At 60.4% G+C, this 56,847-nt stretch carries 50 protein-coding genes, 4 tRNA genes and 1 riboswitch (1 of these 55 only partly in view); of the genes, 39 read left to right on the forward strand and 15 right to left on the reverse strand.

What is annotated here, in order from left to right:
* Positions 1-687: 687 nt before the first annotated feature.
* The 12 genes from V7773_RS19725 to astE all read left to right on the forward strand — a co-directional run bounded on the left by V7773_RS19725 (position 688) and on the right by astE (position 13,130).
* Positions 688-1,461, forward strand: coding sequence for an ABC transporter substrate-binding protein (locus V7773_RS19725; protein ID WP_336074637.1), 774 nt, complete (start codon positions 688-690; stop codon positions 1,459-1,461).
* A gap of 90 nt (positions 1,462-1,551) precedes the next feature.
* On the forward strand, positions 1,552-2,241 hold the full coding sequence (locus tag V7773_RS19730) for an ABC transporter permease (protein WP_003204800.1): 690 nt from the start codon (positions 1,552-1,554) through the stop codon (positions 2,239-2,241).
* Positions 2,238-2,936: an ABC transporter permease gene (locus tag V7773_RS19735; RefSeq protein WP_063324707.1), complete on the forward strand. Its 699-nt coding sequence runs from the start codon at positions 2,238-2,240 to the stop codon at positions 2,934-2,936. The genes V7773_RS19730 and V7773_RS19735 overlap by 4 nt, the downstream gene beginning before the upstream one ends.
* Before the next feature lie 56 nt (positions 2,937-2,992).
* Complete coding sequence (locus tag V7773_RS19740; protein WP_063324708.1) at positions 2,993-3,757, forward strand: ABC transporter ATP-binding protein; 765 nt, start codon at positions 2,993-2,995, stop codon at positions 3,755-3,757.
* Between the two features lie 113 nt (positions 3,758-3,870).
* Positions 3,871-4,851 (forward strand): transcriptional regulator ArgR, encoded by a 981-nt coding sequence (gene argR / locus V7773_RS19745; RefSeq protein WP_092145232.1) that lies wholly within the window; start codon positions 3,871-3,873, stop codon positions 4,849-4,851.
* 407 nt (positions 4,852-5,258) lie between these two features.
* Entirely contained in the window at positions 5,259-6,479 is a 1,221-nt protein-coding gene (locus tag V7773_RS19750) for an aspartate aminotransferase family protein (protein ID WP_063324710.1), read from the forward strand.
* Positions 6,480-6,710: 231 nt separating this feature from the next.
* Positions 6,711-7,730 (forward strand): arginine/ornithine succinyltransferase subunit alpha, encoded by a 1,020-nt coding sequence (aruF, locus tag V7773_RS19755; protein ID WP_092145236.1) that lies wholly within the window; start codon positions 6,711-6,713, stop codon positions 7,728-7,730.
* Between the two features lie 54 nt (positions 7,731-7,784).
* The gene (gene astA, locus V7773_RS19760; protein ID WP_063324712.1) at positions 7,785-8,810 is read left to right on the forward strand and encodes an arginine N-succinyltransferase; all 1,026 of its coding nucleotides are present in this window, start codon (positions 7,785-7,787) and stop codon (positions 8,808-8,810) included.
* Positions 8,807-10,276, forward strand: coding sequence for a succinylglutamate-semialdehyde dehydrogenase (gene astD, locus V7773_RS19765; protein WP_336074713.1), 1,470 nt, complete (start codon positions 8,807-8,809; stop codon positions 10,274-10,276). The genes astA and astD overlap by 4 nt, the downstream gene beginning before the upstream one ends.
* 130 nt (positions 10,277-10,406) lie before the next feature.
* On the forward strand, positions 10,407-11,753 hold the full coding sequence (gene astB / locus V7773_RS19770) for an N-succinylarginine dihydrolase (protein ID WP_336074642.1): 1,347 nt from the start codon (positions 10,407-10,409) through the stop codon (positions 11,751-11,753).
* A 69-nt stretch (positions 11,754-11,822) separates the two neighbouring features.
* A complete protein-coding gene (locus V7773_RS19775) occupies positions 11,823-12,110 on the forward strand; it encodes a hypothetical protein (protein ID WP_003178862.1) in 288 nt (95 codons plus the stop codon).
* A gap of 12 nt (positions 12,111-12,122) precedes the next feature.
* A complete protein-coding gene (gene astE / locus V7773_RS19780; protein WP_003204782.1) occupies positions 12,123-13,130 on the forward strand; it encodes a succinylglutamate desuccinylase in 1,008 nt (335 codons plus the stop codon).
* Positions 13,131-13,253: 123 nt separating this feature from the next.
* Here astE and V7773_RS19785 read toward each other — a convergent pair whose 3' ends face one another.
* Positions 13,254-13,763, reverse strand: coding sequence for a 6,7-dimethyl-8-ribityllumazine synthase (locus tag V7773_RS19785; protein ID WP_092145243.1), 510 nt, complete (start codon positions 13,761-13,763; stop codon positions 13,254-13,256).
* Positions 13,764-13,863: 100 nt separating this feature from the next.
* A riboswitch (FMN riboswitch) is annotated at positions 13,864-14,032 on the reverse strand.
* Positions 14,033-14,301: 269 nt separating this feature from the next.
* Here V7773_RS19785 and ltaE point away from each other — a divergent pair.
* The 7 genes from ltaE (at position 14,302) to V7773_RS19820 (ending at position 20,268) form a co-directional block, all read left to right on the forward strand.
* Complete coding sequence (gene ltaE, locus V7773_RS19790) at positions 14,302-15,306, forward strand: low-specificity L-threonine aldolase (protein WP_336074643.1); 1,005 nt, start codon at positions 14,302-14,304, stop codon at positions 15,304-15,306.
* Positions 15,307-15,452: 146 nt separating this feature from the next.
* A complete protein-coding gene (gene alaS / locus V7773_RS19795) occupies positions 15,453-18,074 on the forward strand; it encodes an alanine--tRNA ligase (RefSeq protein ID WP_336074645.1) in 2,622 nt (873 codons plus the stop codon).
* A gap of 91 nt (positions 18,075-18,165) precedes the next feature.
* Positions 18,166-19,407 (forward strand): aspartate kinase, encoded by a 1,242-nt coding sequence (locus V7773_RS19800; protein ID WP_014339802.1) that lies wholly within the window; start codon positions 18,166-18,168, stop codon positions 19,405-19,407.
* A 186-nt stretch (positions 19,408-19,593) separates the two neighbouring features.
* The gene (csrA, locus tag V7773_RS19805) at positions 19,594-19,782 is read left to right on the forward strand and encodes a carbon storage regulator CsrA (protein WP_003178872.1); all 189 of its coding nucleotides are present in this window, start codon (positions 19,594-19,596) and stop codon (positions 19,780-19,782) included.
* Positions 19,783-19,844: 62 nt separating this feature from the next.
* A tRNA-Ser gene (locus tag V7773_RS19810) sits at positions 19,845-19,935 on the forward strand.
* A 107-nt stretch (positions 19,936-20,042) separates the two neighbouring features.
* Positions 20,043-20,119 (forward strand) — tRNA-Arg (locus tag V7773_RS19815).
* 72 nt (positions 20,120-20,191) lie between these two features.
* A tRNA-Arg gene (locus V7773_RS19820) sits at positions 20,192-20,268 on the forward strand.
* Between the two features lie 40 nt (positions 20,269-20,308).
* On the opposite strand, the gene V7773_RS19825 is transcribed toward V7773_RS19820, so the two are convergent.
* A complete protein-coding gene (locus tag V7773_RS19825) occupies positions 20,309-20,815 on the reverse strand; it encodes a cell envelope protein SmpA (RefSeq protein WP_336074714.1) in 507 nt (168 codons plus the stop codon).
* A gap of 322 nt (positions 20,816-21,137) precedes the next feature.
* Here V7773_RS19825 and mgtE point away from each other — a divergent pair, with 322 nt between their 5' ends.
* Entirely contained in the window at positions 21,138-22,580 is a 1,443-nt protein-coding gene (mgtE, locus tag V7773_RS19830) for a magnesium transporter (protein WP_072346428.1), read from the forward strand.
* A 250-nt stretch (positions 22,581-22,830) separates the two neighbouring features.
* On the opposite strand, the gene V7773_RS19835 is transcribed toward mgtE, so the two are convergent.
* The 3 genes from V7773_RS19835 to V7773_RS19845 form a co-directional block, all read right to left on the reverse strand.
* Positions 22,831-23,439: a LysE family translocator gene (locus V7773_RS19835; protein WP_336074649.1), complete on the reverse strand. Its 609-nt coding sequence runs from the start codon at positions 23,437-23,439 to the stop codon at positions 22,831-22,833.
* A gap of 79 nt (positions 23,440-23,518) precedes the next feature.
* Positions 23,519-24,343, reverse strand: coding sequence for an AraC family transcriptional regulator (locus V7773_RS19840; RefSeq protein WP_336074651.1), 825 nt, complete (start codon positions 24,341-24,343; stop codon positions 23,519-23,521).
* A 153-nt stretch (positions 24,344-24,496) separates the two neighbouring features.
* Positions 24,497-24,823: an Arc family DNA-binding protein gene (locus tag V7773_RS19845; protein ID WP_003204761.1), complete on the reverse strand. Its 327-nt coding sequence runs from the start codon at positions 24,821-24,823 to the stop codon at positions 24,497-24,499.
* A gap of 526 nt (positions 24,824-25,349) precedes the next feature.
* On the opposite strand from V7773_RS19845, the gene V7773_RS19850 reads away from it, so the two are divergent.
* The 5 genes from V7773_RS19850 (at position 25,350) to V7773_RS19870 (ending at position 31,085) form a co-directional block, all read left to right on the forward strand.
* Positions 25,350-25,426 (forward strand) — tRNA-Arg (locus V7773_RS19850).
* A gap of 425 nt (positions 25,427-25,851) precedes the next feature.
* On the forward strand, positions 25,852-27,459 hold the full coding sequence (locus tag V7773_RS19855) for a tetratricopeptide repeat-containing response regulator (protein WP_063324722.1): 1,608 nt from the start codon (positions 25,852-25,854) through the stop codon (positions 27,457-27,459).
* Positions 27,452-28,144, forward strand: coding sequence for a sensor histidine kinase (locus tag V7773_RS19860; RefSeq protein ID WP_063324723.1), 693 nt, complete (start codon positions 27,452-27,454; stop codon positions 28,142-28,144). The genes V7773_RS19855 and V7773_RS19860 overlap by 8 nt, the downstream gene beginning before the upstream one ends.
* 261 nt (positions 28,145-28,405) lie before the next feature.
* A complete protein-coding gene (locus V7773_RS19865) occupies positions 28,406-29,647 on the forward strand; it encodes a glutamine synthetase family protein (RefSeq protein ID WP_336074716.1) in 1,242 nt (413 codons plus the stop codon).
* A 70-nt stretch (positions 29,648-29,717) separates the two neighbouring features.
* Positions 29,718-31,085 (forward strand): MFS transporter, encoded by a 1,368-nt coding sequence (locus V7773_RS19870; RefSeq protein ID WP_063324725.1) that lies wholly within the window; start codon positions 29,718-29,720, stop codon positions 31,083-31,085.
* Between the two features lie 62 nt (positions 31,086-31,147).
* On the opposite strand, the gene V7773_RS19875 is transcribed toward V7773_RS19870, so the two are convergent.
* The 4 genes from V7773_RS19875 to flgA form a co-directional block, all read right to left on the reverse strand.
* Complete coding sequence (locus V7773_RS19875; protein WP_003204744.1) at positions 31,148-31,894, reverse strand: flagellar brake protein; 747 nt, start codon at positions 31,892-31,894, stop codon at positions 31,148-31,150.
* 92 nt (positions 31,895-31,986) lie between these two features.
* Positions 31,987-32,454, reverse strand: a complete 468-nt coding sequence (locus V7773_RS19880) for a flagella synthesis protein FlgN (RefSeq protein WP_336074659.1) — start codon at positions 32,452-32,454, stop codon at positions 31,987-31,989.
* 47 nt (positions 32,455-32,501) lie between these two features.
* Positions 32,502-32,819 (reverse strand): flagellar biosynthesis anti-sigma factor FlgM, encoded by a 318-nt coding sequence (gene flgM / locus V7773_RS19885; protein WP_063324728.1) that lies wholly within the window; start codon positions 32,817-32,819, stop codon positions 32,502-32,504.
* Between the two features lie 172 nt (positions 32,820-32,991).
* Positions 32,992-33,756 (reverse strand): flagellar basal body P-ring formation chaperone FlgA, encoded by a 765-nt coding sequence (gene flgA, locus V7773_RS19890; RefSeq protein ID WP_336074660.1) that lies wholly within the window; start codon positions 33,754-33,756, stop codon positions 32,992-32,994.
* Between the two features lie 78 nt (positions 33,757-33,834).
* Here flgA and V7773_RS19895 point away from each other — a divergent pair, with 78 nt between their 5' ends.
* The 6 genes from V7773_RS19895 (at position 33,835) to flgE (ending at position 38,943) form a co-directional block, all read left to right on the forward strand.
* A complete protein-coding gene (locus tag V7773_RS19895; protein WP_058544891.1) occupies positions 33,835-34,761 on the forward strand; it encodes a chemotaxis protein CheV in 927 nt (308 codons plus the stop codon).
* Between the two features lie 57 nt (positions 34,762-34,818).
* Entirely contained in the window at positions 34,819-35,646 is an 828-nt protein-coding gene (cheR, locus tag V7773_RS19900) for a protein-glutamate O-methyltransferase CheR (protein WP_063324730.1), read from the forward strand.
* 359 nt (positions 35,647-36,005) lie between these two features.
* Complete coding sequence (flgB, locus tag V7773_RS19905) at positions 36,006-36,413, forward strand: flagellar basal body rod protein FlgB (RefSeq protein WP_072346448.1); 408 nt, start codon at positions 36,006-36,008, stop codon at positions 36,411-36,413.
* Positions 36,414-36,416: 3 nt separating this feature from the next.
* Positions 36,417-36,860: a flagellar basal body rod protein FlgC gene (gene flgC / locus V7773_RS19910; protein ID WP_003204730.1), complete on the forward strand. Its 444-nt coding sequence runs from the start codon at positions 36,417-36,419 to the stop codon at positions 36,858-36,860.
* A gap of 15 nt (positions 36,861-36,875) precedes the next feature.
* On the forward strand, positions 36,876-37,598 hold the full coding sequence (flgD, locus tag V7773_RS19915) for a flagellar hook assembly protein FlgD (protein WP_336074664.1): 723 nt from the start codon (positions 36,876-36,878) through the stop codon (positions 37,596-37,598).
* Between the two features lie 28 nt (positions 37,599-37,626).
* Positions 37,627-38,943: a flagellar hook protein FlgE gene (gene flgE, locus V7773_RS19920; RefSeq protein ID WP_336074665.1), complete on the forward strand. Its 1,317-nt coding sequence runs from the start codon at positions 37,627-37,629 to the stop codon at positions 38,941-38,943.
* Positions 38,944-39,304: 361 nt separating this feature from the next.
* On the opposite strand, the gene V7773_RS19925 is transcribed toward flgE, so the two are convergent.
* Positions 39,305-42,196 carry a ribonucleoside-diphosphate reductase subunit alpha gene (locus V7773_RS19925; protein ID WP_063324733.1) on the reverse strand — a complete coding sequence of 964 codons (2,892 nt, stop codon included), beginning with the start codon at positions 42,194-42,196 and terminating at the stop codon, positions 39,305-39,307.
* 887 nt (positions 42,197-43,083) lie between these two features.
* Here V7773_RS19925 and V7773_RS19930 point away from each other — a divergent pair.
* The gene (locus tag V7773_RS19930) at positions 43,084-43,806 is read left to right on the forward strand and encodes a response regulator (protein WP_336074668.1); all 723 of its coding nucleotides are present in this window, start codon (positions 43,084-43,086) and stop codon (positions 43,804-43,806) included.
* The gene (locus V7773_RS19935) at positions 43,803-45,413 is read left to right on the forward strand and encodes an ATP-binding protein (protein WP_336074670.1); all 1,611 of its coding nucleotides are present in this window, start codon (positions 43,803-43,805) and stop codon (positions 45,411-45,413) included. The genes V7773_RS19930 and V7773_RS19935 overlap by 4 nt, the downstream gene beginning before the upstream one ends.
* A gap of 115 nt (positions 45,414-45,528) precedes the next feature.
* On the opposite strand, the gene V7773_RS19940 is transcribed toward V7773_RS19935, so the two are convergent.
* Together V7773_RS19940 and V7773_RS19945 are read right to left on the reverse strand one after the other, a co-directional pair.
* Positions 45,529-46,254, reverse strand: a complete 726-nt coding sequence (locus V7773_RS19940) for a 4'-phosphopantetheinyl transferase family protein (RefSeq protein ID WP_336074672.1) — start codon at positions 46,252-46,254, stop codon at positions 45,529-45,531.
* 120 nt (positions 46,255-46,374) lie between these two features.
* Positions 46,375-47,166: a dienelactone hydrolase family protein gene (locus tag V7773_RS19945; RefSeq protein ID WP_092145264.1), complete on the reverse strand. Its 792-nt coding sequence runs from the start codon at positions 47,164-47,166 to the stop codon at positions 46,375-46,377.
* A gap of 147 nt (positions 47,167-47,313) precedes the next feature.
* On the opposite strand from V7773_RS19945, the gene V7773_RS19950 reads away from it, so the two are divergent.
* From V7773_RS19950 to V7773_RS19960, 3 genes are all read left to right on the forward strand, one after another.
* Positions 47,314-47,913 (forward strand): hypothetical protein, encoded by a 600-nt coding sequence (locus V7773_RS19950; RefSeq protein WP_092145266.1) that lies wholly within the window; start codon positions 47,314-47,316, stop codon positions 47,911-47,913.
* A gap of 104 nt (positions 47,914-48,017) precedes the next feature.
* On the forward strand, positions 48,018-48,695 hold the full coding sequence (locus V7773_RS19955) for a response regulator (protein WP_014339772.1): 678 nt from the start codon (positions 48,018-48,020) through the stop codon (positions 48,693-48,695).
* Positions 48,692-50,038, forward strand: a complete 1,347-nt coding sequence (locus V7773_RS19960) for an ATP-binding protein (protein ID WP_063324739.1) — start codon at positions 48,692-48,694, stop codon at positions 50,036-50,038. The genes V7773_RS19955 and V7773_RS19960 overlap by 4 nt, the downstream gene beginning before the upstream one ends.
* A 162-nt stretch (positions 50,039-50,200) precedes the next feature.
* Here V7773_RS19960 and V7773_RS19965 read toward each other — a convergent pair whose 3' ends face one another.
* Positions 50,201-51,199, reverse strand: a complete 999-nt coding sequence (locus V7773_RS19965) for an AraC family transcriptional regulator (RefSeq protein ID WP_063324740.1) — start codon at positions 51,197-51,199, stop codon at positions 50,201-50,203.
* Positions 51,200-51,532: 333 nt separating this feature from the next.
* Here V7773_RS19965 and V7773_RS19970 point away from each other — a divergent pair, with 333 nt between their 5' ends.
* A complete protein-coding gene (locus tag V7773_RS19970) occupies positions 51,533-52,885 on the forward strand; it encodes a dicarboxylate/amino acid:cation symporter (RefSeq protein WP_336074676.1) in 1,353 nt (450 codons plus the stop codon).
* Between the two features lie 304 nt (positions 52,886-53,189).
* Positions 53,190-54,371 (forward strand): CaiB/BaiF CoA transferase family protein, encoded by a 1,182-nt coding sequence (locus V7773_RS19975; RefSeq protein ID WP_336074678.1) that lies wholly within the window; start codon positions 53,190-53,192, stop codon positions 54,369-54,371.
* Between the two features lie 49 nt (positions 54,372-54,420).
* On the opposite strand, the gene V7773_RS19980 is transcribed toward V7773_RS19975, so the two are convergent.
* Both V7773_RS19980 and V7773_RS19985 read right to left on the reverse strand, forming a co-directional pair.
* Complete coding sequence (locus V7773_RS19980) at positions 54,421-54,915, reverse strand: SprT family zinc-dependent metalloprotease (protein ID WP_003204703.1); 495 nt, start codon at positions 54,913-54,915, stop codon at positions 54,421-54,423.
* 172 nt (positions 54,916-55,087) lie between these two features.
* Positions 55,088-55,690 (reverse strand): Yip1 family protein, encoded by a 603-nt coding sequence (locus V7773_RS19985; RefSeq protein WP_058542562.1) that lies wholly within the window; start codon positions 55,688-55,690, stop codon positions 55,088-55,090.
* A gap of 416 nt (positions 55,691-56,106) precedes the next feature.
* Here V7773_RS19985 and ttcA point away from each other — a divergent pair, with 416 nt between their 5' ends.
* Positions 56,107-56,847: the 5' portion of a tRNA 2-thiocytidine(32) synthetase TtcA gene (ttcA, locus tag V7773_RS19990; protein ID WP_063324743.1), read on the forward strand. The gene runs 84 nt beyond the window's last position; 741 of the gene's 825 nt are visible here — the first part of the coding sequence; the start codon lies at positions 56,107-56,109; its stop codon lies off the right edge, out of view.

Raw genomic sequence — 56,847 nt, forward strand, 5'->3', positions numbered from 1 at the left:
GGGGCCTGTCTGGTCCTGAATAAGGTTTACACCTATTTCACGGCTGGGTGCTCTTGTGGCGAGGGAGCTTGCTCCCGCTCGGCTGCGCAGCAGTCGTAAACCGGCCCATGCGGTATGACCGAACGACTGCGGTGCCTGGCTTTGGGGCTGCTGCGCAGCCCAGCGGGAGCAAGCTCCCTCGCCACGGGGTTTTGTGTTTGGCCGGCATGGTCTGCGAATAAATATCGATCTTCGTCGTCAGACGCTTCCGAGCGTTACCGGTGTTTCGAAATGTGTAACCAAAGGCGCCACAACGGGGCGATGTGAAACGCCAAGCCCCGATACAGGGCGCTTCCGGGTGTCTGCAAAAATAAGCCGACACGCTGTGCTTGCCGGATTAGAAGGGTTTGCGAATAATGGGCCCGCTATTTGCAGCATAGATCGGTTTCCCTTCTTTTGCTCTTGCATGAATTTGCGAGGCTGTCAATGCGCTCGAACAGCTTTCTCGGTGCTTCTGTAATTTGTTGTCGCATTGAAGAAATATCGGCTTCGGGCCTGTCGTTAGAATGCCGATCACTCGCTCGTCGTGGCTCGTGTTGAATAAACCGTGAGCTTCCTAGGACGCAGCACCAAAGTTCGTTTCACCCATTCGCATATTGGGCTGTTGCTCACTCTGCCGTTTTTGCCCTTTACCGATGGAGTCCCAAGATGAAGAAACTTGTGCTGCTTGGCGCCCTGGCACTGTCCGTGCTGTCCCTGCCAACCTTCGCGGATGAGAAGCCCCTGAAGATTGGTATCGAAGCGGCTTACCCTCCGTTCGCCTCGAAAGCTCCGGATGGCAGCATCGTCGGTTTCGACTACGACATCGGCAATGCGCTGTGCGAAGAAATGAAGGTCAAGTGCGTGTGGGTCGAGCAAGAGTTCGACGGTCTGATCCCGGCGCTCAAGGTTCGCAAGATCGACGCGATCCTGTCGTCCATGTCGATCACCGAAGATCGCAAGAAGTCGGTTGATTTCACCAACAAGTACTACAACACCCCGGCTCGTCTGGTGATGAAGGCCGGTACCCAGGTCAGCGACGGTCTGACCGAGCTCAAGGGCAAGAATATCGGCGTGCAGCGTGGTTCGATCCACGAGCGTTTCGCCCGTGAAGTCCTGGCCCCGCTGGGTGCCGAGATCAACCCATACGGTTCGCAGAACGAGATCTACCTGGACGTGTCCGCTGGTCGTCTCGACGGCACCGTGGCAGACGCTACGCTGTTGGATGACGGCTTCCTCAAGACCGATGCCGGCAAGGGCTTCGCGTTCGTCGGCCCGGCCTTTACCGACGTCAAGTACTTCGGCGACGGCGTCGGCATCGCGGTGCGCAAGGGCGACGCGTTGAAGGACAAGATCAACGGCGCGATCGCGGCCATTCGCGAGAACGGCAAGTACAAGCAAATCCAGGACAAATACTTCGCTTTCGACATCTACGGCAAGTAACGACGTCCCGCCACTCGTGCGAAATGGCGCAAGCAACAGGATCTCTGCGGTTTGCGCCATTTTTTCATCCCACTCTCGAGGACCTGAATCATGTTGAAAGGCTACGGGGCTGTCATCCTCGATGGCGCATGGTTGACGCTTGAGCTCGCCTTGTCGTCCATGGCCCTGGCCATCGTCCTGGGGTTGATCGGCGTTGCGTTGCGCCTCTCTCCGGTGCGCTGGCTGGCGTGGCTGGGCGACCTGTATGCCACGGTCATTCGCGGTATTCCCGATCTGGTGCTGATCCTGCTGATTTTCTACGGCGGCCAGGACTTGCTCAACCGTGTGGCGCCGATGCTCGGCTACGACGATTACATCGACCTGAACCCGCTGGCGGCCGGTATCGGCACGCTGGGGTTCATCTTCGGTGCCTACCTGTCGGAAACCTTCCGCGGTGCCTTCATGGCGATCCCCAAGGGGCAGGCCGAGGCGGGCATGGCGTACGGCATGAACGGGTTCCAGGTGTTTTTCCGGGTGCTGGTGCCGCAGATGATTCGCCTGGCGATCCCGGGCTTCACCAACAACTGGCTGGTGCTGACCAAGGCCACCGCGCTGATTTCGGTGGTGGGCCTGCAAGACATGATGTTCAAGGCCAAGCAGGCGGCAGATGCCACGCGCGAGCCTTTCACCTTCTTCCTCGCAGTGGCGGCGATGTACCTGGTGATCACCAGTGTCTCGTTACTGGCATTGCGTCACCTTGAGAAGCGCTACTCGGTAGGCGTAAGGGCGGCTGATCTATGATCTTCGACTACAACGTCATCTATGAAGCCTTGCCGCTGTATTTCAGTGGCTTGTTGACCACTCTGAAGTTGCTGGCCCTGTCGCTGTTCTTCGGCCTGCTGGCGGCGTTGCCCCTGGGGCTGATGCGGGTGTCCAAGCAGCCGATCGTCAACATGACGGCCTGGCTCTACACCTACGTGATCCGCGGCACGCCGATGCTGGTGCAACTGTTCCTGATCTACTACGGGCTGGCGCAGTTCGCGATCGTTCGCGAAAGCTTCCTCTGGCCGTGGCTGTCCAGTGCGACCTTCTGTGCGTGCCTGGCGTTTGCCATCAACACCAGCGCCTACACCGCCGAAATCATCGCCGGCAGCCTGCGGGCCACGTCCAATGGTGAGATCGAAGCGGCCAAGGCCATGGGCATGTCGCGCTACAAGCTGTATCGCCGGATCCTGCTGCCATCGGCCTTGCGTCGGGCGCTGCCGCAATACAGCAACGAAGTGATCATGATGTTGCAGACCACCAGCCTGGCCTCCATCGTGACCCTGATCGACATCACCGGTGCCGCGCGCACAGTGAATGCGCAGTACTACTTGCCGTTCGAAGCCTACATCACGGCCGGCGTTTTCTACCTGTGCCTGACCTTCATCCTGGTGCGCCTGTTCAAGCTGGCCGAGCGCCGCTGGTTGGGTTACCTGGCCCCGCGCAAGCACTGATAACGCATCGATCCGATCGACTGCTCAACGACTGACGTTTTGTGAGAACCGACCGCATGTACAAGCTTGAAGTCCAAGACCTGCATAAACGCTATGGCAGTCACGAAGTGCTCAAGGGCGTGTCCCTGAAAGCCGCCGCCGGCGATGTGATCAGCATCATCGGCTCCAGTGGCTCGGGCAAAAGTACCTTCCTGCGTTGCATCAACCTGCTTGAGCAGCCCCATGCCGGCAAGATCCTGCTCAACAACGAAGAGCTGAAGCTGGTCGCCGGCAAGGACGGCGCGTTGAAGGCCGCAGACCCCAAGCAACTGCAGCGCATGCGTTCGCGGCTGTCGATGGTGTTCCAGCATTTCAACCTGTGGTCCCACATGACTGCGCTGGAAAATATCATGGAAGCGCCGGTGCATGTGCTGGGCGTGACCAAGGCTCAAGCGCGGGAGAAAGCCGAGCACTACCTGAACAAGGTCGGCGTGGCCCATCGCAAGGATGCCTACCCGGGCCACATGTCCGGCGGCGAGCAGCAGCGTGTGGCGATTGCCCGTGCGCTGGCGATGGAGCCGGAGGTGATGCTGTTCGACGAGCCGACCTCGGCCCTCGACCCGGAACTGGTAGGCGATGTGCTCAAGGTGATGCAGGGCCTGGCCCTGGAAGGCCGGACGATGGTGGTGGTGACCCACGAAATGGGCTTTGCCCGTGAAGTGTCGAACCAGCTGGTGTTCTTGCACAAGGGCATCGTCGAAGAAAGCGGCAACCCGCGCGAAGTGCTGGTCAATCCGCAATCCGAGCGCTTGCAACAATTTCTTTCGGGCAGCCTCAAGTAATCGCTCCCGTTACGCACCTGATTTGGGTCATGCTGCGCACCGCGCGCCAGATGGTCTAATTTGGTTGCAGCCGCTTTTGGCTTTAACACTGTTTTCGCTTCGGATCGCCCGCCATGACTGCCCATCGAATAGGTTTCCTGATTTGGCCCAGCACTAAAGCCTTGACGCTGGCGCTGGCCGAGGAGGCCTTGCGTGTTGCTCAGCGGGTGCATCCGGATGTGGTCTATGAACTGTCGTTCTTGCAGGCGGAACCACCGGTCGACGGCGCCTGGCAACTGCCGGGCGAGCCCTGGGCTGGCAGGCTCGAAGGCTTGCAGAAGCTTTTCCTGCTGGCCGATGAGCCGCCGGCTGCGCTGGCCTCATCCCTGAGCAGCGCCCTCAAGCAACTGGTGCGTGCCGGTTGTGTGATTGGTGGTTTGTCTGCCGGTGTCTATCCCCTGGCCCAACTGGGTTTGCTCGACGGTTACCGGGCCGCCGTGCATTGGCGCTGGCAGGACGATTTCTCCGAGCGCTTCCCCAAGGTCATCGCCACTAGCCATCTGTTTGACTGGGATCGCGATCGCCTGAGCGCTTGCGGCGGCATGTCGGTGCTCGACCTGTTGCTGGCGGTGCTGGCTCGCGATCACGGCGCGGAACTGGCCGGTGCGGTGTCGGAAGAGTTGGTGGTCGAGCGCATTCGCGAGGGCGGCGAGCGTCAGCGCATCCCGCTGCAGAATCGTCTTGGCTCCAGCCATCCAAAGCTCACCCAGGCGGTGCTGCTGATGGAAGCCAACATCGAAGAACCGCTGACCACCGACGAGATCGCCCAGCATGTCTGTGTATCCCGTCGACAGCTGGAGCGGATCTTCAAGCAATACCTCAATCGCGTGCCCAGCCAGTATTACCTGGAACTGCGCCTGAACAAGGCCCGGCAGATGCTGATGCAGACCAGCAAATCCATCATCCAGATCGGCCTGTCCTGCGGTTTTTCCTCGGGGCCGCACTTCTCCAGCGCCTACCGCAACTTCTTCGGCGCCACACCGCGGGAAGACCGCAACCAGCGGCGCAGCAGCAGCCCGTTCGAACTGTCGTCGGTGCCGTCCGAGCGGGGCTAGGGCATAAGGCTCCTGGGGTAAGACAACTTCCTGTGGCGAGGGAGCTTGCTCCCGCTGGGCCGCGAAGCGGACCCAAATGGTAACCCCGGTACCTCAGATTGATCGGGGGTTTTTCTGGGGGACGCTGCGCGCCCCAGCAGGAGCAAGCTCCCTCGCCACAGATAACGCCTCTCAAGCTCCAGTTGTGGCTGGCCAGGGAAATATGGATGCAGGTGCCTCAAATCCCTTGGCAACGTTTAAACTGCGCCTTTGCGACGCTATTTGTCGCATTGCCGTAAACCCGCGAAAAACGTGGGTTGGCGCTATAAGAAGTTGTCGCTTGGCGGCAAGGCCGGGCTGAAAACTGTCCTTACAATCCTTACCAAGCCCGCCAGTTCCAGGCGGGTGTTCCTCATCAGGAGACTCCGATGTCCGTTGAGCAAGCCGCGGTACAACGCGCCGATTTCGACCAGGTTATGGTTCCCAACTATGCACCTGCTGCCTTCATCCCTGTGCGTGGTGCCGGTTCCCGCGTATGGGACCAATCCGGTCGTGAGTTGATCGACTTTGCTGGCGGTATTGCAGTCAACGTACTGGGCCACGCCCACCCGGCGCTGGTCGGCGCACTGACCGAACAGGCCAACAAGTTGTGGCACGTGTCCAACGTATTCACCAACGAGCCGGCCCTGCGCCTGGCCCATAAGTTGGTCAACGCAACCTTTGCCGAGCGTGCTTTCTTCTGCAACTCTGGCGCTGAAGCCAACGAGGCCGCCTTCAAGCTGGCCCGTCGCGTCGCGTTCGATCGTTTCGGCAGCGAGAAGTACGAAATCATCGCCGCGCTCAATAGCTTCCACGGTCGTACCTTGTTCACCGTCAACGTCGGCGGGCAGTCGAAGTACTCCGACGGCTTCGGTCCTAAAATTACTGGCATTACCCACGTTCCTTACAACGACCTGGCCGCTTTGAAAGCCGCCATTTCGGATAAGACCTGCGCCGTGGTGCTGGAACCGATCCAGGGCGAGGGCGGGGTACTGCCGGCCGAGCAGGCCTATCTGCAAGGCGCCCGCGACCTGTGCGATGCCCACGACGCATTGCTGGTGTTCGATGAAGTGCAGACCGGCATGGGTCGCAGCGGCCACCTGTTCGCCTACATGCATTACGGCGTGGTCCCGGACATCCTCACCAGCGCCAAGAGCCTGGGTGGTGGTTTCCCGATCGCGGCGATGCTCACCACCGAAGCGCTGGCCAAGCACCTGGTCGTCGGTACCCACGGCACCACCTACGGCGGTAACCCGCTGGCCTGCGCGGTGGCCGAAGCGGTGATCGATGTGGTCAATACGCCTGAGGTACTCGGTGGTGTCAAAACCAAGCACGCCAAGTTCAAGGCGCGCCTGGAGCAGATCGGCGAGAAGTACGGCCTGTTCACCCAAGTACGCGGCCTGGGCCTGCTGATCGGCTGCGTGCTGAACGACGCCTGGAAAGGCAAGGCCAAGGACATCTTCAACGCCGCCGAACAGGAAGGCCTGATGATCCTGCAAGCCGGCCCGGACGTGATTCGCTTCGCCCCGAGCCTGGTGGTGGAAGACGCCGATATCGACGAAGGCCTGGATCGTTTCGAGCGGGCCGTGGCGAAGTTGACTCAGGCCTGATTGTTTACAGACTGTACCGGCTCCATTGTGGAGCCGGGCTTTTGTGGGAGCAAAGCTTGCTCGCGACGGATCGCCTCGGCCTTGCAGGTAGAACTCATTGCCTGCATCGCGAGCAAGCTTCGCTCCCACAAACCTGCTCCCACATTTGAGTCAATAGGGAGGCAGGTCCGGTATTTTTTCTTTGTGTCGACCTGAGGTCGAACCCTTTATTTCAAGTTAAGGAGTGACACCATGCTGGTGATGCGCCCCGCGCAAATGGCTGATCTGGGCGAGGTACAGCGTCTGGCTGCGGACAGTCCGATCGGTGTCACTTCCTTGCCGGATGACGTGGAACGCCTGAGCGACAAGATCGCCGCAAGCGAAGCCTCGTTTGCCGCCGAAGTCAGCTTCAACGGTGAAGAGAGCTATTTCTTCGTCCTTGAAGACACCACGACCGGCAAGCTGGTGGGCTGTTCGGCCATCGTCGCTTCGGCCGGTTATTCCGAACCGTTCTACAGCTTTCGCAACGAGACTTTCGTTCACGCCTCCCGTGAGCTGAAGATCCACAACAAGATCCACGTGCTCTCCCAGTGCCACGACCTGACTGGCAACAGCCTGCTGACCAGTTTCTACGTGGTGCCGGAGCTGGTGGGTTCGCCATGGTCGGAACTCAATTCCCGCGGGCGCCTGCTGTTCGTCGCCAGCCACCCGGAACGGTTTGCCGATTCGGTGGTGACCGAGATCGTCGGCTACAGCGATGAGAATGGCGACTCCCCGTTCTGGGACGCCATCGGTCGCAACTTCTTCGACCTCAATTACGCCGCCGCCGAGCGTCTGTGCGGGCTGAAAAGTCGCACCTTCCTCGCCGAATTGATGCCGCATTACCCGATCTACGTGCCGCTGTTGCCGGACGCCGCCCAGGAAGCCATGGGCCAGGTCCATCCGCGGGCGCAGATCACCTTCGACATCCTGATGCGCGAGGGTTTCGAGACCGATCACTACATCGACATCTTCGACGGTGGCCCGACCCTGCACGCTCGTGTCTCGGGCATCCGCTCGATTGCCCAGAGCCGCGTGGTGCCGGTCAAGATCGGTGAACCGGTCAAGGGTGCCGGCCGCCAGTACCTGGTGGCCAATGCCCAGTTGCAGGATTACCGCGCCGTGCTGCTCGAGCTCGATTACGCGCCGGGCAAACCTGTGACGCTGGACATGGAAGCGGCCGAAGCCTTGGGCGTCGGCGAAGGCGCCAGCGTGCGCCTGGTAGCCGTATAACGCTTTACAGCTGAGTTTCGCGGGTGGCGTGAGCGACCCGTTTGAGGAGATAGCATGATCGTTCGTCCCGTACGCAGCAGCGATTTACCCGCTCTGATCGCCCTGGCCCGCAGCACGGGTACCGGCCTGACCACCTTGCCGGCCAACGAAGAGCGCCTGGCCCATCGGGTCGGCTGGGCCGAGAAGACCTTTCGCGGCGAAGCCGGGCGCGGTGACGCGGACTACCTGTTCGTGCTCGAAGACGATGACGGTCGCGTGGTGGGCATTTCCGCCATCGCCGGTGCCGTGGGGTTGCGTGAGCCCTGGTACAACTTCCGGGTCGGCCTGACAGTCAGCGCCTCCCAGGAGCTGAACATCTACCGGGAAATCCCGACCCTGTTCCTGGCCAACGACCTGACCGGCAATTCCGAGCTGTGCTCGCTGTTCCTGCATGCCGATTTCCGCAGTGGTCTCAATGGCCGCATGCTGGCCAAGGCGCGGCTGTTGTTCATTGCCGAATTCCCGCAATTGTTCGGCAACAAGATCATCGCCGAGATGCGCGGCATGTCCGACGACAAGGGGCGTTCACCGTTCTGGGAAAGCCTGGGCCGGCACTTCTTCAAGATGGAATTCAGCCAGGCCGATTACCTCACCGGCGTGGGCAACAAGGCGTTCATCGCCGAGCTGATGCCCAAGTTCCCGTTGTACACCTGTTTCTTGTCCGAAGATGCCCGGGCCGTGATCGGCCAGGTTCATCCGGACACCGAACCGGCATTGTCGATGCTCAAGAGCGAAGGCTTCAGTTACCAGGGTTACGTCGACATCTTCGACGCCGGCCCGGCGGTGGAGTGCGAAACCGGCAAGATCCGCGCGATTCGTGACAGCCAGGCGCTGGTGCTGGCCATCGGTACGCCGGGTGATGACGCCACGCCGTTCATCATTCATAACCGTAAGCGCGAGGACTGCCGCATCACGGCGGCACCGGCGCGCCTGGCTGCGGGCACCCTGGTGGTCGATCCGCTGACTGCCAAACGTCTTCAACTCAATGCCGGCGATCAGGTGCGTGCCGTCGCGTTGTCTGCTGCTCGGGAGTCGAAATAATGAATTCGCTGTACATCGCAGGAAGTTGGCTGGAAGGCCAAGGTGACGTTTTTGAGTCGTTGAACCCGGTGACCCAGCAGGTGCTGTGGTCGGGCAAGGGCGCCACGGCTGCGCAGGTGGAGTCGGCGGTGCAGGCCGCGCGCCAGGCGTTTCCGGGCTGGGCTCGGCGCACGCTGGATGAGCGCATCCAGGTACTGGAAGCCTTTGCCGCGAGCCTGAAAAGCCATGCTGACGAACTGGCCCAGTGCATCGGTGAAGAAACCGGAAAACCGTTGTGGGAAGCGGCGACCGAAGTCACCACCATGGTCAATAAAATTGCCATTTCGGTGCAGAGCTACCGCGAGCGGACCGGTGAGAAGAGCGGCCCCCTGGGCGACGCCACCGCCGTGCTGCGCCACAAGCCCCATGGCGTGGTGGCGGTGTTCGGCCCCTACAACTTCCCCGGTCACTTGCCCAATGGCCACATCGTGCCAGCGCTGCTGGCCGGTAACAGCGTGCTGTTCAAGCCGAGCGAGCTGACGCCGAAAGTCGCCGAGCTGACGGTCAAGTGTTGGGTCGAGGCCGGCCTGCCAGCGGGCGTGCTGAACCTGCTGCAAGGCGCGCGGGAAACCGGTATCGCCCTGGCGGCCAACTCGGGCATCGACGGACTGTTCTTCACCGGCTCCAGCCGTACCGGCAATCTGTTGCACCAACAATTTTCCGGGCGTCCGGACAAGATCCTCGCGCTGGAAATGGGCGGCAACAACCCGCTGGTGGTGGATGAGGTGGCCGACGTCGATGCTGCGGTCTACACCATTATTCAGTCCGCTTTCATTTCCGCCGGGCAGCGCTGCACCTGTGCGCGCCGCCTGCTGGTGCCGGAAGGGGCCTGGGGCGATGCCTTGCTGGCGCGCCTGGTGGCCGTCAGCTCGACCCTTGAAGTCGGTGCTTTCGACCAGCAACCGGCACCCTTCATGGGGGCGGTGATTTCCCTGGGCGCGGCAAAGGCGCTGATGGACGCGCAGAACCATTTGCTGGGCAAAGGCGCGGTGCCGCTGTTGAGCATGACCCAGCCCCAGCCTCAGGCGGCATTGCTGACGCCGGGTATCCTGGACGTGACGACCGTGGCCGAGCGGCCTGATGAAGAACTGTTCGGGCCGTTGCTGCAAGTGATCCGCTACAAAGATTTCGCAGCGGCAATCACCGAGGCCAACAATACGCAATATGGCCTGGCCGCCGGGTTGCTGTCCGATTCCCAAGAGCGTTACCAGCAGTTCTGGCTGGAGAGCCGTGCCGGTATCGTCAACTGGAACAAGCAACTGACGGGGGCTGCCAGCAGCGCGCCGTTCGGCGGTGTCGGCGCTTCGGGCAACCATCGCGCCAGTGCTTATTACGCGGCTGATTATTGCGCGTACCCGGTGGCGTCCCTGGAGACTCCGAGCCTCGTCATGCCGGCTGCCCTGACCCCCGGCGTGAGAATGGTGTGAACCCCGATCGCGAGCAAGCTCGCTCCCACAGGGGGTTGTGCAGTCCTTTGTGGGAGCGAGCTTGCTCGCGATAGCCGCGACGCGGTTGTAATTGATGCCTATAAAAACAGATTCTCGTGGAGCCTCGCTGATGAAATCCTATGAAGTCAACTTTGACGGTCTAGTGGGGCCGACCCATAACTACGGCGGGCTCTCGTACGGCAACGTCGCCTCCCAGAGCAATAGCCAGCAGTCCTCCAACCCCAAGGAAGCGGCGTTGCAGGGCCTGGCGAAAATGAAAGCGCTGATGGACATGGGTTTCCAGCAAGGTGTGCTGGCGCCGCAGGAGCGCCCGGACGTGGCGGCCCTGCGTCGGTTGGGTTTTGCCGGCAGCGATGCCCAGGTCATCCAACAGGCCGCGAAAGAAGCGATGCCGCTGCTGGTCGCCAGTTGCTCGGCCTCCAGCATGTGGGTGGCTAACGCCGCCACCGTCAGCCCGAGTGCCGACACCGCTGATGGTCGCGTGCATTTCACCGCCGCCAACCTGAATTGCAAATACCACCGCAGCATCGAACATCCGACCACCAGTCGTGTGCTGGGGGCGATGTTCGCCAACCAGCAACACTTCGCCCACCACGCCGCGTTGCCAGCGGTGGCGCAGTTCGGCGATGAAGGCGCGGCCAACCACACCCGTTTCTGCCGCGCCTACGGTGAGGCCGGTGTCGAGTTCTTTGTGTTCGGTCGCAGCGCTTTTGACACCCGCTATCCCGCGCCGCAGAAATACCCGGCGCGCCAGACCCTGGAAGCTTCCCAGGCTGTTGCCCGCCTGCACGGGCTGAGGGAGGAGGGCGTGGTGTACGCTCAACAGAACCCATCGGTGATCGACCAGGGTGTGTTCCACAACGACGTGATCGCGGTGGGCAATGGCGAAGTGCTGTTCTATCACGAGGACGCGTTTCTCGAGACCGACAAGATGTTGGCCGAGCTGAGCGCCAAACTCGCCAAAGTCGGTGGCAAATTTCAGTCGGTGTGCGTGCCGCGTTCGGCGGTGACGGTGGATGATGCGGTGCGTTCCTACCTGTTCAATAGCCAGTTGCTGTCGCGTCCCGACGGCTCCATGCTGTTGATCGTGCCGGAAGAGTGCCGTGGCAACGAGCGCGTCTGGCAATACCTGCAGGGCCTGACGGGCACTGGCGGGGTGATTCGCGAAGTGAAGGTCTTCGACCTCAAGCAAAGCATGCAGAACGGTGGTGGCCCGGCTTGCCTGAGGTTGCGCGTGGCCCTTAATGAAACCGAGCTGGCGGCCGTCAACCCAGGGGTTATCATGACCGCGCCGCTGTACGATTCGCTGACCCAATGGGTCGAGCGGCACTACCGCGACCGCATGACCGAAAACGATCTGGCAGACCCCCAGTTGCTGCTCGAATGCCGTGGGGCACTGGATGAACTGACACAAATCCTTAAACTTGGCTCGGTTTATCCTTTCCAGATCAATTGAAAGCGCGCGCGACCTGACTACAGTCAAAGCAGGGCGCGTTGCCTTATTCCCAGACGAGAACGTAAAGACATGAGCGATACCTTGCAGCTGATCCTTGAAGACACCGACGGCACCCAACTGGAAACCTCCTGCACCCGCGTCGCGGTGATGTGGCAAGGCAAGGAGTTGTGGATCCAGCAGGATGGCCGTGGTCAGTTGCTGATCGGCGTCGATGTCGAGGAAGGGGACGAGGAATACGCCAACCTGTTGTTGCGTCCATTGGCGACCAACCTGGTCAGCCTGCAACTGGAAATGGAACCGGCGGACGTCGGCGACGATGACCATGTCCATGGCCCGGATTGCGGCCACGACCATTAAGGAAACCGCGCTATGCTCGCCCTCGGCAAACTGCTTGAACTGACCCTCGCCGGCCGTGAACCGGCGGAGAAGACTCAACTGACTGTCGAAGGCGTACGGATGCGCTGGTTGAGCGAGGGCGCGCTGGAGGTCAAGCCGCCCGAAGCCCGGGATAACGGTCTGGACCTGCTGCTGTCGGCCGGTATCCACGGCAACGAAACCGCGCCGATCGAGCTGCTCGACCGCTTGCTGCACGACATCGCCCGTGGCCATTTGAAGCCGCGGGCGCGCATTCTGTTCCTGTTCGGCAACCCCGAGGCCATACGGCGCGGTGAGCGTTTCGTCGAACAGGACGTCAACCGCCTGTTCAATGGCCGCCATGAGCTGAGCGGCGGTCCTGAGGCGCTACGGGCCTGCGAGCTGGAGCGCCTGGCCGCCAGTTTCTTCAGTCGGCCAGAACGCAGTCGCTTGCATTACGACCTGCACACCGCCATCCGCGGCTCGAAGATCGAGCAGTTCGCCCTCTACCCCTGGAAAGAAGGTCGCCAGCATTCACGCCGTGAACTGGCACGCCTGCGTGCCGGGGGCATGGAGGCGGTGTTGCTGCAGAACAAGCCGTCCATTGTGTTCAGCGCCTACACCTACGACCAGCTCGGTGCCGAGTCCTTCACCCTGGAACTGGGCAAGGCCCGGCCATTCGGACAGAACGACGGGGTCAACGTCAGCCTGCTGGAAACCCGCCTGCAACAGATCATCGAGGGTAACGAGCCGGAGCTGGATGAAGGGCTCGATGGCCTGCAGCTGTTCAGCGTGGCCCGGGAAATCATCAAGCACAGCGACAGTTTCCGCCTGAACCTGCCGGCGGACATCGAGAACTTCTCGGAATTGGGCAAAGGCTACGTGCTGGCCGAAGACATCGCCCAGACCCGCTGGGTGATCGAAGAAGAAGGCGCCCGGATCATCTTTCCGAACCCCAAGGTCAAGAATGGCTTGCGGGCTGGCATCCTGATTGTGCCGGCGACCGACGAAAACCTGATCTAAAACCCACACCGAACCATTGTGGGAGCGAGCTTGCTCGCGATAGCGGTGTTCCAGTCAATGTTGCAGGTGACTGGTACCCGGTCATCGCGAGCAAGCTCGCTCCCACAGGTTTTTCAGTGGTTTTTAGCTCGCTACCGCCCGCTGCTCACTACGGCGCAACGCCCGGGTCTTGTGCAACGTATCGGCGCAGGTCTTCGCCGCTTCCTGGCCCTTGTGCACGAAATGCTCGAAGAAGAACTTCTGATGTTCTTCCCCGGCATGGAAGTGATGCGGCGTGAGCACGACCGAGAACACCGGCACTTCGGTTTCCAGCTGGACCTGCATCAGGCCGCTGATCACCGATTGGGCGACGAATTCGTGACGGTAGATGCCACCGTCCACCACCAGGCCGGCGGCGACGATGCCGGCGTAGCGGCCTGACTTGGCCAGCAGCTTGGCGTGCAGCGGAATCTCGAAGGCGCCACCGACTTCGAAGAAGTCGATATCACTTTCCTGGTAACCCTGGATGATCATTTCGGCGACGAAGCCTTTACGGCTCTGGTCGACGATTTCCTTGTGCCAGCAGGCCTGGATGAACGCGACGCGCTCGCCCGGATGACTTTTGCTTTTGCTGTCGATTGCAGTGGGTTGCATGTTCTGGTTCCTGTTTGTGTGAAAAACAGGGCGTCATGAATCGAAGGGGATTCGAGGGTACGCCGCGCACGGACAGTCGCAGTCGGCCCTTGGGTATCAATCCCGTTCTCTCTTCATCCGGACTATGACCGTCGGCCCCGGAATCACACCGGGTCTGCTGACCTTGTCGCTACACCCCAAAAAGCGGTGTACCACCAAGCGCTCGCGGGCTATGCACGTTGCGTGCAATTACCGCCGGTGGGGAGTTACACCCCGCCCTGAGAACGTTTTTGCCACCATGTTTTTGGCGGCGGAGGATTTTTAACACATATTTCAGCGCGACGCATGACCTGGATGTCCCGAGAACACTGTGGCGAGGGCGCTTGCTCCCGCTGTGCTGCGAAGCGGCCCCTGGATTTTGCGGCTGCTTCGCACCCGAGCGGGAGCAAGCTCCCTCGCCACGGAATATTCCTCCAGTCGGTCTTGATTAATCGTCGCCATACCCGCAGTAATTGCCCTTCGAAAGGGAATTCCCCCACCAGAACCCGAGGCCAGATTCATGAGTGTTATCGATCTTCGCAGCGACACGGTCACCCAACCCAGCGCCGGCATGCTGGATGCCATGGCCAGCGCGCCTACTGGTGACGATGTGTACGGGGAAGACCCGACCGTCAATCGCCTTGAGGCCGAACTGGCCGCGCGCCTGGGGTTTGCCGCAGCGTTGTTCGTGCCCACGGGGACCATGAGTAACCTGTTGGGGTTGATGGCCCACTGCGAGCGCGGCGACGAATACATCGTCGGCCAGCAGGCCCACACCTACAAATACGAAGGTGGCGGGGCGGCGGTGCTGGGTTCTATCCAGCCTCAGCCTCTGGAGGTGCAGGCGGACGGTTCCCTGGACTTGGCGCAAGTGGCCGCGGCGATCAAGCCCGATGACTTCCACTTTGCCCGCACCCGCCTGCTGGCCCTGGAAAACACCATGCAGGGCAAGGTGCTGCCACTGGAATACCTGGCCCAGGCCCGGCGTTTCACCCAGGAACATGGCCTGGCCCTGCATTTGGACGGGGCGCGGCTGTACAACGCCGCGGTCAAGCTGAGTGTCGACGCCCGGCAGATCACGCAGCATTTCGATTCGGTGTCGGTGTGCTTGTCCAAGGGCCTCGGCGCGCCGGTGGGCTCGGTCCTGTGCGGCAGAGTCGAGCTGATCGGCAAGGCCCGTCGGCTGCGCAAGATGGTCGGCGGCGGCATGCGCCAGGCCGGGATTCTCGCGGCGGCGGGGCTGTACGCCCTGGAACATCAGGTCCAGCGCCTGGCCGATGACCACGCCAATGCCCAGCGGCTCGCCGAGGGCTTGCGAGCGGCGGGTTACGAGGTCGAGCCGGTGCAGACCAACATGGTCTACGTGCAAATGGGCGAGCGGGCCGAGGCGATCAAGGCATTTGCCGATGAACGGGGCGTCAAGCTCAGCGCTGCGCCACGCCTGCGAATGGTGACGCACATGGACGTGAGCGCGGCGCAAATCGACCAGGTGGTCGCCACTTTCGTCGAATTTTCCCGCCACTGACCCGTCAACCGGGCCAATTGACAGTTTCTATCGCATAAACACGCTGTACCCCACGCGCAGGGCCGATATAATGCGGCCCTTTGCCGTTGCTTCGTCTGTTGACGTTTTGCACAGGCCTTTGGCCGCAGCCTCCGTGGAAGAACCTAATGAAAAGCGCAGAAATCCGTGAAGCCTTCCTTCGCTTCTTCGAAGAGCAAGGCCACACCCGAGTAGCCTCCAGCTCTTTGATTCCGGGCAACGACCCGACCCTGCTGTTCACCAACGCGGGGATGAACCAGTTCAAGGACTGCTTCCTGGGCCAGGAAAAACGTGCCTACACCCGTGCGGTCAGCAGCCAGAAGTGCGTGCGCGCCGGTGGTAAGCACAACGACCTGGAAAATGTCGGTTATACCGCTCGTCACCACACTTTCTTCGAAATGCTGGGTAACTTCAGCTTCGGTGACTACTTCAAGCGCGACGCCATCACCTTCGCCTGGACCTTCCTGACGTCCGACAAGTGGTTGAACCTGCCCAAGGAGAAGCTCTGGGTCACGGTCTACGCCAGCGATGACGAAGCCTATGACATCTGGACCAAACAGGTCGGTGTCCCGGCCGAGCGCATGGTGCGTATCGGCGACAACAAAGGCGCGCCTTACGCCTCCGATAACTTCTGGACCATGGGCGACACCGGCCCGTGCGGCCCATGCACCGAGATCTTCTACGATCACGGCGCCGACATCTGGGGCGGCCCACCCGGCTCGCCGGAAGAAGACGGCGACCGTTACATCGAGATCTGGAACAACGTGTTCATGCAGTTCAACCGCACCGCCGATGGCGTGTTGCATCCCCTGCCAGCGCCGTCGGTCGACACCGGCATGGGCCTGGAGCGGATCAGTGCGGTGCTGCAGCACGTTCATTCCAACTACGAAATCGACTTGTTCCAGAGCCTGTTGAGCGCTTCGGCCAAGGCCATCGGTTGCACCAACGATAACCAGGCTTCGCTCAAAGTGGTGGCCGACCATATCCGTTCCTGCGGCTTCCTGATTGCCGACGGTGTGCTGCCCTCCAACGAAGGCCGTGGCTATGTGCTGCGCCGGATCATCCGCCGCGCCTGCCGTCACGGCAACAAGCTGGGCGCCAAGGGCAGCTTTTTCTATCAGATCGTTGCGGCATTGGCGGCGGAGATGGGCGACGCTTTCCCGGAACTCAAGTCCCAGCAAGCGCATATCGAGCGCGTGCTCAAGGCTGAAGAAGAGCAATTCGCCAAGACCCTGGAGCAAGGCCTGAAGATCCTCGAGCAGGACCTGGCCGAACTCAAGGGCAACGTGGTCCCGGGCGACGTGGTGTTCAAGCTGTACGACACCTACGGCTTCCCAATGGACCTGACCGGCGACATCGCCCGTGAACGCAACCTGACCCTCGACGAGGAAGGGTTCGAGCGCGAGATGGAAGCCCAGCGGGTGCGCGCGCGTTCCGCCAGCTCCTTTGGCATGGACTACAACAGCCTGGTCAAGGTGGACGTGGCCACCGAGTTCACCGGTTATGCGGGCACCACCGGCTCGGCCAAGATCGTCGCCATCTATAAGGATGGGCAATCGGTCGACATCCTGAGCGAAGGCCAGGAAGGCGTGATCGTGCTGGACAAGACTCCGTTCTACGCCGAATCCGGCGGCCAGATCGGCGACAGCGGTTACCTGCAGGCCGGCAGCTCGCGTTTCGACGTGCGTGACACCACCAAGACCGGCGGCGCCTTCCTGCACCACGGCGTGCTGGCGTCGGGCAGCCTGATGATCGCCGCCCCGGTGGCCGCCCATGTCGACGCCGACGTTCGGCATGCCACGTCGCTGAATCACTCCGCTACGCACTTGCTGCACGCGGCGTTGCGCCAGGTGCTGGGCGAGCATGTCCAGCAGAAGGGTTCGTTGGTGGACAGTCAGCGCCTGCGCTTTGACTTCAGCCATTTCGAGGCCATCAAGCCTGAGCAGCTCAAGGCGCTGGAAGAAATCGTCAACGCCGAGATTCGCAAGAACTCCCCGGTGGAAACCGAAGAAACCGACATCGAGACCGCCAAGCGCAAGGGCGCGATGGCGTTGTTCGGCGAGAAGTACGGCGACAGCGTGCGCGTACTGAGCATGGGCGATTTCTCCGTTGAACTGTGCGGCGGTATCCACGCCAACCGCACCGGCGACATCGGCCTGATGAAAATCATCAGCGAAGGTGGCGTGGCATCCGGTGTGCGCCGGATCGAAGCGGTCACCGGCGCCGCAGCCCTGGCGTACCTCAACGCGGCTGAAGAACAACTCAAGGAAGCGGCAACCCTGATCAAGGGCAGCCGCGACAACCTGATCGACAAGCTGTCGGCTGTGCTGGAGCGCAACCGCCTGCTGGAAAAGCAACTCGAGCAGTTGCAGGCCAAGGCCGCCAGCGCCGCGGGCGACGATCTGTCGGCCCAGGCCGTGGACGTCAAGGGCGTGAAGGTGCTGGCCGTGCGTCTGGACGGCCAGGATGGCAAGGCACTGCTGGCGCTGGTCGATCAACTGAAAAACAAACTCGGCCGCGCAGTGATCCTGCTCGGCAGTGTCCATGAGGAAAAGGTCGTTCTCGTCGCAGGCGTGACCAAAGACCTGACTGGCCAACTCAAAGCCGGTGATTTGATGAAGCAAGCCGCTGCGGCAGTGGGCGGCAAGGGCGGTGGTCGTCCGGACATGGCGCAAGGCGGTGGTACCGACGTCGGCGCCCTGGACGCGGCACTGGCCCAGACCGTTGCATTCGTAGAGCAGGGTATTTAAGGCAGCGTCGCGGGCTCGTGGTCTAGTGACGAGCCCGGCCGCTGTTTGAGTGATTTATTGGGCGCCCTTCATGGGCAGAGGCGGCTTTGAAATGGCTTTGATCGTACAGAAATTTGGAGGCACCTCGGTCGGCACTGTCGAGAGAATCGAACAAGTCGCCGACAAGGTTAAGAAATTCCGTGAAGCGGGCGATGACCTGGTGGTTGTGCTGTCGGCAATGAGCGGCGAGACCAACCGTCTGATCGATCTGGCCAAGCAAATCAGCGGCGACCAGCAACCGGTTCCCCGTGAGCTGGACGTGATCGTTTCCACTGGCGAGCAGGTGACCATCGCCTTGCTGGCCATGGCGCTGATCAAGCGTGGCGTGCCAGCGGTGTCCTACACCGGCAACCAGGTGCGTATCCTGACGGACAGCGCGCACAACAAAGCGCGTATCCTGCAGATCGACGACCAGAAGATTCGCGGCGACCTGAAGGCTGGCCGTGTCGTGGTCGTCGCTGGTTTCCAGGGCGTGGACGAGCAGGGCAATATCACCACCCTCGGCCGTGGCGGTTCCGACACCACCGGGGTTGCCCTGGCGGCGGCCCTCAAGGCTGACGAATGCCAGATCTACACCGATGTGGACGGTGTCTACACCACTGACCCACGGGTGGTGCCTGTGGCCCAGCGGCTGGACAAGATCACGTTCGAAGAAATGCTGGAAATGGCCAGTCTCGGTTCGAAGGTGTTGCAGATCCGGGCGGTCGAATTCGCCGGCAAGTACAACGTTCCGCTGCGCGTTCTGCACAGCTTCAAAGAGGGTCCGGGCACCCTCATTACTATTGATGAAGAGGAATCCATGGAACAGCCGATCATTTCCGGCATCGCTTTCAACCGCGATGAAGCCAAGCTGACCATCCGTGGCGTGCCAGACACCCCCGGCGTGGCGTTCAAGATTCTCGGCCCGATCAGTGCCGCGAACATCGAAGTCGACATGATCGTGCAGAACGTCTCGCACGATAACACCACTGACTTCACCTTCACCGTGCACCGCAACGACTACCAGTCTGCCGAAGCGATCCTGAAAAAGACCGCTGGCGAGATCGGTGCCCGGGAAGTGGTGGGTGATACCAAGATCGCCAAGGTCTCGATCGTCGGTGTCGGCATGCGTTCCCACGCAGGCGTGGCCAGCCGCATGTTCGAATCCCTGGCCAAGGAAAGCATCAACATCCAGATGATCTCTACCTCGGAAATCAAGGTTTCCGTGGTGATCGAAGAGAAGTACCTGGAACTGGCCGTGCGCGCCCTGCACACGGCTTTCGAACTCGACGCTGCTGCCCAGCCGGGCGAGTAAAAAGCGTTGTCTGGAGGGCGCGGCTGGACCGCGCCCTCTGTTTTTCTGAATGGCGCGTCCCAAAACTGTTCTTTTGCCCGCGCTGGTCAATACTAGGCTTGTAGGCTTCGACCGTTTCGGTTGTAGGTCCAATGCCTTTTTTTTGCAGACTGTTGTCCCTTAAGTGAATTGCGTGAGGAGAAAGGTATGCTGATTCTGACCCGTCGGTGTGCAGAAAGCCTGATTATTGGCGATGGCGAAATCACCGTGACCGTGCTCGGCGTCAAAGGAAACCAAGTGCGTATCGGCGTCAATGCCCCGAAAGAGGTTGCTGTACACCGCGAGGAAATTTACCTGCGTATCAAGAAAGAGAAGGACGACGAACCAAGCCATTAATTTTTATCGATTTTTATGTTTGCAAACGGGGATGAAGGTGGTTAATATACGCCCCGTGTTGCGGAGAGCTGGCCGAGTGGCCGAAGGCGCTCCCCTGCTAAGGGAGTACACCTCAAAAGGGTGTCGGGGGTTCGAATCCCCCGTTCTCCGCCATTATTCGTTTAGTGCGTCAAAACCTGGCTTGCTCAGTAAGTGATTGAAATTACTGAAAAAAGCGCTTTACAAAAGGAATTGACGACCTATAATGCGCGGCAACAAATGCACTCGTAGCTCAGCTGGATAGAGTACTCGGCTACGAACCGAGCGGTCACAGGTTCGAATCCTGTCGAGTGCACCATTTAAGAGTTGTTTGCAGCAATGCAAATAACTTGGCTTCAACCAGTTGTGATCTGGTATAAAACCACAACTTGCACTCGTAGCTCAGCTGGATAGAGTACTCGGCTACGAACCGAGCGGTCACAGGTTCGAATCCTGTCGAGTGCACCAAACACCAAAAAGCCCGCGTTAAACGCGGGCTTTTTGCTGTCTACGATTTGCCTTTCACGCATCCCCTCTCATCGAACACGACCTCTGCGCTGCGGCCTTTCTTCGCCTTGTAGGTATAGCGCGTGCTCGAATTCCGAACTTTGATCGAGTCTGGCTTGCCCAGGGCGCTCTCGACGTCCTGCTGGCTCATGCCGGCGATGATGCGTCGGCCCAGGATGGCGTCGCGGCGTCGCCTGGCGTCGATGAGGTTCCCGCAGCGGTCCTGGAACTGGCCAATCACGGTCGGTTCCTTGCGCGTGGTTTTGTTGCTGGATGTTTGTCCGCGCTCCGCTTCAGGCAGCATCGCCTCGGTCGTCGGTTTGATTGTCGGTTCGATCGAACCTGGGCGGTACGGATGGATCTGTTGTAGTGACAGAGCTTCTTCCGGGCCGCAGCTCAGGGTGGTGAATGTCACGTGCCCTGCGATGTTTTCGCAGCGATGCACGGTCTGCCCGGCAGCCCATAAAGGCAAGCAGGCGAGCAGGAACAGGCAGTGGTTGAGGTGCATCCGGTCGTCCTCCTTGACGGTGCAGAAGAGAAGAGTAGTCGCCGCATTTCTGCCGCGGCGTGTGTTTTCTTTTCCGGATAAGTCGTCGCAGAGGAACAGGTTCAGCCTGTGTTCAGGTTTGTCTCGCAAGCGCTTGTTCTTGCCATGATTTTTTAGCGTTTTAAAGCGTCAAGCGGTGTATGATTGCGCCCGTCAGCCCCGCCGGGGCTTTGGAATATATCCATGGACTTACCCAGTAGTTACTCAATATTAAGTTTTGCCAATCATGAATTAACTGATTGATGCTTCCGGCGTGCTCCACTGCTGGGAGTGGAGTTCGCCTATGACCCAAGTAGAAGTAAAAAAAACGCAGGAAAGCCTTCAGGATCGTCTCGCTCAAGTCGTTGAGCTGCTGCAGCGCCAGCGGGTCGTCGAAGACCTGACGCATCGCCAGGAAGGCCCGCATCATGACCGGGTCGAGAACTTGGTCCACCGGCAGAATCTCGTCGAGCTGCAACGCAAGCTCGATGACCTGCACTCCGCCGACGTTGCCTACATTCTTGAAGCCTTGCCACTGGAAGAGCGTCTGACGGTCTGGCAGTTGGTCAAGGCTGATCGCGACGGTGACATCCTGCTCGAAGTGTCGGACTCGGTTCGGGAAACCCTGATCGCCGACATGGATGATCATGAGTTGCTGGCGGCGGCCAAGGAAATGGACGCCGACGAACTCGCCGACCTTGCGCCCGAACTGCCGCGGGACGTTGTCCACGAACTGATGGAAGCCCTCGACGGCCAGCAGCGCGAGCGTGTGCGCTCGGCGTTGTCCTATGACGAGGAGCAGGTCGGTGCGCTGATGGACTTCGAGATGGTGACGATCCGCGAGGATGTCAGCCTTGAAGTGGTCTTGCGCTACCTGCGTCGTCTCAAGGAACTGCCGGGGCATACTGACAAACTGTTTGTGGTCGACTACGACGGCGTGCTCAAGGGCGTGCTGCCCATCAAGCGTTTGCTCGTCAATGACCCGGAAAAGCAGGTGGCCGAGGTCATGGCCAGCGATCCGGTGAGTTTCCACCCGGACGAAGACGCCTATGATGCGGCCCAGGCGTTCGAACGTTATGACTTGATTTCTGCACCGGTGGTCGACAAGAACGGCAAGCTGATCGGCCGTCTGACCATCGATGAAATGGTCGACTTGATTCGTGAGGAAAGCGAAAGCGAAGTCCTCAACATGGCCGGTCTGCGCGAAGAAGAAGACATCTTCGCCTCGGTCTGGAAGTCCCTGCGTAACCGCTGGGCCTGGCTGGCGATCAACCTGATCACGGCGTTTGTCGCTTCCCGGGTCATCGGCCTGTTCGAAGGCTCCATCGAGAAGCTGGTGGCGCTCGCGGCGCTGATGCCCATCGTCGCCGGTATCGGTGGCAACTCCGGTAACCAGACCATCACCATGATCGTCCGTGCCATGGCACTGGACCAGGTCAGCACCGGCAATACCTCGCGATTGATGCGCAAGGAACTCGCGGTTTCCTTGATCAACGGCGTGATTTGGGGGGGGGTGATTGGTGTGGTGGCTTACCTGCTTTATGGCAGTTGGTCGCTGGGGGTGGTCATGACGGCCGCAATGACGCTCAACCTGCTGCTGGCGGCATTGATGGGGGTCTTGATCCCCATGACCCTGGCTCGCATGGGGCGCGATCCTGCCATGGGTGCCAGTGTCATGATTACCGCGGTGACCGACAGCGGCGGGTTCTTCATTTTCCTGGGGTTGGCGACGATTTTCCTGCTCTGAGTCGCTCATCGAAAAACCCGCCTGTTTGGCGTAATACTGTCCACATAGAAAAAACGGCGCTTCCTTCAGAAATGGGAGGCGCCGTTTTTTTTGCGTTTCTTTTGGTTTGCGGGGCGTCAAGAACCAAAGACACGAGCAGCAGGCAGGTCCAGCCCCTATGCAACTGCAGCACCGCTATCGCGAGCACATTGACACATCGCCTTCGCGAGTCTGTTTGGCGGTTTTTTCATCACGCAAAATCCCCTGCGCATCACTGCATCAACGCCAGTCGTGCAGCCAGTAGCACAAAGGCTACCGAGAATAGCCGACGTATCCACTGCAACACGGATGGACGCTCCAGAACATGGCGGCGCATCGATGCGCAGAGCACGCCATAGATGACGAAGACGACAAAGGTGATCGCCATGAAGATGAAGCTCAGTTGCAACATGCGCCACATGGCATCCGTTTCTCCTGGCGCGAGAAATTGCGGTAGAAAGGCCAGGAAAAAAATCGACAGTTTTGGATTCAGCAGATTGACCAAGATGCCCGAAAAAATCACCGCGCCGTTCGAGCGTGGGGTCTTGTGCTGATCAATATGCAATGCCCCATGGCTCTGGAGCGTGCTCCATGCCATCCACAGCAGGTAAGCGACGCCAAGGTACTTGATGATCTCGAAGGCCAGTGGGCTTGTGTGCAGCAGTGCAGCAAGGCCCGTGATGGCTGCCAGCATGTGCGGCACGATCCCCAGGGTACAACTCAATGCCGCTACCACGCTTGCGTGCCAGCCCCGGGCCAGGCCGGCTGCCACTGTATAGACCACGCCAGTGCCAGGCGAGGCCGCCACGATCAGGGAAGTGATAAAAAATTCGAGGTTCATGCGACGCCGACCTTGGCAGTTGTGAAGTCTCCAGCCTGCCTGCTGTGAGGAGGGGCGTCTTGAACGAAATTGCAGGTTGCTACGGGTGTCCTTGCCGGGCGTACATGCCCGGTGAGAATCCAAAGCTGCGCACGAAGCATCGAGTCATATGGCTCTGATCGGCGAAACCGCTGGCCAGGGACGCATCGGCCAGCGGCATGCCTGCAGCGATCAGTTGTCGTGCTCGGTGGATGCGTCGTTGCAGCAGATAGGCGTGGGGTGTCAAACCGGTCAGGCGGGTGAAAGCGCGTACCAATTGAAAGCGGCTTAGATCGGCCTCCCTGGCGAGCAGGGCGAGCGACATGGACGACTGCGGATCGTCGTCGATCAAGGCTTTTGCACGGTTTGCCGCGACCTTCGGCAAACACGATATCGGCATGGAGCGATCCAGCAAATGTTCGAGCAAAAGCACGAGCGTTTCTTCGATCTTCAGGTGAGCGCCAAATTCCTCGGCTTGAGCGAGGGCTTGATACAAAGTGCGGAACAATTCTGCCGCACGGGGGCTTTGCAGCACCGGATAAGCGAATTCCTGGGCACAGATGCCTCCATCGTTCTCCATATCCTTGAATGCCTGCGCAATCAGCAGCGGGTCGAAATACAGCATCTGCCAACGACGCGTTCCGTTTCCGATGGGCGCGCCGTCATGCACTTCGGCGGGATTGACCGATATAAGGTCGCCAGCCGTCGCTTCTACCTGGCCTCGGCCGCTGGCTGAACGTTGCGCCCCGCGCACAAGCAAGCCAATGCCAAAATGTTCGTGCATGTGCCGGGCGAACGTTCGATCTGAATCGGCCTCGACGATTTCCACGCCCAGCCCTGGAATTCTTTGGATCTTGAATGTGTGACCTGTCATGCAGGCCTCCATGCCCGTACTTTTTAGAGGATCAATTTAGCATTACGGCCATGGATCAGCAGTGGTGTTGGTTCGATGGCTCTATGAGTGCTTGAAAAGCAGGCTGAGGCCAAACGCCAGGCAAAAAAAAGCCAGCACGAGGCTGGCTTGAGTATTTTTGGGCTATCAGGTCGCGTCTGCGGCCATTTCTGCGTCATGGGCAATCAGCGAAACGAGGGCGTTCTGCTGGCGATGGGAGAGTTGTCGGAAGCGTTGAAGCAGTTCGCGCTCATGCAATGACAGCTCTGGACTGTCCAGGCGCATGCTCAACTCTTCACCCAACGCGCCTTCCTGAATAAGGCTTTGCTCAAGACGAGCGATGATTTCAGAGTTCATGCTGCGGTGATGATTGCGAGCCACTTCGGCAATGCGTTCCCGCATTCCGTCTGGCAGACGTACGACGAACTTGTCAGCCGTACGGCTGGAATAAATTGCCTGTTTCAATGGGCGCATATATTTAACCGGTTAGTTCAGGGGAGCGGTTCTCGGGATTGGCCGCAGGATGTCGATAGGACAAGCTCCATTGCCAAATGTTCAACCTGAATTGTTAAGAGGCCCGCATCATGCCTCAAAATTGCCAGATCATTGGCGCCAATTCTGTGACAAATTCTGATCGGGGTAAAGGCGTTCTGCCAGTATCCTTCATCAAAAAATGCGGACTGGTTGGTAAAAAACAACAGGTTCGCATTTGTGACCGTCGAATTGTGTCTATGTGCCATACCGTCTGGCGGATAACGGAAATGGACAAAAACCTGTGCCATCCCTGTCTTGTACAGGATAGTGGCAAATGGCCGATTTACTAGGATGAGCGAGCCAGGACAGATGAATGGCGGCCCGCGCTCGGCGTCCAGAATCTGCCAGCCTTACAGGGGAGTACTATTTGCCTACACTTAAAAAGCCATGGGCGACATGACAAACGTAGGGCAGGTCGTTAACATGCACGCCGTCCTGCGCACCGCATCTCTTGTGGTCGACTCGTGTCTCAGTAGCTCAATTGGATAGAGCATCCCCCTCCTAAGGGGAAGGTTGGCAGTTCGAACCTGCCCTGGGACACCATATTAATCAAAGATTTAGCGATTTTTTTGCCCGGCTCTCGTTTTTTTTCCTGGTCCCCACTTCTTAATGCATTCTTTGTGGCGAGGGAGCTTGCTCCCGCTCGGTTGCGCAGCAGCCATCAAAAAACGGGTCCGCTGCGCGGCCCAGCGGGAGCAAGCTTTCTCGCCACGGTCTGATTTTCTGCACTCGGTTTTCCCTACAGCTTCCCCTTAACGGAACGCCATCTGCTGCCGATAACCCGATGAGCCCGGTTGTCTCCTGCGTTTTGGCTCGCAATGTGCGTCACGACACAGCCAGGCCAAGCGATTGCTGAAATCCCTTGAACGTTGCTGGCTGGTGGCTATCATCTGCGCGCCTCGGGCTTGTGACACGGCGTTTCGTTGTTATGCCATTGGGTTATTTTTTTACTTGCCTGGACATCCTCGATGCTGGCGTACCACCAAAAAAGTTTTCTGATCGTCGATGATTTCTCGGATTTCCGCAGTTCGATCCGGTCCATGCTGCGTGAGCTGGGCGTCAAGGACGTGGACACCGCCGACACCGGTGAAGTGGCGCTGCGCATGTGCTCGCAGAAACGCTATGACTTCATCTTGCAGGACTATCACCTGGGCGATGGGCGCAAGAATGGCCAGCAAGTGCTGGAAGACCTGATGGTCGAAAAGCTGATCAGCCATGAAAGTGTGTTTCTCATGGTGACCGCCGAGACCAGCCAGGCGATGGTGCTCAGTGCCCTGGAGCATGAGCCCGATGCGTACCTGACCAAACCGTTCAACCGCTCTGGCCTGGCCCAGCGGCTGGAGCGGCTCGAGCAGCGCAAGACCCTGCTCAAGCCGATCCTGCAAGCCCTCGATCGTGGCAAGCCGATGGACGTGCTCAATGCCTGCATCGCCTTGTGCAAGCAGGACCCGCGCTACGGGCCGTTGTGCCTGCGTTATCGGGCCGATGCGTTGCGCGACCTGAATCAGAACGAGGCCTTGGAGCGTCTGTACAACTCCATCCTCGCGGATCGCCCGTTGCCGTGGGCCTACGCGGGGCTGGGCAAGTTGATGTTCAAGCGCGGCCAGGTGGGGCAGGCCAAGGCCGTTTATGAAAAGGCCCTGAAAGTCTTTCCAATGATGCCGGCGTTGTACGATGGCATGGCCGAAGTGTTGATGGCCGAAGGTGACACCAAGCAGGCGCAGCATGTGCTGGAAGAGGCGGTGCGCCTGTCGCCGCTGGCGGTGCGCCGTCAGTCGTTGCTGGGCAAGTTGGCGATGACCAACGAAGACTATGACACGGCTTCCCGGGCTTATCGCCAGGCGGTCGGGCAGGGCGCGCAGTCACGTTTCAAGGATCCGGAAAGCAACCTCGGCCTGGCCCATGCGCTGATCAGCAAGGGCAGCGAAAAAGGCCTCGATACCCGCACCCGGCTGGAGATCAACACCACGCTCAGTGCCGTGGCGAAGGAGAACCTCAACGACCCGGGGTTGCAGGTCCGGGCGCGGCTGATGAAGGCCACCAGCCTGTTGCTCAACGATGCCGAAACCGCCGAGAAGCTCACCGAACAGGCTTTGCAGCGCCTCGATGGCATGGAGCAATTCATGAGCGCCGAGGCCGCGTTGCTGGTGGCCAAGCAGTTACAAATGCTTGGCCAGGCCAGCGCCGGCGAGTCGATGCTCAAGAACTGCGCGGAAATCTACGGTGATGACCCGACGGTGATGCAAGGCATCGCCAAGCTGACCGACGACCCGAACATCCTCAATCAAGGCAATGCCGCCGCCGAGCTGAACCGCGAAGGCGTGCGGGTCTACAAGACCGGCGCGTTGCCGGAGGCGCGGGAGCTGTTCCGCCGCGCCCTGAAGATGCAACCGAAGAACATCAGTATTGCCCTGAACATGGCGCAATCGCTGCTGCATGGCACCGACACCAGCGTGGAGTCGGAACTGCTGCAGGAGTGTCGCGCCTGCCTGAAACTGGTGGGCATGATGCCCGACACCGATGCGCGTTTTGCGCGTTATCAAAAACTGCGAAGCAAGGCATTTGGCGATGAATGACAGCGAACAGGTCCTCGATTTTTCCACGGTGATCGCATCGACCGTGCACGACATGAAGAACTCCCTGACCTTGCTCATGCAGACGCATACGCAATGGCTCGAGCGCTTGCCCGACGCCGAGCGCCAGACCTCGGAGCAAGGCGTCATCGAGTTCGAATTCGCCCATCTCAATGGTTTGCTGGTGCAACTGCTGGGGCTGTATAAGCTCGGTGTCAACCAGTTGCCGCTACACCCGGCCTACCATGAGCTGGACGACTTCATCGAGGCGCAACTGGCCGGCCATCAGGACGTGTTCCGCAGTCGCGGGATCATGGTCACCTATGAAGTCGATCCGCTCAGCCCCTTGGGTTTTTTCGACCGTGAACTGATTGCTTCGGTGCTCGACAATTGCATCAATAATGCCATTCGCCATGCGCGCCAGGCGCTGCTGATCAGTGTGAGCGACGAGGCCGGGCAGCTGGTGCTGACCCTCAATGACGACGGCGAAGGTTACCCGCCTGAGATGATCGAGCGTCAGGCCGAGTACGTGCAGGGCATCAACCACAGCAGCGGCAGCACCGGGCTGGGTCTGTACTTCGCCGCGCGGATCGCCCGGCTGCACCAGCGCGGCGGCGTGAGCGGGCGTACCGAGATTGCCAATGGCGGTGTGTTGGGTGGTGGGGTGTTCCGGCTTTACTTGCCTTGAGCGTGCGCTCATAAATACGCAGCCCCCACAAATCCCCACACGGAATCTCACATTCCCGCGCTCGGTGTTTATTGTCTGTGGGTGCTTGATATTCCGAACAGCCGAAGCCTATTTTGTACGGGTTGCCGTTCGCGGCTCGCACATAACAAGGATTGCGTCATGACGACCGATGGCCAGCGTTCACTCGCGCAGCGACTGACGGGCATTGATGAGATTGAATGTGTCACGCCGGATTTGAATGGCGTGCCGCGGGGCAAGGTAATGACCGCTGAGGGTTTCCTCGAAGGCCGGCGGTTGCAGTTGGCGCGGGGCGTGCTGCTGCAATGCATCATGGGCGGTTATCCGCCGTCGCGTTTCTACGGCAGCGACGACGGCGACCTGGCGCTGGTGGCCGATCCGAAACAGATTCATCGCCTGCCTTGGAGCCAGCAGCCCCGTGCCCTGGCGATCTGCGATGCCGACGAGTTGACCGGTGAAAGCTCCCGGCTCTCGACGCGGGGCCAGCTCAAGGCCGTTGTCGCGCGCTATGCCGCCCTTGGCCTGGCGCCGGTGGTGGCGACCGAACTGGAATTTTTCGTGTTCGCCCCCAATCCGGACCCGACCCAGCCGTTCCAGCCGCCGATGGGCCTGGATGGGCGTCGCGAAGACGGCCATTCGGCGTTCAGCGTCAGCTCCAACAATGGCCTGCGCCCGTTCTTCAGTGAAGTCTATGCCTGCATGGCGGCGCTGGGCCTGCCTCGCGACACCTTCATGCATGAAATGGGCGTGAGCCAGTTCGAGATCAATCTGCTGCACGGCGACCCGCTGCTGCTGGCCGACCAGACTTTCCTGTTCAAGCACTTGCTCAAGGAAGTGGCCCTCAAGCACGGCCTGACGGTGGTCTGCATGGCCAAGCCCCTGGCCCACACGCCGGGCAGTTCGATGCACATCCACCAGAGCGTCGTCGAGGAGGGCAGCGGTCGTAACGTTTTCAGCGACGAAGCGGGCGAACCGACGGCCGCGTTCCGGCATTTCATCGGTGGGCAACAGGCGTGCCTGGCGGACTTCACCGCGTTGTTCGCGCCGAACGTGAATTCCTACCAGCGGCTGTGCCATCCGTTCGCCTCACCGAACAATGCCTGTTGGTCCCATGACAACCGTTCGGCCGGGCTGCGGATTCCCGCCAGTTCGCCAGTGGCCCGACGGGTCGAGAACCGCTTGCCCGGGGCCGATGCCAACCCCTACCTGGCGATTGCCGCCAGCCTGGCCGCCGGGCTGTATGGGATTGAACATCGGCTGGAGCCGAGCGCGGCGATCCAGGGTGAATTCGAAGTGCCGGATAAACTGTCGTTGCCATGTACCTTGCATGCCGCCTTGGAGCGTCTGAAGCGTAGTCATCTGGCGAAGGAACTGTTTGGTACGGAGTTCATCGAAGGCTACATCGCCTCCAAGACCCTGGAGCTGACCAGCTTCTTCGATGAAATCACGCCTTGGGAGCGACGTGTCCTCGCGGCCCAGGCATAACGAACCGTCGCATTCGGGCTATCTTCAACAGGTAGCCCTTACTCACCTCAAGGAGCCGCTCGGAACGCCGATGCGCCAAATCTGGAAACCTTTTCGAGCGCTTTATTTCGCTTCGCTGATGATGTTGATCGGCTCGGGCCTCTTGAGTACTTACCTGGCCTTGCGCCTGGCCGCCGACCATGTGGACAGTCTCTGGGTCGGTGCGCTGATGGCCGCCAACTATTTCGGCCTGGTGCTGGGGGGCAAGATCGGTCATCGGCTGATCGCCCGCGTCGGGCACATCCGCGCCTATTCGGCCTGCGCCGGGATTGTCGGGGCGGCCGTGCTGGGCCATGGCTTGGTGGACTGGCTGCCGGCCTGGGTCGTGCTGCGGATGATTGTCGGCCTCGGGATGATGTGCCAGTACATGGTCATCGAGAGCTGGCTCAACGAGCAAGCCGATGCCAAGCAGCGTGGGGTGGTGTTCAGCGGCTATATGATCGCCTCGTACCTGGGGTTGGTGCTGGGGCAGTTGATCCTGGTCATGCACCCGGCCCTGGGGCCTGAGCTGTTGATGCTGGTGGCGTTGTGCTTCGCCTTGTGCCTGGTGCCGGTGACACTGACCCGGCGAATTCACCCGGCGGCGCTGCATCCGGCGCCCATGGAGCCGCGCTTCTTCATCAAGCGTGTGCCGCAGTCATTGAGTACGGTGCTGGGCTCCGGATTGATCGTCGGCTCGTTCTATGGTCTGGCGCCGCTGTATGCCTCTCAGCAGGGTCTGTCGACCGAGCAGGTCGGTCTGTTCATGGGTAGCTGCATCTTCGCCGGACTGCTGGTGCAGTGGCCCCTGGGCTGGCTGTCCGATCGATATGACCGGGCGCTGCTGATCCGCTGCTTTGCGCTGGTCCTGACGATCTGTGCGCTGCCATTGGCGATTCTTCCGACGGTGCCGCTGGAGGTGCTGTTCGTCGCGGGGTTCTTCTGTTCGCTGGTGCAGTTCTGCCTGTATCCGCTGGCGGTAGCGTTCTCCAACGACCACGTCGAAGCTGATCGAAGGGTGTCCCTGACCGCGATGCTGCTGGTGACCTATGGCGTGGGAGCCAGCATCGGGCCGCTGGTGGCCGGCGTGCTGATGAAAATGTTCGGTAGCCAGATGCTCTACGGCTTTTTCGCTTTCTTCGCCTTGGTACTGGTGTGGCGGATCCGACCGAAAGCGGTGACCAACCTGCATCAGGTCGATGACGCACCGTTGCATCACGTGGCGATGCCGGACAGCATGTCGAGTTCGCCTTTGGTGGCGTGTCTTGATCCGCGGGTGGATGAGCAGGTGGTGCAGGAGCAGATGCAGGCGCCGGCCAATCCGGACGTGGAGCCCGAGCCGGCCACTGAGGCTGCGGCCGAGGCTGAAACTGAAACCGAGGCGCCCGAGACGCCGAGTTTTACCCAGGCCAGGCCTTGAAGCAGGCATAAAAAAACGGGCAGTCGCCGCAAGGGACTGCCCGTTTTTCATGCCTCGAAAAATCAGAGGTCGTCTTTATCGAAGCGCCGGGCTTCTCGTTGGAGCTGGTAGACGAACCGCTCGACCTGCCGTTGCACCAGGCCACTGATGTTATGGAAGCGTACACCGGCGAACGTGGTGTTGATCCTTTCTTCGAAATGCAGGTAACGCAGCTCGACTGGCGCGGTCATGTTGCCAAAAGGCAGGGCCGCGATGAAACGCTCATACACCTGGCCCAATTGCAGGCGCTCCGTGATGTCGCCGTCAAAGCGCAATTTGCAACCGGTGGCGGAGATGTCCAGCAACTTGCCATCTACGGGGGACTTGAGCTTGTCGCCGCCCAGTTCAACGCTTACCAGTTGTGCCAGTTTCAGGGCGGCGCGGAAGGCGTTGCGACGTTGGTGGTAGACCACTTCGTCGGGTAGGGCGCCGCGATAGCAGCGACCGTCGCTGGATTCATCGATGGTCAGTGGGCCCTTGCCATCCCAGGCGATGCGTACGCCGTCATGGAAACCTTCGACGCGAAACGGCTCGCCGGCCAGCAGGAAACGCTCGCCGTCCCGGGGGATCATTTCATCCAGGGCGATGGAGTTGGTCTCGCGATCGACGTTGACCAGATAGCTCTGGAAGCGCTGGCTACGTTCGTGGAAGGTGATGATCAGTGGGTCGTGGCTCTCTTGCAGCATCCGCAGGTTGCCGGAGATTTCCAGGGGCGTGGTGAGGACCTTGGGGGGCTGCGGAGCATCATCCGCGTTTGATGCATTGAACACGGTGAGTCAATCTCCAGGCAAAATACGACTACGAATGGCCGGCATTTTGCCAGCATGTATCGCGCGTTGATAGAGCGAAGGCATTGTTCGTTTCATGCCTGGCTGAGCGGGCGGTGCTTGACCATTCTGGCCGTTGAACCGCTAGCGTCATACAGCGTCGGGATCTCGCCACCGTTGAGAATGCGCAACTGGTTGGCGGTGGCGGCCTGCTGCATCAGGATCGACTGGCCGTTGCGAGCATTGGTTGCCTGGCATTGGGCGAGCAGGTCGTTGAGTACTTTGCTCTGGGAGCGCAGCTGATCGCCGATCGTCGACTGGCTGGCCAGTTGCTCGAGGCCGTCATGGCTGGCGGGCAGGTTGAGGCTGGCGAGGATCTCGCTGCGTTTGCGGCCATGCTGGTCAAGCAAGATGATCAATGCCTGTTTCTGCGCCAGGATATTCTCCAGCAGAGGCATGTCACGACCGTGCAGTGCCACGGATTCGGCCTGCAACAATTCCAGTAGCTGTTGCGCTGGAACGAAGTCGTCGATGATCAATTGCAATAAATGAGTGTTGTGCATGGCTGGCCTTGGGTCTTAGCGTCCAAAAGCCTGGCGCAGGCGGCGGCCTAGCGCTGGGCTTCGAAGTTGAGCAGTTTGCTGGCTACGCGGTTGCTGTCGACTTTGTAGCTGCCATCGGCGATTGCTGCTTTCAACTCGGCCACGCGGGCGTTGTCGACGACAGGTTGATCGCGCAGCTTGTCAGTGACCTTCTGCAACTGCTGAGCCTCATTGCTGAGGTGTACCGACTCCCCATTGCTGACCTGGTCGGCTGGTGTAGACAGCGGCGCGGATTTGCCGGCTTCGGCGGTTTCCTTGGTAGCGCTGGTACGCGTAGTGCCTGTCAGCGGTGAAGAGCTGTTTAAACGATTGAAATCGATGACCATGGTAAAAAACCTCTGGGTATTTGGACGCTTGCCATGTTTTCGGCCATTCCCAAAAAAACTTTAGGCTCATTTATTCAATGAACGTGCGCACGTCTGCGCTTGCCTTTGCGTAAGGCACAGTCTAGGGAACACCGGGATCAAGCGCCAGCTTTCTACCTCCTCTACCGGGTCATTACATCGCCACTTCCACTTGGCCTGGAGCCATCACTTGCGCCTTGATGACGCGCTGGGAATTGAGGTTTTTTACCCGTATCTGTTCACGCATGCCGCCGTTGGACAGGGCTTCGCCGGGCATCCGCACGGCCAGGGAGCCGCTGCGGGCGGTGATGACCACCTGGTCGCCCTTGCGGACCACTTCGGCCTGCTCCAGGTGCACCAGCGTCACGACCTGATCGGCGACCATTGGTCGGACAAGTTTCTGCCCGATGGCCTGATCGACGGAGGTCAGGAAGCCCTGGGTGATCTGGCTGATGTCCCGTTCACGCAACATTACGTCCTGAGGCTCGACAATTCCGGCCCGCTTGAGCGGACGGGTGGTGGTGACAATCTCGCGGAACAGGCGCACTTGAGCGGGCACGAACACCGTCCAGGGCGCGGCGCTGTCGCAACGAACCTTCACCGTGACGCGGCCCAGAGGGCGAGCGGGACTCTCCAGCGAAGCAGTCAATTCCTTGTCGCACATTGGCATGCGCAGGCGCGGGTCGAGTTGGTTGACTTCGATTTCGTAGCGACCTTCGGTTTGACTGGTAGCCAGATAGTCTTCTACGGTGAATTCAAGAAAGCCCTGAGTGACGCCGATAAGGAGATCAGGCAAGGTAACCGGAACAGCAGCAAGGGCAGGACCGCCCGAAGTGAACAGGCAGACAGCCAGCAGTGCACCGAGCCAGTGGCGGCAGTGAGAGGTCAGGCGTCGAGAAAATGTCGTTTGTGCGTTCATGCCGGTTCAATAGCAAGCCCCGTGCCGTTTAGTGATGAATGCGCGTCGGACACATTAGCGTTAGGTAGGAGTCAGGGCATGGCGGGAGTAATGGATTCGGTGAACCAGCGCACTCAGCTGGTCGGTCAGAATCGCCTGGAGCTGTTGTTGTTCCGTCTCGACGGCCAACAAATGTATGGGATCAACGTATTCAAGGTCCGCGAGGTGCTGCAATGCCCCAAGCTGACCCTGATGCCCAAGTCCAGCCCCGTCGTGTGCGGTGTGGCCAATATTCGGGGAGCGACCATCCCGATTCTCGACCTGGCGATGGCGACCGGTTCCGGTCGGCTGCTGGACCAGAGCAATCCGTTTGTGATCATCACCGAGTACAACACCAAGACCCAGGGGTTCCTGGTCCGCTCGGTGGAGCGCATCGTCAACATGAACTGGGAAGAGATCCATCCACCGCCCAAGGGGACCGGCCGCGATCACTACCTCACGGCAGTGACCCGGGTCGATAACCAGTTGGTGGAAATCATCGACGTGGAAAAAATCCTCGCCGAAGTAGCGCCCACGCCGGAAGCGATCTCCGTGGGGGTGGTGGATGCCGAAACCCAGCACAAGGCGATTTCGCTGCGGGTGTTGACCGTCGATGACTCTTCGGTGGCCCGCAAGCAGGTGACCCGTTGTCTGCAAACGGTTGGCGTCGAGGTGGTGGCGTTGAACGACGGGCGACAGGCGCTGGATTACCTGCGCAAGCTGGTCGACGAGGGCAAGAAGCCTGAGGAAGAGTTCCTGATGATGATCTCCGACATTGAAATGCCGGAGATGGACGGGTACACCCTGACCTCGGAAATCCGCAGCGATCCGCGCATGCAAAAGCTGCACATCATCTTGCATACTTCGTTGTCCGGGGTTTTCAACCAGGCGATGGTCAAGAAGGTCGGCGCCGACGATTTCCTGGCGAAATTCCGTCCCGATGACCTGGCATCCCGGGTGGTCGATCGGATCAAGGCAGCAGAATAAGTAAAGGTCGGGCGCGTTGTGCGCCCGGCAAGTCAACACGATGAAAGAGGCGGTATCTTGTCTACGGGTAATTTGGATTTCGAACAGTTCCGGGTCTTCCTGGAAAAAGCCTGTGGCATCTTGCTTGGTGAAAACAAGCAATACCTGGTGTCGAGCCGTCTCAATAAATTGATGGAGCAACAGGGCCTCAAGTCATTGGGCGAGCTTGTGCAGCGTATCCAGACCCAACCGCGCAGCGGCTTGCGCGAGATGGTGGTGGACGCCATGACCACCAACGAAACCCTGTGGTTTCGCGACACCTATCCGTTCGAGGTGTTGAAGAACAAAGTACTGCCAGCCGCCATCAAGGCCAGCCCGGGCCAGCGCCTGCGGATCTGGTCGGCGGCCTGTTCGTCGGGGCAGGAACCCTATTCGCTGTCGATGTCCATCGATGAGTTCGAACGCTCCAACCTCGGCCAGTTGAAAGGCGGCGTGCAGATCGTCGCCACCGACCTGTCCGGGACCATGCTCAATAACTGCAAGACTGGCGAGTACGACAGCCTGGCCATCGGCCGTGGTTTGTCGCCGGACCGCCTGCAACGCTACTTCGACCCGAAAGGGCCGGGCAAGTGGGTGGTCAAGGCGCCGATCAAGAGCCGGGTGGAGTTCCGCTCGTTCAACCTGCTGGACAGCTATGCCAGCCTGGGCAAGTTCGACATCGTGTTCTGCCGCAACGTACTGATCTACTTCTCCGCCGAAGTGAAGAAAGACATCCTGCTGCGCATCCACGGCACGCTCAAGCCGGGCGGCTACCTGTTCCTCGGCGCCTCCGAGGCGTTGAACGGTTTGCCGGATCATTACCAGATGGTCCAGTGCAGCCCGGGGATCATTTATCAGGCGAAGTGATTGGCTTGGGTTGTCAAAAAACGGGAGTCCCCACGGGCTCCCGTTTTTTTATGACCGCTAATTCCTCCCTATCACCATTATCTCTATGGGAGCGAGCTTGCTCGCGATAGCGGTATGGCAGCGGCATCAATGTTGACTGACGCACCGCTATCGCGAGCAAGCTCGCTCCCACATTTTTAATCTCTGTTGCCTGGATGAAAGCGGCAGAAAAGCGGCAGCTTGCGGAAGCCAGTTGCCGCTTTTCTGGCATTGCCGCTTTGCCGGTGCCCGCAAAGCCCCGGTTTATGGGCTTTTCCAAAGTGGCACGCCGCTTGCTAAGTTCATCGCACGTACATTCTGGTCACCCAAAGGTTTCCGACATGAGCATCAGCTTCGATAAAGCGCTCGGTATCCACGAACAGGCCCTGAGCTTTCGCGCCCAGCGTGCCGAAGTCCTGGCCAACAACATCGCCAACGCCGATACCCCGAACTACAAGGCTCGGGACCTGGACTTTTCCAAAGTGCTCGCCGAGCAGAACGAGAAGGCCAAGAACGGCCACTTCGCCTTGAACATGACCAACAGCCGTCATATCGAAGCCGAAGGCCTGGGTAATGGCGACGAGTCGTTGATGTATCGCACGCCGATGCAGCCGTCGATCGACCAGAACACCGTGGACGCTCAACTGGAACAGTCCAACTACGCGGAAAACTCCGTGAACTTCCAGGCCAGCTTCACCCTGCTCAACAGCAAATTCAAAGGGCTGGTATCGGCCCTGCGTGGAGAGTAAGCCATGTCGATTGCTAGCGTATTCAACATTGCCGGCAGTGCCATGAGTGCCCAGACCACTCGCCTGAACACCGTCGCCAGTAACATCGCCAACGCCGAGACCGTTTCGTCGAGCATCGACCAGACCTACCGCGCCCGCCACCCGGTATTCGCCACCATGTTCCAGGGCGGCCAGTCCGGCGGCAGCGACTCGCTGTTCCAGGAGCAGGACGCGGCCGGGCAGGGCGTACAGGTGCTTGGCGTGGTCGAAGACCAGAGCAACCTCGAAGCCCGTTATGAGCCGAACCATCCGGCCGCTGATGCCAAGGGTTATGTCTACTACCCGAACGTCAACGTTGTCGAAGAAATGGCCGACATGATTTCCGCCAGTCGTTCGTTCCAGACCAACGCCGAAATGATGAACACCGCCAAAACCATGATGCAGAAGGTCCTGACCCTCGGTCAGTGATAAGGGGCGAGTCACATGAGCGTTACCAACACTACCAGCGGTTTGAGCCTGAACGAGATTCTGGCCAATTCCTCGGTCAAGACCAACAACACCTCCGATACCCTCGGGGCAATGACAGGTGCGGCGACCGGCAATAAGGAACTGGGCAAGGATGCGTTCCTGCAACTGCTCGTTACCCAGCTGAAGAACCAGAACCCGCTGGAGCCCCAGGACAACGGTGAGTTCGTGGCCCAATTGGCGCAGTTCAGCAGCCTGGAAGGCATCACCACCCTCAACGAGACCGTCAGCGGCATCGCCGGCAACTACAACTCGTCCCAGGCCTTGCAGGCTTCGTCGCTGGTGGGCCGCTCGGTCATTGCTCCAGGCGACAAGGCTGTGGTCGATACCTCCAAGAGCCTCAACGGCACGGTGGTGGTGCCAACCTCGGTGTCCTCCGTCGCGGTCAAGATCGTGGACAAGGACGGCAAGACCGTTCGCACCATCGACTTGGGCAGCCAGAACGCCGGCAATTCCGCGTTCATCTGGGACGGCAAGAACGATGCGGGCACGGTCGTTGAATCGGGCACTTACACCTTCGCGGCCTCGACCACCATCGACGGCAAGGCCACGTCGTTGATCACCAACCTGCCGGCTACGGTCAGCAGCGTGACGATCAGCCAGACGGGCGGTGAGCTGATGCTCAACCTGGCCGGGCTGGGCAGCATTGCCCTGTCCAAAGTACAAACTATTGGTATGTAGAGCCGACTAACCGGCAAAAGGAGTCAACATGTCTTTTAACATCGGCCTTAGCGGTCTCTATGCAGCCAACAAACAGCTGGACGTGACCGGCAACAACATCGCCAACGTGGCGACCACCGGTTTCAAATCGTCCCGCGCGGAATTCGAAGACGTCTACTCGGCCACCAAGCTGGGCTCGGGCAGCAAGACCGTCGGCAACGGCGTGCGCCTGGCCAACGTTTCCCAACAGTTCGGCCAGGGTGACGTGAACAATACCGGTAACGTGCTGGACATGGGTATCCAGGGCCAGGGCTTCTTTGTCCTGAGCAATGACGGTTCCCTGAGCTATACCCGTGCCGGTACGTTCAAGACCGACAAGGAAGGTTTCATCACCAACAGCGATGGTACTGCGCGCCTGCAGGGCTATGGCGTGGATGCCAACGGCAAGATCCAGAACGGTATCCTGACCGACCTGCGCATCGACACCTCGAACCTGCCGCCGACTGCCACCAGCCTGGTGTCCTCGACGATCAACTTGAACTCGACGGCCACGCCGATCACCGCTGCGTTCAATCCGGCCGACACGGCCACGTTCACCAAGCAATTCACCACCCCGGTCTACGACACCCAGGGCAACCAGCATTCAATGGACCAGTACATGGTCAAGACTTCCGGCAACACCTGGAATGTCTATACCTTGATCGATGGTCGTAACCTCAATGGCACCGCGCCGACCACGACAGGTGCGAACGCGCCCATTCCGTCGACCATGAGCTTTGATTCGAGCGGCAGGCTGACTCAGGTCAGCACGCCGCCCGTGCCACCTGCCACTACGCCAACCATCAACAACGATCTGGTACTGACTGGCTGGATTCCCGGTACGGTGACCAACGGTGTGTGGACCGCCAACGGTGCCGCCAGCGCGCCGACCATCACGATCTCCATGGGCAACACCACCCAGTTCAATGCCGACACCGCACGGTCGATCCCGACCCAGAACGGTTACGCCACGGGCCAGATCACCAACCTGACCATCGACGGCAGCGGTGTACTGTTGGCCAACTTCAGCAACAACCAGACCAAGCCGATCGGCCAGCTCGCGCTCGCCAGTTTCACCAACGAGCAAGGCCTGCAACCAGTAGGCGGCACCAGCTGGAAGGAAACCTTCGCCTCGGGCATCCCGGGCTACGACGCTCCACAAACCGGCACCCTGGGTTCGATCGTCTCCAACTCGCTGGAAGAGTCCAACGTCAACCTGACCAACGAACTGGTCGAGCTGATCAAGGCCCAGAGCAACTACCAGGCGAACGCCAAGACCATCTCCACCCAGAGCACCATCATGCAGACCATCATTCAGATGGCCTGATGTCGATGGTTGCTTGACGCGGTACAAAGAGCCCCTCGCAAGAGGGGCTTTTTCATGCGTGCTAGAGTCCGTCCTCATGCCAGGTTTCCCTTTGTGGCGAGGGGATTTATCCCCGCTGGGCTGCGCAGCAGCCCCTCCACAAGCAGTCAATACGACCTGCCTGATCCACCGGGTCGCTGGCATTCAGGGCCGCTCCGCGCCCCAGCGGGGATAAATCCCCTCGCCACAATGAATGTCACCCTGAATATGGATAAGGGCAGCCCAGGCGACGTCGTTTCCAAGGCAAAAGAAAACCCCCGATAAACCAGCGGTCTATCGGGGGCTTCTTCAGTCTGCGCCTTTACACGCCCACCCACTCAGCTTATTGGCAAGCTTCGCAATCCGGCTCGTCGATCGCGCAGGCCTTTGGCACTGGCGCAGGGCCTGCTGGAGCCGCCAGGACCGAATCGTCACCGTGGTTGCCGCCGCTGGAAACAGCGTTCAGCTTGCCGGTGTTGATGGTCGACTTCTCGGTGCTGGTCGCGGCCAGGGCACGGAGGTAGTAAGTGGTTTTCAGACCACGGTACCAAGCCATGCGGTAGGTCACGTCCAGCTTCTTGCCCGAAGCGCCGGCGATGTACAGGTTCAGCGATTGAGCCTGGTCGATCCACTTCTGGCGACGGCTGGCGGCGTCGACGATCCACTTGGTGTCCACTTCGAACGCCGTGGCGTAGAGCGCTTTGAGCTCTTGCGGGATGCGTTCGATCTGCTGCACCGAACCGTCGTAGTACTTCAGATCGTTGATCATGACCGAGTCCCAGAGGCCGCGGGCCTTGAGGTCGCGAACCAGGTACGGGTTGATCACGGTGAACTCGCCCGACAGGTTCGATTTCACATACAGGTTCTGGTAGGTCGGTTCGATCGACTGCGACACGCCGGTGATGTTGGCGATGGTGGCGGTCGGTGCGATGGCCATGATGTTGGAGTTACGGATGCCTTTCTGCACACGGGCGCGAACCGGTGCCCAGTCCAGGGATTCGTTCAGGTCAACGTCGATGTACTTCTGGCCGCGCTGGGCGATCAGGATCTGTTGCGAGTCCAGCGGCAGAATGCCCTGGGACCACAGCGAACCCTGGAACGTCTCGTAGGCGCCACGCTCGTCGGCCAGGTCGCAGGAAGCCTGGATCGCGTAGTAGCTGACCGCTTCCATGGACTTGTCGGCGAATTCGACCGCGGCATCGGAACCGTACGGGATGTGCTGCAGGTACAGCGCGTCCTGGAAGCCCATGATGCCCAGGCCGACCGGACGGTGCTTGAAGTTGGAGTTCTTCGCCTGTGGCACCGAGTAGTAGTTGATGTCGATCACGTTGTCGAGCATGCGCACGGCAGTGTTCACGGTGCGTTGCAGCTTGGCGGTGTCCAGCTTGCCGTCGACGATGTGGTTCGGCAGGTTGATCGAGCCCAGGTTGCAGACCGCGATCTCATCCTTGTTGGTGTTCAGGGTGATCTCGGTGCACAGGTTCGAGCTGTGGACCACGCCCACGTGCTGCTGCGGGCTGCGCAGGTTGCACGGGTCCTTGAAGGTCAGCCATGGGTGGCCGGTTTCGAACAGCATCGACAGCATCTTGCGCCACAGGTCTTTGGCCTGGACGACTTTGAACAGCTTGATCTTGTTGTACTCGGTCAGGGCTTCGTAGTACTCGTAGCGCTCTTCGAAAGCCTTGCCGGTCAGGTCGTGCAGGTCCGGTACTTCGGACGGCGAGAACAGGGTCCACTTGCCGTCATCGAAGACGCGCTTCATGAACAGGTCAGGGATCCAGTTGGCGGTGTTCATGTCGTGGGTACGACGACGGTCATCACCGGTGTTCTTGCGCAGCTCGATGAACTCTTCGATGTCCATGTGCCAGGTTTCCAGGTAGGCACAGACCGCGCCCTTGCGCTTGCCGCCCTGGTTGACCGCAACGGCGGTGTCGTTGACCACTTTGAGGAACGGCACGACGCCCTGGGATTTGCCGTTGGTGCCCTTGATGTACGAGCCCAATGCGCGAACTGGGGTCCAGTCGTTGCCCAGGCCACCGGCGAATTTCGACAGCATGGCGTTGTCGTGGATGGCACCGTAGATGCCCGACAGGTCGTCCGGAACGGTGGTCAGGTAGCAGCTCGACAGCTGTGGACGCAGGGTGCCGGCGTTGAACAGGGTCGGGGTCGACGCCATGTAGTCGAAGGACGACAGCAGGTTGTAGAACTCGATCGCACGGTCTTCGCGCTGCTTCTCTTCGATGGCCAGGCCCATGGCCACGCGCATGAAGAAGATCTGCGGCAGTTCGAAACGCACGCCATCCTTGTGGATGAAGTAACGGTCATACAGGGTTTGCAGGCCCAGGTAGGTGAACTGCTGGTCGCGCTCGTGGTTGATCGCCTTGCCGAGTTTTTCCAGATCGAATTCGGCCAGGACCGGGTTCAGCAATTCGAACTCGATACCCTTGGCAACATAGGCTGGCAGCGCCTTGGCGTACAGGTCGACCATTTCGTGGTGGGTCGCGCTCTCGGCGACTTCCAGGAAGCTCAGGCCTTCGGCACGCAGGGTGTCCATCAGCAGGCGGGCGGTCACGAAGGAGTAGTTCGGCTCGCGCTCCACCAGGGTCCGGGCGGTCATCACCAGGGCCGTGTTGACGTCCTTGAGTGCAACGCCGTCATAGAGGTTCTTCAGGGTTTCGCGCTGGATCAGGTCGCCATCGACTTCTTCCAGGCCTTCGCAGGCCTCGGTGACGATGGTGTTCAGGCGACCCATGTCCAGTGGCGCCAGGCTGCCGTCGGCGCGGGCGATGCGGATCGAAGGGTGGGCCTGGACCGGTGCGTCGGCTGGGGAGCGGGTGGCACGTTCCTTGGCGCGGGAGTCACGGTAGATCACGTAGTCGCGCGCCACTTTCTGCTCGCCGGCACGCATCAGGGCCAGTTCGACCTGGTCCTGGATTTCTTCGATGTGGATGGTGCCGCCTGAGGGCATGCGACGCTTGAAGGTCGCGGTGACCTGTTCGGTCAGGCGGGCCACAGTGTCGTGGATTCGCGACGAAGCGGCAGCGGTGCCACCTTCAACTGCGAGAAACGCTTTGGTGATGGCGACGGTGATCTTGTCATCGGTGTAAGGAACGACAGTGCCGTTACGCTTGATCACACGCAGTTGGCCCGGCGCGGTGGCGGACAGATCCGGGTTCGAATCGGCGGCCAGCGGCGCGGTGCCCTGCGGGTTCTCGCGAGTTGTGTCGGTGTGCATGGGTGTCTCCACGTTCTCTATGTTTGTTTGGGCACCATCACGGTGCCCACCGTTCCGTCCTGAAGCACTACAACCGACTGGCGCCGGGCATAACAACTTCGGGACAGTAGGAAGCAGGCGTTTAATGCCGCTTCCATCCGAAGTTCTCAGGTTGCGAGCGAGGCTCGAAACCGGGTTGCCGGGGTGGCAGCAATTGACTGCAACACCCGTACCGTTTCGGTCGTTTTCGACCTGGAAACAGTTGCCATCCGCAGGGGCGGTCTGGGCTTGGGGAAATACGGTGTTTCAGTTGGACAGAAGCAAGAAAAGCGCTTGAATTCTCTGCCCGACTTGTGTTTGGTTTTTGGCCTGAAACCCTACATGTAGGGTTTTTTGCGCGGCGGGCTACAAGATAATGCGTTTTTGGGGGGTATGCAACGTGCTACCTGTGGATAAGCCTGTGCGTAATTTGTGTGCGAAACGTGGAACTGCTCTGTAGGCCGCGACCTAGCTGGAGTGGACCTTTTTTCATCGGTTTCAACGGTCTGAAAACTGCCCGATGGTTTTTTGCGGGCGCGGACGTTACCACATAAAACCTGCTTCGACCGAACGCATTTGTCCGCTTGTTTTCTAGGGGGGCGACGTTTATACAATCGGTCGGTGTGCTGGCATGTTTATCCTCCTTTGATATGACAAAAAGAGGGGGGCTGCATTCGAATGCCCGGGGTGAGCGGCTACTTGTGGCGAGGGGATTTATCCCCGTTGGGTCGCGAAGCGGCCCCTGCATTCTGCCTGACTACAACAGTGAGCATTTTTTGGGGCTGCTACGCAGCCCAGCGGGGATAAATCCCCTCGCCACAGGATTGTGGCCATCCTTCCTTTTATATTCACAGCAAGACGAGGCCCCCGTGGAACAAGAAGCCTGGCAGGTATTGATCGTCGAGGATGACCAGCGTCTGGCCGAGCTGACCCGGGAGTACCTCGAAAGCAACGGGTTGCGTGTCGCCATCGAAGGCGACGGCGCGGTGGCGGCGGCGCGGATCATTGCCGAGCAGCCGGACCTGGTGGTCCTCGACCTGATGCTGCCCGGCGAAGACGGCCTGAGCATCTGTCGCAAGGTGCGCGGGCATTATGATGGGCCGATCCTGATGCTCACCGCCCGCACCGACGACACCGATCAGATCCAGGGCCTGGACCTGGGCGCCGATGATTATGTCTGCAAGCCGGTTCGCCCGCGTTTGCTCTTGGCGCGTATCCAGGCCCTGCTGCGGCGCAGCGAACCGGAGCCGAGCGTCGCGCAGAAGCAGCGACGCCTGCAATTCGGCCCGCTGGTGGTCGACGACGCCCTGCGCGAAGCCTGGTTGCAGGGCAACGGTATCGAGCTGACCAGCGCCGAATTCGACCTGCTGTGGCTGCTGGTGTCCAATGCCGGGCGCATCCTGTCCCGGGAAGAAATCTTCACCGCTTTGCGCGGCATCGGTTATGACGGCCAGGACCGTTCCATCGACGTGCGCATTTCGCGTATCCGCCCCAAGATCGGCGACGACCCGGACCATCCACGGCTGATCAAGACCATTCGCAGCAAAGGCTACCTGTTCGTTCCTGAAGCCTGCGTAGACCCGGCACCGTGAACTCGATTTTCCTGCGTATTTATGGCGGCATGTGTGCTGCACTGGTGCTGGTGGCGGTCCTCGGCGTACTGGCCCTGCACCTGCTCAACCAGACCCGCAGCGAGCAATACCGCGAGCGCCTGGCCCACGGTACGTTTTCGTTGATGGCCGACAACCTGCGGCCGATGGACGACACCGAGCGGCGGCGGGCGTTGCTGGTATGGGAGCGCCTGCTGGGCATTCCCCTGGCATTGCAGACCTTTGCCCAGACCGACCTCGACCTCGGCCAGCGCACCCGCGTACTGCGTGGCCAGGCCTTGGTGGAGCAGACCGGACCCCATGCGGCCAAAGTCTATCGGCTGGTCAGCGATGGCGAGCAACTGATGTTGGTGGGGGAAGTCCAGCAGATCAGCGAACAACTGGCCCGCGCGACCATCTATCTGTTGGCCGACGAGCTGGTGCGTTCCCCGGTGGCCGAACAACCCAAGCGGCTGGCGCAACTGGCGCAGGAAAAAGGTTTTGGTTTCGATCTGCGACTCATGACCGCCGAGCAGGCGGACATGGATGAAGACCAGCGCCGTCGTGTGTCCGAGGGCGATACGGTGATGGCGTTGGGCAAGGGCGGCGACTCCATCCGGGTCTTCGCCGGCATGGTCGGCACGCCGTGGGTGCTGGAGATTGGTCCGCTGTACCAGATGAACCCTTATCCGCCGCAATGGCTGGTGCTGATCGCGGCGCTGGGCTTGAGCCTGATCGGCTTGATCGTCTACCTGTTGGTGCGCCAGTTGGAGCGGCGCTTGCGCGGCCTGGAGTCGGCCGCCACCCAGATCGCCCAGGGCAGCCTGGAAACCCGGGTACCGGCCCGAGGTGCCGACTCGGTGGGGCGGTTGGCCGCTGCGTTCAACGGCATGGCCGAGCACTTGCAGCAATTGTTGGCCATCCAGCGCGAGCTGGTGCGGGCGGTGTCCCACGAATTGCGTACCCCGGTGGCGCGCCTGCGCTTCGGCCTGGAAATGCTCGGCAGCGCCACCACGCCCCAGGCCCGGGACAAATACCTGGCGGGTATGGACCACGACATCGAAGACCTGGATCGGCTGGTGGACGAAATGCTCACCTATGCGCGACTGGAACAGGGTTCACCGGCCCTTAACTTCCAGCGGGTGGACCTGGATGCGCTGGTCAATCAAGTGATCGATGAATTGGGGCCGTTGCGGGCCGGGATTACGGTCGAGCGCGGTCTATGCCTGTCGGCCGTCGATTGCGACGGCGCCTGGGTCGAGGCCGAGCCACGCTTTCTGCATCGGGCCCTGCAGAACCTGGTGGGCAACGCCATGCGTCACGCCAGTTCCCGGGTCACCGTCAGCTATCAGGTGGGCCAGTTGCGCTGTCGGGTGGATGTGGAGGACGACGGGCCTGGTGTGCCGGAGGCGGCATGGGAGCGGATCTTCAAGCCCTTCCTGCGCCTGGATGACAGCCGCGCCCGGGCGTCGGGCGGCCATGGGCTGGGGCTGTCGATCGTGCGGCGGATCATCCACTGGCATGACGGTCGGGCGTTGATCGGCAAGAGCAAGAGCCTGGGCGGGGCGTGCTTCAGTTTGAGTTGGCCGAGGCATCAGGACAGGTCTTGATAGAAGGGCTGCCTGTACTGGCCTCATCGCGAGCAAGCTCGCTCCCACAGGTTGAACGCATGCCCATGTGAGAGCGAGCTTGCTCGCGATGAGGTCCGCCCAGACACCAAAAACCTCAGGCGCTGATCCCCACCAGGCTCAACAACTGCCCATCCTTCACCCCGAACTGCGCCTGCAGTTGGCTGCCATGACGCCACTCGGCCGACAGGTCCGTCAGCAAGCGCAGCCGCACCTGCCCGTCGTGTGTCCAGTCCAACACTTCGGCATGCTCGAAATAAAAGCGCTGCCTGACGATGGGATACAGCGCCTTGAACAAGCTTTCCTTCACTGAAAAGGTCAGGGTGACCAGCAAGGCCCGCTCGTCATGCGCAAGCGTTGCCATGCGCAGCAGCTCCGGCGGGGTGAGGATTTCACCGGCCAGGCGCTCGGCGCGTTCGGGGTCGAGCAGGTTTTCCACGTCCATGCCCAAGCCTTGCCATTGGTCTTTTTTCGCGACGATGGCCGCGGCCCGACCCGTGCTGTGGGTGATCGAGCCGCTGACATGGGCCGGCCACACGGGGGCGCGGTCTTCGCCGATGGCCGGCACGCAGGCCAGGCCGTCGAGTCGCTGCAATGCCGCCCGGGCGCAGATCCGCCCGGCCAGGAATTCAGCCTGACGCTTGGCCACCGATCGCTGGATGCTCGCCGGTGGTTCGATGGCGCTGTCGGGGAAGTCGGTGCCTACCAGCAGCAACGGGTCGAAGCGGGTGCTCAGCAGCACCGTATCGGGCAGCGCATCGGGCAAAAGCCAGTGTTCATCCAGAGGCGAGCAACAGGCGGGCAGGGTGGGGAGTGTCTTCATGCCCGGCATTTTGCCGGGTTGACGGGAGGCTGGGTAGTGGGGCAAGCCTGAGTGGCGCAAGTGAGTGGAAAAGAAGCTTCTGTGGCGAGGGAGCAAGCTCCCTCGCCACAGGGTTATGCGTCAGTCAAAAACTTTCTTGAAGAACTTCTGCATATCCGCCCACGACTTCTCATCGGCTTCCTTGTTGTAGCCAATGTCCGGCCCGCCATGTTCGCCGTGGCTCAAACGGTCGGCATCGGGGTTGCTGAAGCCGTGTTTGGCGCCTTCGAGGCTGACGAATTTATAGTCGGCGCCGGCCTTGTCCATCTCGCTCTTGAACGCGGTGACGTTGTCCTGGGTGACCATGCTGTCCAGGGCGCCATGCTCGACCAGCACCTTGGCCTTGACGCTGCCAGGTGTTGCCGGGGTGTTGGTCACCAGCGCACCGTGGAAGCTCACCACGCCGGCCAGCGGCACACCCTGGCGCGCCGCATCGAGTACCACCTTGCCGCCGAAGCAGTAGCCGATGGCAGCGAGTTTGTCCGGATCAGTCTGGGGTTGTTTCTTCAGCAGGTCCAACCCCGCCTGGAAGCGTGCGCTGGCGGCCTTGCCGTCCTTGAGCGCCGCCTGCATGAAGGCCATGGCGTCCTTGGGGTGCTCGGTGTTCTTGCCGTCGCCGTACATGTCGATGGCCAGGGCGCTATAGCCCAGGCCGGCGAGGTCACGGGCACGGCGCTTGGCGTAGTCGTTCAACCCCCACCATTCATGCACCACCACCACGCCCGGGCGCGGGCCCTTGACGGTGTCGTCATACGCGTAATAGCCGATCAGCTTGGTGCCGTCGGCACTGGTGTAGGGGAGCTCCTGAGTCTGGATGGCGGCTTGGCTCACGCCGCTAATGGCCAGAAGTACAACAGCAAGCAGCCTGCGCATGATGGATCTCCTTAAAAAGTGCTGAGACAGGACACTCTAGCCGATTCATTCAGCGAAGGTTCAGAGAACGTTCAAGGGGGGTTCAGGTATCGCTGGTTAAGGTGACGGCGACTTCACAGTTCACCCACGTTGCAAAGGAACTTGATCATGACTGCTATGAAAAAACTGCTGTTGGCTTTCACCGTGCTGGGCGCCAGCGCCCTGGCCCACGCCGATGACAACTTCGCCAGCCTGACCCTCGGCCAGACCAGCGACAAGGTGAAGAAATCCAGCGCCTTGGACAGCGCCCTGAACAACCCGAACGCCGACGGCGTCATCGGCAAGGACACCACGTATGGCCTGCGACTGGGCAAGCAAAACGACCAGGGCCGCTACTACGCCACCTACGACAACGTCTCGGGCACCCACAACGGCATCAAGCTGCGCCAGGAAAACCTGCTGGGCAGCTACGATGTGTTCTATCCGGTCACTAGCAGCACCAAGCTGTTCGGTGGCGGCACGGCGGGCCTGACCAAGCTGACCCAGGATTCTCCCGGCTTCAGCCGCGACAGCGACATTGGCTACGCAGTGGGCTTGCAAGGAGGCGTGCTGCAACAAATTTCGCAAAACACCTCGGTTGAACTGGGTTACCGTTACCTGCGCAGCAACGCCAGCACCGAGATGAGCCCGCACGGTGGCGATAAGGTTGGCTCGTTGGACCTGACCAGCAGCGCCCAGACCTACCTGTCCGCCAACTACACGTTCTAAGCGGTTGATGGTGAGCGTATCCAGCCGGATCGGTCGAAGACGATCCGGCGCCTTTCGTTGAAGTGCGCCGCACTGGATTGTTTGATTTGCCTGGGAGAGGCTCCATGAAATTACTGGTCGTCGAAGACGAAGCGCTGTTGCGTCACCACCTGCAAACCCGTCTCACCGACAGCGGCCATGTGGTGCAGGCCGTGGCCAATGCCGAAGAGGCCTTGTACCAGGTCCGGGAATTCAACCATGACCTGGCGGTGATCGACCTGGGCTTGCCGGGCATCAGCGGGCTGGAGCTGATCCGCCGGCTGCGCTCGCAGGACAAGACGTTTCCAATCCTGATCCTGACCGCCCGCGGCAACTGGCAGGACAAGGTCGAAGGCCTGGCCGCCGGCGCCGACGACTACGTGGTCAAGCCGTTTCAGTTCGAAGAGCTGGAGGCCCGGCTGAACGCCCTGTTGCGCCGCTCCAGTGGTTTTACCCAATCGACCATCGTCGCCGGTCCGTTGCTGCTCGACCTCAACCGCAAGCAGGCGTCCCTCGATGAGGAGCCGCTGGCGTTGACTGCCTATGAGTACCGCATCCTCGAATACCTCATGCGCCATCACCAGCAGGTGGTGGCCAAGGACCGCTTGATGGAGCAGCTTTACCCCGATGACGATGAGCGTGATCCCAATGTCATCGAAGTATTGGTCGGGCGCCTGCGCCGTAAGCTGGAAGCGCCGGCTGGCTTCAAACCGATCGACACGGTGCGGGGCCTGGGCTACCTGTTCAACGAGCGCTGCCAGTGATTCGTTCGCTTCGCCTGCGGTTGATGCTGGCCGCCATGACCCTGGCGGTGCTGTTCATGCTGGCCTTGTTGCCGGCCATGCAAGGTGCGTTCAGCCTGGCGCTGCAGGAATCCATCGAGCAACGCCTGGCTTCGGACGTGACCACGCTGATTTCCGCCGCCCGAGTGGAAAACAACCGCTTGAGGATGCCGGCGCAGTTACCCGATGAGCGCTTCAACCTCGCCGATGCCCGCCTGCTGGGCTACATCTACGACCGCGAGGGGCGGTTGGTCTGGCGATCCAAGGCGACCCAGGAAGAAAACATCAATTACACGCCACGCTATGACGGCCAGGGCAACCAGTTCGCGCGCATTCGCGAGAACGACGGCCAGGAGTTTTTTGTCTATGACGTCGAGATCAAGCTGCTCGGCGGCCAGAGCGCGGCGTTCAGCATCGTTACCTTGCAACCGGTGCGCGACTACGAAGTGACCTTGCAGGGCCTGCGGGACAATCTGTATCTGGGCTTTGGCGCGGCCCTGTTGGTGTTGCTGGCGCTGTTGTGGATCGGCCTGACCTGGGGCCTTCGGGCGCTGCGGCGCCTGAGCCAGGAACTGGACGAAATCGAAAGCGGGGCCCGGGAAAGCCTCAGTACTGAACATCCCCGGGAACTGTTGCGCCTGACCGGCTCCCTCAACCGCCTGCTGTACAGCGAGCGGGAGCAACGCAGCCGTTATCGCGATTCCCTCGATGACCTGGCCCACAGCTTGAAGACCCCGTTGGCGGTGTTGCAGGGCGTCAGCGAGGACATGGCCCGACGCCCGGAGGACCGTGGACAGGCTTGGGTGCTGCAAACCCAGATCGAGCGCATGAGCCAGCAGATCGGCTACCAGTTGCAGCGCGCCAGCCTGCGCAAAAGCGGGCTGGTGCGCCATCAGGTGCGCTTGCGCCCGGTGTTGCAAAGCCTGTGTGACACCCTGGACAAGGTCTATCGCGACAAACGAGTTAATGTCAGTTTCGATCTGCCGGAGCACTGCCAGGTGCCGATCGAACAGGGCGCCTTGCTGGAGATGCTCGGCAACCTGCTGGAAAACGCCTATCGGCTGTGCCTGGGCGAGGTGCGCGTCAGCGTGCACCAGACCCTTGGCGGTACGGAGTTGAGTGTCGAGGACGACGGGCCGGGCGTGCCACCGGATCAACGTGCGCGGATTCTCCAGCGGGGCGAGCGACTGGATCGCCAGCATCCGGGGCAGGGGATCGGACTGGCGGTGGTGGAAGACATCATCGAGAGCTACGGCGCCAAGTTGACCCTGGGGGATTCAGAGCTGGGCGGGGCGGCGTTCCGGATTCATTTTCCGGTGGTTTGACTGGAATACTTCGGTGGGGTTGCCGGCCTTTGTGGCGAGGGAGCTTGCTCCCGCTCGAGTGCGCAGCGCTCGCAAGTTCTTGGGGCCGCTTCGCAGCCCAGCGGGAGCAAGCTCCCTCGCCACAGGGGGGGCGGGCTCTCCACAGAAGTTGGATGTCACCACTCAATTCTCCTGCTCCCGATAAGCCCCCGGCGTCAGCCCCGTCCACTTCTTGAACGCCCGGTGAAACGCCGATGGTTCGGAGAACCCCAACTGCTCGGCAATTTGCTGCAACGACAGGTCCGCCCGCCCCAAGTGGTAGATGGCGATATCCCGCCGCAGCTGATCCTTGAGTTCCTGGAAGCTGGTGCCTTCTTCACGCAAATGCCGGCGCAAGGTCTGCGGGCTGATGTGCAGATGGCCGGCGACGGTGTCCAGGTCGGGCCAGCGGGCGGTGTCGCGGCTGAGCAGGCGGCGCAGTTGGCTGCTCAGGCTATGGCCATCGTCCGGGCGCGACAGCAGGTCGGCGGGGGAGCGTTCGAGGAAGTGCTTGAGGGTGCGTTCGTCCTGCAGCAGTGGCATGCCCAGGTAACGGCTGTGGAACAACAGGCTGCTGCTGCGCGCTTCGAACACCAGCGGACAGGAAAAAAGTAAGTCGTATTCGGCACCGTGGGCGGGTTTGGTGTAGCCGAAAGTCGCCTGTTCCAGGCCGATACGCTGGCCGATCAGCCAACTGGCCAGGCGATGCCAGACTACCAGCAAGCTTTCAGTCAGAAAATGATCCGGGTCCCACAGCGTCGAATCGTCCAGCACCAGCCGCACTCGCTCGCCTTCGGCTTCCAGGGTCAGGCTCGGCGCGTCGGGGAACAGACTGTAGAACAGCAAGCCGCGTTGAAGGGCCTTGCCCAGGGTCCGACAGTGGATCAACGCGTGACACATCATGGCAAACGTCCCGGGTTTACTCGCAGCCCTACCGAATCCCAGGTATTCGTCCCCCAATGCCAGCCACAGCGCCTGCAACAGGCGCGCGAACTGCTCGGGCGCAATCCGCGCGCGCGGCTCGTCCAACAGCTCTGGGCTGATGCCCAGCTGTTGCAGCACAGGAACATAGTCGAAGCCTTGCCGGCGCGCGCCGCCCAAGGCTGCGCGGGCGAAGTGGCTGGCGATCGTGCGTTGGCGCATGGCTGGAATCCGTCCGTTAAGCGGGCGATGGTAGCAGGGCACTGCGGCCCGACAAGGCGGATATCCGCCAAATCCCGGAGTGATAAACACCCCGTGGGCGGAAATCCGCCACATTCCACGCCCGTGTTTAACTCGTGAATAATTCCAGAACCCTTCTGCGACAGCGCTTGTAGGGGTTTTCTGAAAAATGGCACGAGCCTTGCGATACAGCACACAGGTCTGCCGCGTGCAGCCGACAAAAAACAAATCCCTCCAGTGCAGGAGGGTTCGCAATTGAGGTGCCGTGGACGACAGGTGGAAGTCGTCAAACGGGACTCTTGAGGAAGGTTTGCCATGACGACTCGTCAGCCACTGTACAAATCCTTGTATTTCCAAGTGATCGTAGCCATTGCCATCGGCATTTTGCTCGGCCACTTCTACCCGCAGACTGGTGTTGCCCTCAAGCCGTTCGGTGACGGGTTCATCAAACTGATCAAAATGGTCATCGCCCCCATCATTTTCTGTACCGTCGTCAGCGGCATCGGCGGTATGCAGAACATGAAATCGGTCGGCAAGACCGGCGGCTATGCGCTGCTGTACTTTGAAATTGTCTCCACCATCGCCCTGCTGATCGGCCTGGTCGTGGTTAACATCGTGCAACCGGGTGTAGGCATGCACATCGATGTATCGACCCTGGACACCAGCAAGATCGCCGGTTTCATCAATGCCAGTAAAGACCAGAGCATCATCGCCTTTATCCTCAACGTGATCCCGAACACCATCGTCGGCGCGTTCGCCAACGGTGACATCCTGCAAGTACTGATGTTCTCGGTGCTCTTCGGTTTCGCTTTGCATCGCCTGGGTGCCTACGGCAAGCCCGTGCTGGATTTCATCGATCGCTTCGCCCATGTGATGTTCATCATCATCAACATGATCATGAAGCTGGCGCCGATCGGTGCGTTCGGTGCCATGGCCTTCACCATCGGCGCCTACGGTGTCGGTTCGCTGGTGCAACTGGGCCAGCTGATGATCTGCTTCTATATCACCTGCGTGGTGTTCGTGCTGGTAGTACTGGGCGCCATCTGCCGCGCCCACGGCTTCAGCGTCGTCAAGCTGATTCGCTACATCCGTGAAGAACTGCTGATCGTGCTGGGCACTTCCTCGTCGGAATCGGCCCTGCCACGCATGCTGATCAAGATGGAGCGCCTGGGTGCCAAGAAGTCGGTCGTAGGCCTGGTCATCCCGACTGGCTACTCGTTCAACCTCGACGGTACGTCGATCTACCTGACCATGGCCGCGGTGTTCATCGCCCAGGCCACCGATACCCCGATGGACCTGACTCACCAGATCACCCTGCTGTTGGTGCTGCTGCTGTCGTCCAAAGGTGCGGCTGGCGTAACCGGTAGTGGCTTCATCGTGCTGGCGGCCACCCTGTCGGCCGTGGGCACCTTGCCGGTGGCCGGTCTGGCACTGATTCTGGGTATCGACCGCTTCATGTCCGAAGCTCGCGCCCTGACCAACCTGGTAGGCAACGCCGTTGCCACGATCGTGGTTGCCAAGTGGGTCAAGGAACTGGACGAAGATCAGTTGCAGACCGAGCTGGCTTCCGGTGGTCGCGGTATCGACGATGTTCGTGAAGATGACGAGCAGATCGCGGCGGCGCAGATTGCAGCGGCTGAGTCCTCTGCTCCAGGCACTGTGAAGTAATCTTCAGGCTGTAATGAAAAACCCGCTTCGGCGGGTTTTTTATTGGAAGAACTCTTCCGTCGAGGAGGCTTCTGTGGCGAGGGAGCTTGCTCCCGCTGGGTTGCGAAGCGACCCTAAGATGTATCTGCCACCGCTGTGCTTCAGACAAATGGCGGGGGGGCTGCTGCGCAGCCCAGCGGGAGCAAGCTCCCTCGCCACAAGAGCTCTCACGCTGAGCGCAATGGTCATCCAGACTGGCACCTGCGGTGATTGCCCTACCACCAACCCCTGCCTAGTCTTTAGCCATCACCCACCGGAGATCGCTATGCAAGGCCCACTGGCATCGCTCAAGGTTCTGGATTTCTCGACCCTGCTGCCCGGCCCGTTTGCCTCGCTGTTGCTGGCAGACATGGGGGCCGAGGTGTTGCGCATCGAGTCGCCGACCCGCCAGGACCTGCTGCGGGTGCTGCCGCCCCATGATCAGGGCTCCTCGGCCAGCCACGCCTACCTCAACCGTAACAAACGCAGCCTGGCCCTGGACCTCAAGCAACCGGAAGCGTTGGCGGTGGTCACGCAATTGCTGAAGGACTACGACATCCTGCTGGAACAGTTCCGCCCCGGCGTGATGGAGCGGTTGGGCCTGGGATACGAAGCCTTGAAAGCCATCAATCCGCGGCTGATCTACGTGTCGATCACCGGCTACGGCCAGACCGGGCCCTACAAGGACCGCGCCGGTCACGACATCAATTACCTGGCCCTGGCGGGGCTGGCCAGCCACACCGGCCGCGCCGACAGCGGTCCGTTGCCGCTGGGGATCCAGGCGGCGGACATCGCCGGAGGTTCGTTGCATGGGGTGATCGGGCTGTTGGCGGCGGTCATCGCCCGCCAGCAAACCGGTCAGGGGCAGCATCTTGACGTGAGCATGACTGACTGTGTGTTCAGCCTCAACGCCATGGCCGGTGCCGGTTACCTGGCCTGCGGTGTCGAGCCGGAGCGGGAAAAACAGATGCTCAACGGCGGCAGCTTCTATGACTATTACCGTACCCGCGATGGTCGCTGGATGTCGGTGGGTAGCCTGGAACCGGTGTTCATGCAGGCGTTGTGCGAGGCCTTGGGACGGCCGGAACTGGCGGCTCAGGGGTTGTCGCCCAAGCCTGAACAACAGCACGCTCTTAAGCAGGCGCTGCAAGCCGAGTTTGAAAAACGCGATTTTGCCGAGCTGTGCAGCCTGTTTGCCGGGATCGATGCCTGCGTCGAGCCGGTCCTGAGCCTGGAGGAAGCTGTTCGGCATCCGCAGTTACAGGCTCGGGAGCTGGTGACACAGGTGCCCCGGGGTGATGGTTCAAGCCAGGCGCAGATGGCTTGTCCGTTGAGATTTTCCGGAGGGTTGCCTGATCCTCGGCATATTGGCGCGGGATTGGGGGCGCATACGGATCAGGTGTTGGGGGAGTTGGGGTTCAGTGCGCAGCGGATCGCTCAATTGCGGGATGCCAAGGTGATTTTGTAGTGCCCTTTAGGGCCTCTTCGCGGGCAAGCCCAGACACTACAAAAGCCTGCTATTCCACCCGGGTTTCTCCACTGAACACCAAGGTATTGCGACAGCTACGGCACAAATACCGCCGCCCCTGGCGCACCAGGCTGTGGCGCTGGGCCGAGAACGGGAAGTCGCTGCCGTCGCAGGGGCATTTGTAGATGTAGCGGGTCACGCTGCGGCGTTTGATTTCGTAGGTGTGGCAGCGGTTGGGCGGTAGTTCGTACACCCCGCGCATGATCAGTTGCCATTCTTCGCCATGGGGCTGGATGCGTTCGCCAAACAGTTGATGGGCGATCAGGTGCGCGACTTCATGGGCGACGGTCTGCTTGAGGAAGTCTTCAGCGTTTTCCCGGTACAACTGTGGATTGAAGCGCAGCAGATTCTCATGCAGGTGCGCAACACCGGCCTTCTGGCCACGCAATTTGAAGCTGACCACCGGGCGTTTGAAAGGACGTTTGAAAAAGGATTCGGCTTGTTGGTAACACTCTTCGACGCGGGTATTGAGTTGCTCGAGCATGCTTTACGGGTCTCCAGAAGCCCGAGTATGCCGCAAGCATCGGCCGTTGCGAATCGTCCAGGCGCCCAGCGGTCGTGTCGAGCGGCTCAAACACAGGAAGGCCGCCTTGCGGCGGCCTGTGTCGGCAGATCCTGTTTTTATTGGAGGGTACTATCGGGACCGTTTCAATCCTTCAATTGGTATAGACCGGGCCGACGCCGAGCCCCCAGACAATCACCGTGAACGCCATGATGGCTACCAGCACCACCAGGCCTACGGCGAGCACCGAACTGGAAAACAGAAAACCTTCGTCCTGGGGAATGTTCATGAACGTCGGCAAGCCCACATACAGCAGGTAGACCGTGTAGCAGATCGCCGCCGTGCCGACGATCATCCCCAGCCACATGTGCGGGTAGAGCGCCGCCAGGCCGCCGATGAACAACGGTGTCGCGGTGTAGGTGGCGAACGCGACGCAACGGGCCAGGCTCGGGTTGGCGTCATAGGTTCGGGCCATCCAGTGGATGAAGGCGCCCATCACTGCCACACCGCCCAACATGGCCAGGTACGACATGACGGTCATCCACAGCGCACTTTCCTGGGTAAGCATGACCGGTGCACGATTGCCGATGACCCATCCCACCTGCGTGGTGCCGATGAACGCCGATACCGCGGGAATGGCCGCCAGGATCAGCGTATGGGTGAGGTACATGTGGCTGATGCTTTCCTCCTGATCGCCACGGATTTCTTTCCATTCTTGATCAGGGTGGGTAAAGAGCCCCACGACATGATGGATCATAGTCAGTCACTCCTTTGTTATTGCCATCGCCCCCCAACGGAGCGCCTACGGGCCAAATGGCCGGGTAAGTAAAGGTCTGTAAGTGTGTGCGACCTTATGTCGCAGTATAGAAAGGAGTCACCCCAAGGGGGATGGTGGGCTTAGAGCAAATCGCGCTGTAAAGGAGCAGGTTAATCGCGGCTTGATCTGTATGCGTAATTCTCAGGCGAAGAGATTCATGTGGCGAGGGAGCTTGCTCCCGCTGGACTGCGCAGCAGGCCCCTGCGTTCTGTCCGGCACCGCGGTGATACATACATTTTCGGGGCTGCTTCGCACCCCAGCGGGAGCAAGCTCCCTCGCCACAGGGGGGCGGTGCCATACGGGAGGTTTTTTGCGTAAAATGCCGGCCTTTCGTCACACCTCACGGATTTCGCGTCATGGGCACTCTTACGGTCAACCAGAACAAACTGCAAAAGCGCCTGCGCCGCCTGGCCGGTGAGGCGGTCGCCGATTTCAACATGATCGAGGACGGCGACAAGGTCATGGTCTGCCTGTCCGGCGGCAAGGACAGCTACACCTTGCTCGATGTGCTGATGCATCTGCAGAAGGTTGCGCCGATCAAGTTCGACATCGTCGCGGTAAACATGGACCAGAAGCAGCCCGGGTTCCCCGAGCATGTGCTGCCGGCCTACCTTGAATCGCTGGGTGTGGAATATCACATCGTCGAGAAAGACACCTATTCGGTGGTCAAGGAACTGATTCCCGAAGGCAAGACCACCTGTTCGCTGTGCTCACGCCTGCGGCGCGGAACGCTCTACACCTTCGCCGACGAGATCGGCGCAACCAAGATGGCCCTGGGGCACCATCGCGACGACATCGTCGAGACCTTTTTCCTGAACATGTTCTACAACGGCTCGCTCAAGGCCATGCCGCCCAAGCTGCGAGCCGATGACGGGCGCAACGTGGTGATCCGGCCATTGGCCTATTGCAGCGAGAAAGACATCCAGGCCTATTCGGATTTCAAGCAATTCCCGATCATCCCCTGCAACCTGTGCGGCTCCCAGGAAAACCTGCAACGTCAGGTGGTCAAGGAAATGCTCCAGGAGTGGGAGCGCAAGACGCCGGGCCGTACCGAGAGCATTTTCCGCGGCTTGCAGAACGTCATTCCGTCGCAACTG

Source organism: Pseudomonas sp. 3JA (assembly GCF_036961705.1).
GTDB classification, from domain to species: Bacteria; Pseudomonadota; Gammaproteobacteria; order Pseudomonadales; family Pseudomonadaceae; genus Aquipseudomonas; species Aquipseudomonas fluorescens_Q.

What these genes read in the sequence shown, in the direction of transcription:
- V7773_RS19950 (WP_092145266.1), top strand. Translation starts at nt 47,314, where the DNA reads ATGACTGCTATGAAAAAACTGCTGTTGGCTTTCACCGTGCTGGGCGCC.
- V7773_RS19975 (WP_336074678.1), top strand. Translation starts at nt 53,190, where the DNA reads ATGCAAGGCCCACTGGCATCGCTCAAGGTTCTGGATTTCTCGACCCTG.
- V7773_RS19895 (WP_058544891.1), top strand. Translation starts at nt 33,835, where the DNA reads ATGGCGGGAGTAATGGATTCGGTGAACCAGCGCACTCAGCTGGTCGGT.
- flgM (WP_063324728.1), bottom strand. Translation starts at nt 32,819, where the DNA reads ATGGTCATCGATTTCAATCGTTTAAACAGCTCTTCACCGCTGACAGGC.
- mgtE (WP_072346428.1), top strand. Translation starts at nt 21,138, where the DNA reads ATGACCCAAGTAGAAGTAAAAAAAACGCAGGAAAGCCTTCAGGATCGT.
- V7773_RS19945 (WP_092145264.1), bottom strand. Translation starts at nt 47,166, where the DNA reads ATGCGCAGGCTGCTTGCTGTTGTACTTCTGGCCATTAGCGGCGTGAGC.
- V7773_RS19785 (WP_092145243.1), bottom strand. Translation starts at nt 13,763, where the DNA reads ATGCAACCCACTGCAATCGACAGCAAAAGCAAAAGTCATCCGGGCGAG.
- V7773_RS19740 (WP_063324708.1), top strand. Translation starts at nt 2,993, where the DNA reads ATGTACAAGCTTGAAGTCCAAGACCTGCATAAACGCTATGGCAGTCAC.
- flgC (WP_003204730.1), top strand. Translation starts at nt 36,417, where the DNA reads ATGTCGATTGCTAGCGTATTCAACATTGCCGGCAGTGCCATGAGTGCC.
- flgA (WP_336074660.1), bottom strand. Translation starts at nt 33,756, where the DNA reads ATGAACGCACAAACGACATTTTCTCGACGCCTGACCTCTCACTGCCGC.
- V7773_RS19800 (WP_014339802.1), top strand. Translation starts at nt 18,166, where the DNA reads ATGGCTTTGATCGTACAGAAATTTGGAGGCACCTCGGTCGGCACTGTC.
- aruF (WP_092145236.1), top strand. Translation starts at nt 6,711, where the DNA reads ATGCTGGTGATGCGCCCCGCGCAAATGGCTGATCTGGGCGAGGTACAG.
- V7773_RS19965 (WP_063324740.1), bottom strand. Translation starts at nt 51,199, where the DNA reads ATGCGCCAACGCACGATCGCCAGCCACTTCGCCCGCGCAGCCTTGGGC.
- V7773_RS19855 (WP_063324722.1), top strand. Translation starts at nt 25,852, where the DNA reads ATGCTGGCGTACCACCAAAAAAGTTTTCTGATCGTCGATGATTTCTCG.
- astE (WP_003204782.1), top strand. Translation starts at nt 12,123, where the DNA reads ATGCTCGCCCTCGGCAAACTGCTTGAACTGACCCTCGCCGGCCGTGAA.
- V7773_RS19775 (WP_003178862.1), top strand. Translation starts at nt 11,823, where the DNA reads ATGAGCGATACCTTGCAGCTGATCCTTGAAGACACCGACGGCACCCAA.
- V7773_RS19985 (WP_058542562.1), bottom strand. Translation starts at nt 55,690, where the DNA reads ATGATCCATCATGTCGTGGGGCTCTTTACCCACCCTGATCAAGAATGG.
- flgE (WP_336074665.1), top strand. Translation starts at nt 37,627, where the DNA reads ATGTCTTTTAACATCGGCCTTAGCGGTCTCTATGCAGCCAACAAACAG.
- V7773_RS19870 (WP_063324725.1), top strand. Translation starts at nt 29,718, where the DNA reads ATGCGCCAAATCTGGAAACCTTTTCGAGCGCTTTATTTCGCTTCGCTG.
- V7773_RS19925 (WP_063324733.1), bottom strand. Translation starts at nt 42,196, where the DNA reads ATGCACACCGACACAACTCGCGAGAACCCGCAGGGCACCGCGCCGCTG.
- csrA (WP_003178872.1), top strand. Translation starts at nt 19,594, where the DNA reads ATGCTGATTCTGACCCGTCGGTGTGCAGAAAGCCTGATTATTGGCGAT.
- astB (WP_336074642.1), top strand. Translation starts at nt 10,407, where the DNA reads ATGAAATCCTATGAAGTCAACTTTGACGGTCTAGTGGGGCCGACCCAT.
- V7773_RS19835 (WP_336074649.1), bottom strand. Translation starts at nt 23,439, where the DNA reads ATGAACCTCGAATTTTTTATCACTTCCCTGATCGTGGCGGCCTCGCCT.
- V7773_RS19880 (WP_336074659.1), bottom strand. Translation starts at nt 32,454, where the DNA reads ATGCACAACACTCATTTATTGCAATTGATCATCGACGACTTCGTTCCA.
- V7773_RS19750 (WP_063324710.1), top strand. Translation starts at nt 5,259, where the DNA reads ATGTCCGTTGAGCAAGCCGCGGTACAACGCGCCGATTTCGACCAGGTT.
- V7773_RS19865 (WP_336074716.1), top strand. Translation starts at nt 28,406, where the DNA reads ATGACCGCTGAGGGTTTCCTCGAAGGCCGGCGGTTGCAGTTGGCGCGG.
- V7773_RS19840 (WP_336074651.1), bottom strand. Translation starts at nt 24,343, where the DNA reads ATGGAGGCCTGCATGACAGGTCACACATTCAAGATCCAAAGAATTCCA.
- V7773_RS19980 (WP_003204703.1), bottom strand. Translation starts at nt 54,915, where the DNA reads ATGCTCGAGCAACTCAATACCCGCGTCGAAGAGTGTTACCAACAAGCC.
- V7773_RS19845 (WP_003204761.1), bottom strand. Translation starts at nt 24,823, where the DNA reads ATGCGCCCATTGAAACAGGCAATTTATTCCAGCCGTACGGCTGACAAG.
- V7773_RS19940 (WP_336074672.1), bottom strand. Translation starts at nt 46,254, where the DNA reads ATGAAGACACTCCCCACCCTGCCCGCCTGTTGCTCGCCTCTGGATGAA.
- V7773_RS19860 (WP_063324723.1), top strand. Translation starts at nt 27,452, where the DNA reads ATGAATGACAGCGAACAGGTCCTCGATTTTTCCACGGTGATCGCATCG.
- astA (WP_063324712.1), top strand. Translation starts at nt 7,785, where the DNA reads ATGATCGTTCGTCCCGTACGCAGCAGCGATTTACCCGCTCTGATCGCC.
- V7773_RS19735 (WP_063324707.1), top strand. Translation starts at nt 2,238, where the DNA reads ATGATCTTCGACTACAACGTCATCTATGAAGCCTTGCCGCTGTATTTC.
- alaS (WP_336074645.1), top strand. Translation starts at nt 15,453, where the DNA reads ATGAAAAGCGCAGAAATCCGTGAAGCCTTCCTTCGCTTCTTCGAAGAG.
- V7773_RS19825 (WP_336074714.1), bottom strand. Translation starts at nt 20,815, where the DNA reads ATGCACCTCAACCACTGCCTGTTCCTGCTCGCCTGCTTGCCTTTATGG.
- argR (WP_092145232.1), top strand. Translation starts at nt 3,871, where the DNA reads ATGACTGCCCATCGAATAGGTTTCCTGATTTGGCCCAGCACTAAAGCC.
- V7773_RS19725 (WP_336074637.1), top strand. Translation starts at nt 688, where the DNA reads ATGAAGAAACTTGTGCTGCTTGGCGCCCTGGCACTGTCCGTGCTGTCC.
- V7773_RS19955 (WP_014339772.1), top strand. Translation starts at nt 48,018, where the DNA reads ATGAAATTACTGGTCGTCGAAGACGAAGCGCTGTTGCGTCACCACCTG.
- ltaE (WP_336074643.1), top strand. Translation starts at nt 14,302, where the DNA reads ATGAGTGTTATCGATCTTCGCAGCGACACGGTCACCCAACCCAGCGCC.
- flgB (WP_072346448.1), top strand. Translation starts at nt 36,006, where the DNA reads ATGAGCATCAGCTTCGATAAAGCGCTCGGTATCCACGAACAGGCCCTG.
- V7773_RS19730 (WP_003204800.1), top strand. Translation starts at nt 1,552, where the DNA reads ATGTTGAAAGGCTACGGGGCTGTCATCCTCGATGGCGCATGGTTGACG.
- V7773_RS19970 (WP_336074676.1), top strand. Translation starts at nt 51,533, where the DNA reads ATGACGACTCGTCAGCCACTGTACAAATCCTTGTATTTCCAAGTGATC.
- flgD (WP_336074664.1), top strand. Translation starts at nt 36,876, where the DNA reads ATGAGCGTTACCAACACTACCAGCGGTTTGAGCCTGAACGAGATTCTG.